Origin of the sequence: Variovorax boronicumulans (genome assembly GCF_029892485.1) — a bacterium.
Classification (GTDB): domain Bacteria; phylum Pseudomonadota; class Gammaproteobacteria; order Burkholderiales; family Burkholderiaceae_C; genus Variovorax; species Variovorax boronicumulans_B.
The window spans coordinates 57,672-113,076 of the sequence record NZ_JARXVG010000011.1 but is presented as its reverse complement, the minus strand read 5'-3'; the positions used below and the strand labels follow the sequence as shown (position 1 = coordinate 113,076).

The 55,405-nt window shown below is 66.3% G+C and carries 56 protein-coding genes and 1 tRNA gene (2 of these 57 only partly in view); 25 read left to right on the top strand and 32 right to left on the bottom strand.

Features of this window, described 5'->3' with window-relative positions; all coding sequences use genetic code 11:
* Both M2282_RS23430 and M2282_RS23425 read right to left on the bottom strand, forming a co-directional pair.
* Positions 1-1,198 carry the 5' portion of a M35 family metallo-endopeptidase gene (locus tag M2282_RS23430; RefSeq protein ID WP_280811168.1) on the bottom strand. 227 nt of this gene lie to the left of the window's left edge, so 1,198 of the gene's 1,425 nt are visible here — the first part of the coding sequence; its start codon is at positions 1,196-1,198; the stop codon falls past the left edge of the window.
* Positions 1,199-1,357: 159 nt separating this feature from the next.
* Positions 1,358-3,103, bottom strand: coding sequence for a lysoplasmalogenase family protein (locus M2282_RS23425; RefSeq protein ID WP_280811167.1), 1,746 nt, complete (start codon positions 3,101-3,103; stop codon positions 1,358-1,360).
* Positions 3,104-3,459: 356 nt separating this feature from the next.
* Between M2282_RS23425 and M2282_RS23420 the strand changes: the two genes are divergently transcribed.
* The 6 genes from M2282_RS23420 to icmH all read left to right on the top strand — a co-directional run bounded on the left by M2282_RS23420 (position 3,460) and on the right by icmH (position 10,757).
* The gene (locus M2282_RS23420; protein ID WP_280811166.1) at positions 3,460-4,326 is read left to right on the top strand and encodes a UDP-2,3-diacylglucosamine diphosphatase; all 867 of its coding nucleotides are present in this window, start codon (positions 3,460-3,462) and stop codon (positions 4,324-4,326) included.
* A 234-nt stretch (positions 4,327-4,560) separates the two neighbouring features.
* Positions 4,561-4,962 (top strand): hypothetical protein, encoded by a 402-nt coding sequence (locus tag M2282_RS23415; protein ID WP_280811165.1) that lies wholly within the window; start codon positions 4,561-4,563, stop codon positions 4,960-4,962.
* Positions 4,959-6,032: a DUF4123 domain-containing protein gene (locus M2282_RS23410; RefSeq protein ID WP_280811164.1), complete on the top strand. Its 1,074-nt coding sequence runs from the start codon at positions 4,959-4,961 to the stop codon at positions 6,030-6,032. The genes M2282_RS23415 and M2282_RS23410 overlap by 4 nt, the downstream gene beginning before the upstream one ends.
* Positions 6,033-6,035: 3 nt before the next feature.
* Positions 6,036-8,717, top strand: coding sequence for a T6SS effector BTH_I2691 family protein (locus M2282_RS23405; protein ID WP_280811163.1), 2,682 nt, complete (start codon positions 6,036-6,038; stop codon positions 8,715-8,717).
* A complete protein-coding gene (locus M2282_RS23400; protein WP_280811162.1) occupies positions 8,689-9,852 on the top strand; it encodes a hypothetical protein in 1,164 nt (387 codons plus the stop codon). Before M2282_RS23405 ends, M2282_RS23400 begins: the two co-directional genes overlap by 29 nt.
* Positions 9,849-10,757: a type IVB secretion system protein IcmH/DotU gene (gene icmH / locus M2282_RS23395; protein ID WP_280811161.1), complete on the top strand. Its 909-nt coding sequence runs from the start codon at positions 9,849-9,851 to the stop codon at positions 10,755-10,757. Before M2282_RS23400 ends, icmH begins: the two co-directional genes overlap by 4 nt.
* 15 nt (positions 10,758-10,772) lie before the next feature.
* Here the strand turns inward: icmH and M2282_RS23390 are convergent, their stop codons facing one another.
* The gene (locus M2282_RS23390; RefSeq protein ID WP_280811160.1) at positions 10,773-11,009 is read right to left on the bottom strand and encodes a hypothetical protein; all 237 of its coding nucleotides are present in this window, start codon (positions 11,007-11,009) and stop codon (positions 10,773-10,775) included.
* 208 nt (positions 11,010-11,217) lie between these two features.
* Between M2282_RS23390 and M2282_RS23385 the strand changes: the two genes are divergently transcribed.
* The 5 genes from M2282_RS23385 (at position 11,218) to M2282_RS23365 (ending at position 17,512) form a co-directional block, all read left to right on the top strand.
* Complete coding sequence (locus M2282_RS23385; RefSeq protein WP_280811159.1) at positions 11,218-12,399, top strand: acyl-CoA dehydrogenase family protein; 1,182 nt, start codon at positions 11,218-11,220, stop codon at positions 12,397-12,399.
* Positions 12,400-12,409: 10 nt separating this feature from the next.
* Positions 12,410-13,543 (top strand): acyl-CoA dehydrogenase family protein, encoded by a 1,134-nt coding sequence (locus M2282_RS23380; RefSeq protein WP_280811158.1) that lies wholly within the window; start codon positions 12,410-12,412, stop codon positions 13,541-13,543.
* A gap of 99 nt (positions 13,544-13,642) precedes the next feature.
* Positions 13,643-14,746, top strand: a complete 1,104-nt coding sequence (locus tag M2282_RS23375; RefSeq protein ID WP_280811157.1) for a CaiB/BaiF CoA transferase family protein — start codon at positions 13,643-13,645, stop codon at positions 14,744-14,746.
* A gap of 21 nt (positions 14,747-14,767) precedes the next feature.
* A complete protein-coding gene (locus tag M2282_RS23370) occupies positions 14,768-16,327 on the top strand; it encodes a long-chain-fatty-acid--CoA ligase (protein ID WP_280811156.1) in 1,560 nt (519 codons plus the stop codon).
* Between the two features lie 36 nt (positions 16,328-16,363).
* Positions 16,364-17,512: an acyl-CoA dehydrogenase family protein gene (locus tag M2282_RS23365; protein ID WP_280811155.1), complete on the top strand. Its 1,149-nt coding sequence runs from the start codon at positions 16,364-16,366 to the stop codon at positions 17,510-17,512.
* Between the two features lie 25 nt (positions 17,513-17,537).
* Here M2282_RS23365 and M2282_RS23360 read toward each other — a convergent pair whose 3' ends face one another.
* The 3 genes from M2282_RS23360 to M2282_RS23350 all read right to left on the bottom strand — a co-directional run bounded on the left by M2282_RS23360 (position 17,538) and on the right by M2282_RS23350 (position 19,192).
* The gene (locus M2282_RS23360; RefSeq protein ID WP_280811154.1) at positions 17,538-17,918 is read right to left on the bottom strand and encodes a hypothetical protein; all 381 of its coding nucleotides are present in this window, start codon (positions 17,916-17,918) and stop codon (positions 17,538-17,540) included.
* On the bottom strand, positions 17,915-18,739 hold the full coding sequence (locus M2282_RS23355) for an AP2 domain-containing protein (protein ID WP_280811153.1): 825 nt from the start codon (positions 18,737-18,739) through the stop codon (positions 17,915-17,917). The genes M2282_RS23360 and M2282_RS23355 overlap by 4 nt, the downstream gene beginning before the upstream one ends.
* Positions 18,740-19,000: 261 nt before the next feature.
* The gene (locus M2282_RS23350) at positions 19,001-19,192 is read right to left on the bottom strand and encodes a hypothetical protein (protein ID WP_280811152.1); all 192 of its coding nucleotides are present in this window, start codon (positions 19,190-19,192) and stop codon (positions 19,001-19,003) included.
* Here M2282_RS23350 and M2282_RS31065 point away from each other — a divergent pair.
* Genes M2282_RS31065 through M2282_RS23335 form a run of 3 tightly spaced genes read left to right on the top strand, consistent with a single transcriptional unit; the run spans position 19,191 to position 20,349 of the window.
* Positions 19,191-19,499 (top strand): PAAR domain-containing protein, encoded by a 309-nt coding sequence (locus M2282_RS31065; protein ID WP_348541745.1) that lies wholly within the window; start codon positions 19,191-19,193, stop codon positions 19,497-19,499. The genes M2282_RS23350 and M2282_RS31065 overlap by 2 nt on opposite strands.
* A complete protein-coding gene (locus M2282_RS23340) occupies positions 19,496-19,765 on the top strand; it encodes a hypothetical protein (RefSeq protein ID WP_280811151.1) in 270 nt (89 codons plus the stop codon). The genes M2282_RS31065 and M2282_RS23340 overlap by 4 nt, the downstream gene beginning before the upstream one ends.
* Entirely contained in the window at positions 19,762-20,349 is a 588-nt protein-coding gene (locus M2282_RS23335) for a type VI secretion system amidase effector protein Tae4 (protein WP_280811150.1), read from the top strand. Before M2282_RS23340 ends, M2282_RS23335 begins: the two co-directional genes overlap by 4 nt.
* Positions 20,350-20,812: 463 nt before the next feature.
* Here M2282_RS23335 and M2282_RS23330 read toward each other — a convergent pair whose 3' ends face one another.
* Entirely contained in the window at positions 20,813-23,527 is a 2,715-nt protein-coding gene (locus M2282_RS23330; protein WP_280811149.1) for a LuxR C-terminal-related transcriptional regulator, read from the bottom strand.
* A 108-nt stretch (positions 23,528-23,635) separates the two neighbouring features.
* On the opposite strand from M2282_RS23330, the gene M2282_RS23325 reads away from it, so the two are divergent.
* On the top strand, positions 23,636-24,418 hold the full coding sequence (locus tag M2282_RS23325; protein ID WP_280811148.1) for an SDR family NAD(P)-dependent oxidoreductase: 783 nt from the start codon (positions 23,636-23,638) through the stop codon (positions 24,416-24,418).
* A 36-nt stretch (positions 24,419-24,454) separates the two neighbouring features.
* On the top strand, positions 24,455-25,633 hold the full coding sequence (locus M2282_RS23320) for an acetyl-CoA C-acetyltransferase (RefSeq protein WP_280811147.1): 1,179 nt from the start codon (positions 24,455-24,457) through the stop codon (positions 25,631-25,633).
* A 26-nt stretch (positions 25,634-25,659) separates the two neighbouring features.
* Here M2282_RS23320 and M2282_RS23315 read toward each other — a convergent pair whose 3' ends face one another.
* The 5 genes from M2282_RS23315 to M2282_RS23295 all read right to left on the bottom strand — a co-directional run bounded on the left by M2282_RS23315 (position 25,660) and on the right by M2282_RS23295 (position 29,157).
* Positions 25,660-26,142 (bottom strand): hypothetical protein, encoded by a 483-nt coding sequence (locus tag M2282_RS23315; RefSeq protein WP_280811146.1) that lies wholly within the window; start codon positions 26,140-26,142, stop codon positions 25,660-25,662.
* Positions 26,143-26,331: 189 nt separating this feature from the next.
* Positions 26,332-27,063 (bottom strand): ubiquinone/menaquinone biosynthesis methyltransferase, encoded by a 732-nt coding sequence (locus tag M2282_RS23310; protein ID WP_280811145.1) that lies wholly within the window; start codon positions 27,061-27,063, stop codon positions 26,332-26,334.
* A 4-nt stretch (positions 27,064-27,067) separates the two neighbouring features.
* Complete coding sequence (locus M2282_RS23305; protein WP_280811144.1) at positions 27,068-27,532, bottom strand: hypothetical protein; 465 nt, start codon at positions 27,530-27,532, stop codon at positions 27,068-27,070.
* Positions 27,533-27,627: 95 nt separating this feature from the next.
* Positions 27,628-28,422, bottom strand: coding sequence for a phosphodiesterase (locus M2282_RS23300; protein ID WP_280811143.1), 795 nt, complete (start codon positions 28,420-28,422; stop codon positions 27,628-27,630).
* A gap of 63 nt (positions 28,423-28,485) precedes the next feature.
* The gene (locus M2282_RS23295) at positions 28,486-29,157 is read right to left on the bottom strand and encodes a nitroreductase (protein ID WP_280811142.1); all 672 of its coding nucleotides are present in this window, start codon (positions 29,155-29,157) and stop codon (positions 28,486-28,488) included.
* A gap of 175 nt (positions 29,158-29,332) precedes the next feature.
* On the opposite strand from M2282_RS23295, the gene M2282_RS23290 reads away from it, so the two are divergent.
* The gene (locus M2282_RS23290) at positions 29,333-30,973 is read left to right on the top strand and encodes a 3-(methylthio)propionyl-CoA ligase (protein ID WP_280811141.1); all 1,641 of its coding nucleotides are present in this window, start codon (positions 29,333-29,335) and stop codon (positions 30,971-30,973) included.
* 271 nt (positions 30,974-31,244) lie between these two features.
* Here M2282_RS23290 and M2282_RS23285 read toward each other — a convergent pair whose 3' ends face one another.
* From M2282_RS23285 to M2282_RS23275, 3 genes are all read right to left on the bottom strand, one after another.
* Positions 31,245-31,730 (bottom strand): copper chaperone PCu(A)C, encoded by a 486-nt coding sequence (locus M2282_RS23285; RefSeq protein ID WP_280811140.1) that lies wholly within the window; start codon positions 31,728-31,730, stop codon positions 31,245-31,247.
* Positions 31,731-31,775: 45 nt separating this feature from the next.
* Positions 31,776-32,396, bottom strand: a complete 621-nt coding sequence (locus M2282_RS23280) for an SCO family protein (RefSeq protein WP_280811139.1) — start codon at positions 32,394-32,396, stop codon at positions 31,776-31,778.
* A 106-nt stretch (positions 32,397-32,502) separates the two neighbouring features.
* Complete coding sequence (locus M2282_RS23275) at positions 32,503-32,904, bottom strand: DUF2946 family protein (RefSeq protein WP_280811138.1); 402 nt, start codon at positions 32,902-32,904, stop codon at positions 32,503-32,505.
* 157 nt (positions 32,905-33,061) lie between these two features.
* Between M2282_RS23275 and M2282_RS23270 the strand changes: the two genes are divergently transcribed.
* Positions 33,062-33,505, top strand: coding sequence for a helix-turn-helix domain-containing protein (locus M2282_RS23270; protein WP_280811137.1), 444 nt, complete (start codon positions 33,062-33,064; stop codon positions 33,503-33,505).
* A gap of 13 nt (positions 33,506-33,518) precedes the next feature.
* Here M2282_RS23270 and M2282_RS23265 read toward each other — a convergent pair whose 3' ends face one another.
* The gene (locus M2282_RS23265; RefSeq protein WP_280811136.1) at positions 33,519-33,740 is read right to left on the bottom strand and encodes a hypothetical protein; all 222 of its coding nucleotides are present in this window, start codon (positions 33,738-33,740) and stop codon (positions 33,519-33,521) included.
* Between the two features lie 193 nt (positions 33,741-33,933).
* Between M2282_RS23265 and M2282_RS23260 the strand changes: the two genes are divergently transcribed.
* Positions 33,934-34,380, top strand: coding sequence for an SRPBCC family protein (locus tag M2282_RS23260; protein ID WP_280811135.1), 447 nt, complete (start codon positions 33,934-33,936; stop codon positions 34,378-34,380).
* A gap of 31 nt (positions 34,381-34,411) precedes the next feature.
* On the opposite strand, the gene chrA is transcribed toward M2282_RS23260, so the two are convergent.
* Together chrA and M2282_RS23250 are read right to left on the bottom strand one after the other, a co-directional pair.
* Positions 34,412-35,638: a chromate efflux transporter gene (gene chrA, locus M2282_RS23255; protein ID WP_280811134.1), complete on the bottom strand. Its 1,227-nt coding sequence runs from the start codon at positions 35,636-35,638 to the stop codon at positions 34,412-34,414.
* Positions 35,639-35,735: 97 nt separating this feature from the next.
* Positions 35,736-35,812: transfer RNA gene (locus tag M2282_RS23250), tRNA-Met, on the bottom strand.
* Between the two features lie 163 nt (positions 35,813-35,975).
* Here M2282_RS23250 and M2282_RS23245 point away from each other — a divergent pair.
* Together M2282_RS23245 and M2282_RS23240 are read left to right on the top strand one after the other, a co-directional pair.
* A complete protein-coding gene (locus M2282_RS23245; protein WP_280811133.1) occupies positions 35,976-36,641 on the top strand; it encodes a sigma-70 family RNA polymerase sigma factor in 666 nt (221 codons plus the stop codon).
* Positions 36,638-37,885, top strand: coding sequence for a hypothetical protein (locus tag M2282_RS23240; RefSeq protein ID WP_280811132.1), 1,248 nt, complete (start codon positions 36,638-36,640; stop codon positions 37,883-37,885). Before M2282_RS23245 ends, M2282_RS23240 begins: the two co-directional genes overlap by 4 nt.
* 31 nt (positions 37,886-37,916) lie before the next feature.
* On the opposite strand, the gene M2282_RS23235 is transcribed toward M2282_RS23240, so the two are convergent.
* The gene (locus tag M2282_RS23235; RefSeq protein WP_280811131.1) at positions 37,917-38,696 is read right to left on the bottom strand and encodes an enoyl-CoA hydratase; all 780 of its coding nucleotides are present in this window, start codon (positions 38,694-38,696) and stop codon (positions 37,917-37,919) included.
* 129 nt (positions 38,697-38,825) lie between these two features.
* Here M2282_RS23235 and M2282_RS23230 point away from each other — a divergent pair, with 129 nt between their 5' ends.
* The gene (locus tag M2282_RS23230; RefSeq protein ID WP_280811130.1) at positions 38,826-39,416 is read left to right on the top strand and encodes a DUF2325 domain-containing protein; all 591 of its coding nucleotides are present in this window, start codon (positions 38,826-38,828) and stop codon (positions 39,414-39,416) included.
* Here the strand turns inward: M2282_RS23230 and M2282_RS23225 are convergent.
* From M2282_RS23225 to M2282_RS23205, 5 genes are all read right to left on the bottom strand, one after another.
* Positions 39,413-41,254: a M61 family metallopeptidase gene (locus M2282_RS23225; RefSeq protein WP_280811129.1), complete on the bottom strand. Its 1,842-nt coding sequence runs from the start codon at positions 41,252-41,254 to the stop codon at positions 39,413-39,415. The genes M2282_RS23230 and M2282_RS23225 overlap by 4 nt on opposite strands.
* Positions 41,254-41,976, bottom strand: a complete 723-nt coding sequence (locus M2282_RS23220) for a DsbC family protein (protein ID WP_280811128.1) — start codon at positions 41,974-41,976, stop codon at positions 41,254-41,256. Before M2282_RS23220 ends, M2282_RS23225 begins: the two co-directional genes overlap by 1 nt.
* 32 nt (positions 41,977-42,008) lie before the next feature.
* Positions 42,009-43,136, bottom strand: a complete 1,128-nt coding sequence (locus M2282_RS23215) for an FAD-dependent monooxygenase (RefSeq protein WP_280811127.1) — start codon at positions 43,134-43,136, stop codon at positions 42,009-42,011.
* 63 nt (positions 43,137-43,199) lie between these two features.
* Positions 43,200-43,937 carry a hypothetical protein gene (locus M2282_RS23210; protein WP_280811126.1) on the bottom strand — a complete coding sequence of 246 codons (738 nt, stop codon included), beginning with the start codon at positions 43,935-43,937 and terminating at the stop codon, positions 43,200-43,202.
* Positions 43,931-44,641 (bottom strand): hypothetical protein, encoded by a 711-nt coding sequence (locus M2282_RS23205; protein WP_280811125.1) that lies wholly within the window; start codon positions 44,639-44,641, stop codon positions 43,931-43,933. Before M2282_RS23205 ends, M2282_RS23210 begins: the two co-directional genes overlap by 7 nt.
* 134 nt (positions 44,642-44,775) lie before the next feature.
* Here M2282_RS23205 and M2282_RS23200 point away from each other — a divergent pair, with 134 nt between their 5' ends.
* Positions 44,776-45,657: an MOSC domain-containing protein gene (locus tag M2282_RS23200; RefSeq protein WP_280811124.1), complete on the top strand. Its 882-nt coding sequence runs from the start codon at positions 44,776-44,778 to the stop codon at positions 45,655-45,657.
* A gap of 1 nt (position 45,658) precedes the next feature.
* On the opposite strand, the gene rbsD is transcribed toward M2282_RS23200, so the two are convergent.
* The 6 genes from rbsD to M2282_RS23170 form a co-directional block, all read right to left on the bottom strand.
* A complete protein-coding gene (gene rbsD, locus M2282_RS23195) occupies positions 45,659-46,057 on the bottom strand; it encodes a D-ribose pyranase (protein ID WP_280811123.1) in 399 nt (132 codons plus the stop codon).
* Positions 46,054-47,022, bottom strand: coding sequence for a ribokinase (rbsK, locus tag M2282_RS23190; protein ID WP_280811122.1), 969 nt, complete (start codon positions 47,020-47,022; stop codon positions 46,054-46,056). Before rbsK ends, rbsD begins: the two co-directional genes overlap by 4 nt.
* Positions 47,019-48,116 (bottom strand): LacI family DNA-binding transcriptional regulator, encoded by a 1,098-nt coding sequence (locus M2282_RS23185; protein WP_280811121.1) that lies wholly within the window; start codon positions 48,114-48,116, stop codon positions 47,019-47,021. The genes rbsK and M2282_RS23185 overlap by 4 nt, the downstream gene beginning before the upstream one ends.
* A gap of 26 nt (positions 48,117-48,142) precedes the next feature.
* Complete coding sequence (locus tag M2282_RS23180) at positions 48,143-49,132, bottom strand: ABC transporter permease (protein WP_280811120.1); 990 nt, start codon at positions 49,130-49,132, stop codon at positions 48,143-48,145.
* Positions 49,129-50,736: a sugar ABC transporter ATP-binding protein gene (locus tag M2282_RS23175; RefSeq protein WP_280811119.1), complete on the bottom strand. Its 1,608-nt coding sequence runs from the start codon at positions 50,734-50,736 to the stop codon at positions 49,129-49,131. The genes M2282_RS23180 and M2282_RS23175 overlap by 4 nt, the downstream gene beginning before the upstream one ends.
* 124 nt (positions 50,737-50,860) lie before the next feature.
* On the bottom strand, positions 50,861-51,814 hold the full coding sequence (locus M2282_RS23170) for a sugar ABC transporter substrate-binding protein (protein WP_280811118.1): 954 nt from the start codon (positions 51,812-51,814) through the stop codon (positions 50,861-50,863).
* A 200-nt stretch (positions 51,815-52,014) separates the two neighbouring features.
* Here M2282_RS23170 and ychF point away from each other — a divergent pair, with 200 nt between their 5' ends.
* Positions 52,015-53,106 carry a redox-regulated ATPase YchF gene (ychF, locus tag M2282_RS23165; protein WP_280811117.1) on the top strand — a complete coding sequence of 364 codons (1,092 nt, stop codon included), beginning with the start codon at positions 52,015-52,017 and terminating at the stop codon, positions 53,104-53,106.
* Positions 53,107-53,228: 122 nt separating this feature from the next.
* Here the strand turns inward: ychF and M2282_RS23160 are convergent, their stop codons facing one another.
* Positions 53,229-54,212 (bottom strand): trypsin-like peptidase domain-containing protein, encoded by a 984-nt coding sequence (locus M2282_RS23160; protein WP_280811116.1) that lies wholly within the window; start codon positions 54,210-54,212, stop codon positions 53,229-53,231.
* 120 nt (positions 54,213-54,332) lie between these two features.
* Here M2282_RS23160 and M2282_RS23155 point away from each other — a divergent pair, with 120 nt between their 5' ends.
* Entirely contained in the window at positions 54,333-55,007 is a 675-nt protein-coding gene (locus M2282_RS23155; RefSeq protein ID WP_280811115.1) for a glutathione S-transferase, read from the top strand.
* A gap of 9 nt (positions 55,008-55,016) precedes the next feature.
* Here the strand turns inward: M2282_RS23155 and M2282_RS23150 are convergent, their stop codons facing one another.
* A protein-coding gene (locus tag M2282_RS23150; protein ID WP_042581927.1) for a YqaA family protein crosses the window boundary here: on the bottom strand, positions 55,017-55,405 show its 3' portion. It continues 82 nt past the right edge of the window; only the last 389 of its 471 coding nucleotides appear in the window; its start codon lies off the right edge, out of view; it ends in the stop codon at positions 55,017-55,019.

The following is a 55,405-nucleotide window of genomic DNA, read 5'->3' as shown; positions in this document are numbered from 1 at the left end:
CAACGCCCTCGATATCTGCAGCCTCCAGGTGCGGGTACAGGCGCCGGAAGTGATCCAGCTTGTTGGCCAGCAGAACGATCTGATCTCGGCCCAAGGTCGCAGAGCCCTCATCAAAGGCCAGCATGATCATCAATGGTGGCTTGCATGCTTGCGCGGCATTGCCGATGCCCGACCCGATCAGGACGCTCAGAACGAAGAAAAGAGGTCTAGTCGGCATATATAGAACGAACCCCACGATGCTGTCCGCGTTGACCCTTGCCGCGCTGGGATTGGATGCCATCAGCTTCAGGCTCTGCGTCATCTGGTAGACCGTATCGTTCGACGAAAACACGTCGTCAAAGTGAGTCACCTCATGGAGGATGGTGGCCAGCTTCGAGTCGATTCTGTAGGAAACATCGGGAAGTTCGCAAAACGGAAGCCCTATTCCGATCGTGCGCGTCTTGAGGTCGGGTTTGCACACTTCGGCGGCAAGGAGACCGATGTTGCCAGAAGGGATGCAGCCGACATTTCGCATCGCTTGCTCTGAGTAGCGTACGAAGTTCGCTTCTGTCAGTCCCTTCAATACACGGATGCATGCCTTCAGGCCCTTGTCCAGGTGCTGTCGCAAATCTTCGTCGTTCTGGCCGAACCACTTGGTCACGCGCTCTCGTTCAGGCTTTCCCCACGCCGCCAGGTCCTTGACGCGTTTTTCGACCAGATCAACGGCGAGGTCTCGCAGCCCCAAGACCTTGATCGCGAACTCCTTGTTGGTCATGTTCGGGCAGATGTTTTCCGTCTGCTCGGCCTCGGGTGGATGGCGCACTGCCGCATCGACCAGCTTCTTGCTCGCTGCAACGGCTGCGGTATCTCCAGAGAACCATCCCTGCAATGGGATCGCGCTGGCTCTGAACGCTCCAACTGCGTTGGTCATGCCGTCGTCGAAGTTCGCCGATTGCTGCAACGTGGCCACGAGCGCAGGAGGAATCGGGCAGTGACAAACCACCACGTCGCCCTCCAATGCCACCTCTCCAAGGCATTGCATGCGCCGCGGCCCGCCTGCCTTTGCGATGATGCCGACGCTGCGGCATCCCTCACAGTACGCGCGTCCTCCGATGAGCGCGACCTGATGACCATGAATTTCGGCGGTGGGCCCGCCGTAGGGCAGCACCCGGCCTCCGGGCGCGGGCGGATCGCCCACCACGATGATTTTTCTTTCCACTTTTCCCTCCCAGGACTGTTTTTGGTGGGGCATTGTGGAGAGCGGATGGCCGCCCGCGCTTGGGCGTAATTCACGAAGCCGACTTTTCTTCAATGGACGCAAGTTCCGTGATCGAAGCAGGCCGGCGGCACCCGGCCGCTCGTGGGGGCAACTGCGGCCTTAAGCGCCCGGCCTGCGAACGTGCCGCACGATCAGAATCTGCGCCGCGTAGTAAGCCGCCAGCACCCACAACTGCGCCAGCGGCAGCGGCGCGACAAAACGGTTGATTGCCAGCAGCGAATCGCTCAGCATGAAGAAGCACGCGCCCACCGCCACCCATACCGCTGACGGGTCGGCTTCGCGCAGCACCGCCGCACGCCCGATGGCCTGCGCTGCCATGCACGCGATCACCACGACATAGACCCCGACAGGAATCCGCAGCGCCGGCGGCAGCCCGCCTTGCCAGAGAAACGCGTACATGCCCGCGCCGATCAGCAGCGTTGTCGCCAGCACCCCGCGCCGCGGGAACATGCCCACGCCGATGCGGAACAGCGCGATGTACGCCAGGTGCGCGAGCAAAAAGCAAACGAGCCCCGGCACGAACAGCTTGGCCGAGCCCATCAGCAGCACGTCGCCCGCCAGCGAGGCGACCAGCCCCGCGAGCAGCAGCCCGTCGAATCGCGTGACTGCACCAGACGCCATTGCACGCCGCGCCGCAAAGACGATGGCGATCGACAGCGCCAGCGGCTTGCAGATGTGGTGCAGCCAGTCGGTGCCCAGCGCCGCGCTTGCGGCGGCCAGCGCGGCCGTCTCGACCAGCAGCACCTCGGTGACGGAAATGCGCCCCTGCAGCACGGCACCGATGGCCCACAGGCTCGCCGTCAACCCGGCCAGCCAGACGGCGGAGCGCTGCAGCGGCATGCCATCGGAGAACCAGAGAAAGAAGGCCACGCCGCCCAGCATCAGCAGGAACTGAATGCCAGCGAACCACTGCACTCCGCGGCTGACCACAGGCTCGTAGCGCGTCACTTTCGCGATGTCGAACGCCGGCTTCGGAAACCGCGCCGCCACATCGGCCGGCCGCCAGCCGGGCGGCTTGAGCCACACGCGCAGCTTGTCGGCCCAGCTGCGCGCGTGCCACGAATCCTTGGCCAGCCCCCAGTACACCTCGGCATTCGCCCACAGCGGGTCCCAACTCTTCAATTCGCCGCGCGTGCCGTAGACGCAGCGCTCGTCCTCCTCGCGGAAGGTGCCGAACATGCGGTCCCACACAATCAGGATGCCGCCGTAATTGCGGTCCAGATACGTGTCGTTCACCGCGTGGTGCACCCGGTGGTTCGACGGCGAGCAGAACCAGCGGTCGAACCAGCCGAGCTTGCCCACCTGCTCGGTGTGCACCCAGAACTGGTAGAGCAAATCGACGAGCGCCACCACGACGAACACCAGCGGCGGCACGCCGGCCACCGCCATTGGCAGATAGAAGATCCAGCCCAGCAGCGCCCCGCTCGACGTCTGCCGCAGCGCGGTCGACAGGTTGTAGTGCTGGCTCTGGTGGTGCACCACATGCGCCGCCCACAGCACCGCCGACTCGTGGCCCATGCGATGCAGCCAGTAGTAGCAGAAGTCGTAGAACACCAGTGCCAGCAGCCAGCCGTACCAGGTCGTCCAGAAGTCGCGCGCCGCGTCCTGCGGAAAGAGCGCCACCGCCGAATACACGGCCGTGTATATGCCGATGCGCAGCAGCCCCGTGAGCACCGCGCTGATCTGGCTCAGCATGCCCAGCCCGATGCTGTTGACCGCATCGGCCAGCCGGTAGGTGTCCTGCCCGGTGCCACGGCGCGCGCGCACGCGGCCCACCGCGAACTCGATCGCGATCAGAAGAAAGAACACGGGGGTCGCAAGAACGATGATCTGGCCAGGTCGCATCGCGCGATTGTGGCGTTGCCGGGCCTGTTGATGCTATTTCCGGCGCCGCGTTGGCTGTCCAAGGGGCTGGCTGCAAGGCGCCCAAGCGCAGCAAGGCTTTGCCTTGCAAGCGCGGGCAACGCCGCAGACGGCCCCTTGGACAGCCAACCCTGCGGGAAGGTATGCCAGGGCAGCCCAGTCTGCGTTGCGCTCCTTGCGTGTGCATATGCACACGCGGCGTCGCGCGCCTTGACTGGTCCGCCCTGGCATACCTTCGCGACGCCGGAAATAGCATCAACAGGCCCTGGGCCACGCGTCACCGGGATGTCACGGGTGTGCCATCGCGGCGTCATGCGCGGATGGGAGCCTACCCGTCCATGCAACGCGACGACGCTTTCCTTCGCGCATGGCGCGACACGACGACCGGGACTTCTGAGCCGGAGGACGACGATCGCCAGCGTCCACCGCTTCAGTTCCGCACGCTCTGGATCTCCGACCTGCACCTGGGCACGCCCGGCTGCCAGGCCCGCGCCCTGCTCGACTTTCTGAAGCACACCGAGTGCGAGACGCTGTTCCTGGTCGGCGACATCATCGACGGCTGGCAGCTCAAGCGCCACTGGTACTGGCCGCAGGCGCACAACGACGTGATCCAGAAGCTGCTGCGCAAGGCGCGCAAGGGCACGCGCGTGATCTTCATCCCGGGCAACCACGACGAGTTCGCCCGCAAGTACCTCCATCACAACTTCGGCGGCATCGACGTGGCCGACGAATGGATCCACGAGACGGCCGACGGCCGCAAGCTCTGGATCATCCACGGCGACCTGTTCGACGGCGTGATCCAGTGCGCCAAGTGGCTCGCCTACGTGGGCGACTCGCTCTACGAATTCACGCTCAAGCTGAACCGCCATCTCAACTCGCTGCGCGCGCGCATGGGGCTGCCGTACTGGTCGCTGTCCAAGTACCTCAAGGGCAAGGTCAAGCGCGCGGTGAGCTACGTGGGCGATTTCGAGAACGCGGTGGCACGCGAGGCCCGCAAACGCGGCGCGCAGGGCGTGGTGTGCGGCCACATCCACCACGCAGAGATGCGCGACATCGACGGCATCCTCTACTGCAACGATGGCGACTGGGTCGAAAGCCTGACGGCGCTCGCCGAGCATGCGGACGGCACGCTGGAGATCATCGATTGGGCCGAGCACATGCCGGTGGCGTCGAAGGGGATGGCACGGGAAGTCGTTGCGGTCTGAATCGCGGCCGATTGCTCGCGGCGGTGCGGTGATGCCTTGACGTTGCTGCTCGCCATATTCGAGGATTGAAGTCGGCACGGGCCAATTGATGGGAGTTCTGGCTTCGAAGCCGTGAATTTTTGCGTTCTTGCGTCTCCCATCGCCGTGGTGGTAGTCGTTTGACTATTGTTTGCGAATGTGCGGCTTGTGTGTGCCCCAGACTTTTTGGATTGCCATCCATCAAGCCTGTCGCTCGTGCCCCAAACTCTCTCCGTCATCAGCACCGCCATCCCTACAAGCCTGGGGCTACCCGCACTGGTGCCAGTGCGGCTTGCCGGCCGGGAAGGTGTCAACGGCCTCTTCGAATATGAAATCATCCTCAGGACCCCCAATGCGCTGAACCTCGGCGCAAGCGGCGCAGCTGATTACAACCTGGACGGCTTCATCGGGCACGCCGTGACTTGCGTGAGCGGGCTCGACGGCGAATACAGCGCCGGCAGCATTCCCAAGGAGACGGCCGGCAAGTACACCAACCATGCGGCAATCCATGGCTATGCTCCGGCCGATTCCAAAGCGCCCGAAAAGTTGAACGGCGAAGCCTGCGGCACCAAGGAAATGGCCGCTGACAAGGGTGGCAACTCGGTGTCGCGCCGATGATCGACGGCGTTGGGGCCGAAGGTCGAGCTGCCAATGGCGAAGAATTGCTCAATGCGCTCATCCAAGGCTGGAATGCGTTGACCGTGCTTCCGTCCAGGGAGTCCGCAGACGCACGCAAGCGCGAGAAGGAGGCGCTCCCCCAGCGGGCCTACCTGGTATTCAACCGCTGGGATGGCAATCCTCTGGCACGAGAGCTGTGTGAACAGTTTCCGAAATGGGCGCGCGACCGCATCAACGTGCCCGACAGTTACTTCGAGTATCGCGAAGAGCGTGCACCGTGCCTGCTGGAGTTGCCCGAAGAGTTGGTTGTCTCCATCCCCGGACTCAAGATTCGAGACGTGCGCGCATGGTTGGCGCATTGTCTGGAGGTCGCTTCCCAGCGGGCGAACGAACGCGTCACCAAGCAGGACTTCTGCGGCGTGGTCATCAGCCCGGAATCGGAGCAGAAAATCGTCCGGCATTGGGTTGGCCTGGGCGATCAACGACCGCCGGGCAGTGAAGACAGCGTGCTGTTTCGCTACCACGACCCGCGCGTCATGCAGCGGGTCTGGCCTGCGCTGAGTCCCCTGCAGCAAAGCCGGTGGCTCGGGCCGGTCACGCAATGGTGGTCGCTCATGCAACCCTGGGGCCCCTTGCGCGACAGGCCCGAGCCTGCCCAATGGTTCCGTGCCAAAGCGCCGGTGCTTCCCTGCGGAGCGCAGGCGGGTGGATCGCCGCGCGATCTGCTCGACGAAGCGCAGTGGTTCCTCTCGGGCATCTCGCCGGACGCCAACTCGATCTGGCGCAGCTATGCCAAGCACGACGTACCGCCCGACGCCCAGCCCGATCCGGAAAGCTTGCAGCAAATGCTGGCCGATGCCGCGCGCATGAACCTGAAAAACATCGACCTCGAAGACTATGTCTGGATCACCTGGATGCACGCCCCCAAGGAAGGCCCGGCGCGCGCCATGGACTGGAGCCTGCCGCACCTCGCACCGACTTTGAACCGGATCGAAGACCAGCTGCGCGATAGGCCCGACGCCAGTTTTTCGATGCTTCTGAACGAGACCATTCAGCCTCAGAAAAGATAAGCCATGGCTTGCAAGAACCCCTGTGATCAATGCGCCCAAAGCGGAGTGCCGATTCTGTTCACGCGCTACGCTGCCGCCTACAGTTGCACCGAGAGAGGCGCGGCGGCGCTGGAAAAGCTCAAGCCCGGCGGCAACTTCAGGAGCCAGCCAGGCGGCGTGGCGCTCCAGACAGCCCAGTACAACGTGCGCATGCTGCGCGCTGGCTACTTGTACATCCGCATCGAAACCAACTGCCGGCGCCCCGCCTGGTTCGGCTACGCAGTGCATTCGCATGGCTACCTGACCCGATTCGATGTCGATCACCCGAACGAAGCCGAAGGCCTTGCCGCATGCAGTCCGCAGGATTGGGGGGCCAACAGAAGCCTTGTGTGGATCAAGGGTGCTGGAGATGTCACGAAGCTGAACTATCTGTTCCACCCCGACCCGGTGGACCCCGACCACTTGAACAGTGTCATCGACAAGGACCTCGACAAGTACACGCAGAGTTTCGACGTGGCCAGCTGGATCAACGGCCGAAAGGCCGCGCCCGACACCGCTGTGCCCACTCCAGACGCAGGTGGCTGGAACGTGGCCGAATTCAAGGCGCTGAAGGACGAAGCCGTTCGCAACGCGTTGGATCCCCAGTTGTACGGCCTGATGGGCGGCAATGCAGTGGAGCGCGGGTGGGGCGACCATGAAGAGACCAGGACTGTGGACACCCCCTCCTACACCCCAATGGGCGACTATGCCGGGGCATATCCGACCACGGAGACCGTCACCATCAGGCAACCCGACTACGCGGGTGCCCACGGCAAGCGCCTGCAAAAAATCACCAAACTCCTGGCCGACAACAGTGGTGCCATCGTCGCGTGCGAAGACGCCATTGGTATTGCGCAGGAACTGGGGCACCTGCAGGCCGAGGCGCAAACCATCTACAGCCACTGGCAGGCATCGAGTGCCACAGGGCATCACAAGGACGTGAGCAACGAATGGGTGTTCCAGACGGCGGTCGGGGCGCAGGGCCTGATCGCGCTCGCACAACAAGGCGCGGTCGCGCGCGTTGACCGAGGCTATGCGGAGTCGGCACGCATCCATGCGCCGCTGCCGCGCGATCCCCAGGAAGCCGCCAAGGAAAGCGCACTTCGGAGCGCAGCGCGCGCGGCCAACCACCATCGCGAACTCGGCAACGCCCAGTCGGCCATTCAGCTCGCTTGCAACCAATGGTTCGATCAGGCTGCGGCACGCGACATCCTGCAGGAGCAAAAATTCCGGCAGGGGCAAGCGCAAGACAAAGTGGCAGCGCTGGGCCGCGATCAGAACAAATGGGTGCTCAGCAGTACGCTGCTCTCTGCCCTGGGCCGCTTCAGCAATCAGGATGGAAAGATCAACAAGCCCGGCGGCGGTGCCGCATCGAGCCTGCATCTCGCGCAGTGCCTGTCCGGCCTGGAAACGCATGAAGCTGGCCGGCAGGCACTGTTGGCAATGAATCCGTGGGGCGGCAGCCTGCTGTCGCGCGTGATGTGCTTCAACAGCGCCACCCTTCAGGCTGCCTACAAGAACCTGGAGAACGGCAAGTTGCCTGGTCCATCGATACCCGCGCCAGATCCCGAAACCGCTATGGCCGACACGCTGGCAACCAGCCTCAAATTGGTTGCCGGGCGCCTGGCCTTGGGCGACAAGGCACTGGGCTTCATCGAAGAAGCGAACAAGGCAGATGCACCCGCAATGCTGCGAAAGGCGGCGTGGGTGGGTCATGTGTTCTCCCTGCTCTCGGTGCGCGCCGCGACTGGCATCGGCGGCTTGAAAGCATCGCAACTGGAAGCGCGCATGGTGCAGCACCTGGCCCTGGCCGGCATGAGCACCATGGGCAGCACGGTACACAAAGCTGTGGCGCAGTTGCAGACCGACGTTGCAGAGAACGCCAAGCGCATCGCGTTGCGGGCCAAAAAGCTGGAGTCCATTGCCGACCCGGCCACCCGCGCTGGCAAGGCCGCGGCGCTGGAGCGCGCACGCGGTGCGGCCCCCGGCACGCGTGCCGCGATGCTGGGCGCGCTGATGGATCTGGGCGCCGCCATCATCAAGGGCAACCAGCTGGAGGCCAAGCTCGATGCGCGCAGTGCCTTCGACCTTGCAGGCCAGTTGCTGCAAGGCGTCGGCAGTCTGTATGACTGGCGCGCCAAGGCGTATGAAGCAACTATCTTCAATGGGGTGAAAGGGTATGACGTCTACAAGTACGCGGCGCACAGTGAAGGACTGGACAGCATCAACGCGCTGCATCTCAAGAGCCTGCGGGTGACGGCATTCAAGTTTCTGGGGCCGGCGGCTATGTTTTCGGTGGTGCTGGATGGGATGGATGCGTGGAAGTCCGGTCTGCGCGGGCAAAGAGGGTTGGCAATTGCGCAAGCGGCAAGCGCTTTTGGAGCCATCTTCACGATTGGGAGCGCTGGCGCAGCCATCTTCGCGGCAGGCATCGGAGCCGGTGCGGCTGCGTGGGGCATCACTGCAGCGATCTTGGGCTTGGTGGGAGCCGTGTTGGGTATCGGCGGCACGATCTTCGTGCTTCTCTTGAGCGAGGACAAGTGGATCACTTGGCTACGCGACATTCCCCTTAACAAGAAACGCAAAGGCCAGAAACCGGTACACGATAACTTGCGGGATACGCTGCAAGAGCTGGCCAATGCCAAGCGTGACCTGCAACCTGCTTGACACATCCATCATGTTTATTCGCGAAGAGGGCTATGCCCGCCTACACAGATCGGCCGTGGCAAAAAGTCGTGCACACATCAATCTGGATGGACAAAAGCAATGGCCGACCAATCGCTCTGGTGCTAGGGGCATCACGATGCCCAATGGCAGCGCCTACGCGCAGAACGAGGCCTATCTGGAGCTGTGCAATCCAGGGTGGAGTTTGCAGTGGCGCGCGGGCATCGGGAATCTCTATGTGATCTGTCCAGCGCTGCTAGTCATTTGGGGGTGGTACGGATTTGCGGTGCATCCGCTACTCTTTGCAGAGATCATCTTCTTTTGGCCGACCATAGCCTATGGAGCCGATGATTGGCCTTATCTTGTTTTTGGCTGGCTTCTTCTGCTTCCCCTGGCTCTAGCCTCCGCCTTCCTCATCTACATGTGGTTCTGCAAGATGGGCATGCGCACCTGCTTCTTCACTTCCGCACGAGGCCGCATCCGCTTCAATCGGATCACACGCAAGGTGTATGTGCTGCGTCCCCAGTACTGCGGTGGCAACGCGGTGTTCGATTGGGATCGACTGGTCGCACTGTTCGATCCCCAAAGCACCAACTACTGGGACAAGCAGGACGTTGCGATGCTGGCTCTCTACCACCCTCCCTTCGACGCCGACGACCCCACGGCCCGAGGCGAAGACTGCCTGTTCGCAGGCCCCGCCGTCACAGGCCCCAGCGGCGCAGCCCATCTGTGGGAGTACATCCGCCAGTACATGGAAACAGGTCCCACCGTCGATCGCATTCCCGCTGACGCACCCGCCAACTTCAAGGGCATCGCGCGTTACCTGCATCCTGACTACACCACCTACTGCGGCCTACCCAGCCGCCGCCAGTACCGGCTGGAGTGCAGGCCCGGCTTCATGGAAACCTTCTTTCACATGAGCAGCCAGATCACATGCAGTTGGCCGCGCTTTCCCAAGGAGTGGCAGAGCGACAGCGGCATGGGCGAGCCCGAAGACCGACCTGTGCAAACGGGCGCCGTGATGACGGCGTTGGTGTACCGGGCGCAGGGCCGGTTGAGCAAGGCGGATGAAATCGAGTTCCTCACGCAGTTCGGCACGGCGGAGGCGCTGGCTGAAGCCCAGGCGCGTAGAGATTGACTGATCGGTCGCGCCCGAGCAATCAACACCATCAAAGCAAAAATCAACAATGGATCAAGAAAATCCCGGGCACGCTCGACGCCCAGACCGTAGCGCAAGGGCCGACGCTTTCCCACACCAGGAGGCTGAAGAATCCCATGCCTCTTCGCGAAGAGTTCACGCGCACCGCTCACAACCATTTCGAGCAACTTGCCCGGCGCCTTGCCGCAGCCACCGCTCCCAATCCCCCGCCCCGGCCTCTGCTGATGAGCCCGCAAACCCTCGCGCGCCAATCTCCGCAGCCTGACCGCCTTGTTGCCGTCCAGGCGGCCCGCGTCCCTCTGATCGAGGCCGCGCGGCCGCTGCTGCTTGCGCTTGCCCGCATGCCTCGGCAACTCGATGCCGCACGGGGCAATGCCTTGCATGGTGATCTTGCGCATCAAGTCGGCACGTTCCAGTCCGTCTGCAGCGATGCCCGGATCCGCCACGAGTACATCACCGGCGCGAGCTACACGCTGTGCACCGCACTGGACGAAGCCGCGGGCTTGTCCGCTCAAACGAAGGAACCGGCCGACGACGGGCACATCTGGGCAGATCGGTTGTTGGCGATCCGGTTTCACGGCGATGGCAAAGGTGGCGAGAACGTCTTCAGGATCATGGCAAACGTACTGAAGAATCCGGCCGAGCACATCGACCTGCTGGAGCTTCAGCTCGTCGTCATCGCGCTCGGGTTTGAAGGTATGTACCGCACAGCCGGCAACGGCAAGCGCGTACTCGATGAGATTCGTCATACCCTGTGTGAAACCGTGCGCTCGTGCCGGGGCGATGCGGTGCCCGCAACGCACTGGATTGCGATAGAACGCCTGCTGTGGGCGCCTTTGCCGCCCGGCGGGATGGCCGATACAGCGGCAGATCTTTTTCGCTGAACGTCGGCCGGTCCATCAACCGCCGCGCGTTGGCTCCTTCCGGGTCGCGTGGTCGAACTGCTGCCGCCACACATCGTAGTGGCGCCACATGCTCTTGTTCATCTCATCCATCCACAGCCACCAGTTCAGCGCGAGCTTCCCGGGGTCGTGGGCGATGGGTGAAAGAGACGGGGCCGGCGGATCGGGCAATTCGTAGTCGCACAGCCGCTCGACGCTGGCGTGCGAGAAACCGGGTGTGGTGGTGGCGGGCATGGTGCTCTCCATTGAGTGCAGCGCATTCTCTGGCGCACAGAACAACTCCCGGACGCCGATTCTGCGCGGCTGCCCCACGTCGCCGCAGAGGGCTATCCCGGGTGTGCGAACGAACTACCGAAACCGGTGAGGGTTCGTCCGATCCGACGATGCCACCGCCACGCCCCGCGGGTGCACACTCGCCGCTGCACTCCAACGGGACCCCATCATGGCCTGGACACTCAGCGCAGCCGAATCGGCATTCCAGAACGAGGTTCGCGACTTCCTCTCGCGCGAGCTGACACCCGAACTCCGCGCCGCCGGCCGGCGCTGCTCGGGCATCTTCAGCGACTACGCCGAAGGCAACGGCTGGCACCGCATCCTGGCCAAGCGCGGCTGGAGCGTGCCGCACTGGCCCGTCGAGCACGGCGGCACGGGCTGGACGCCGATGCAGCACTACCTTTTCGCAGCCGAGCTGGCCGCGGCCGACGCGCCGCAGCGCGCGCCCATGGGGCCGGGCATGGTCGCGCCGGTGATCGTCGCCTTCGGCACCGAGGCGCAGAAGCGCGCGTGGCTGCCGGGCATCCGCTCGGGTGAGGACTACTGGTGCCAGGGCTACTCGGAGCCGCAGTCGGGCTCCGATCTGGCCTCGCTGCAATGCAAGGCCGTGCGCGATGGCGACCACTACGTCATCAACGGCACCAAGATCTGGACCACCCACGCGCAGTACGCCAACCGCATGTTCTGCCTGGTGCGCACCGCCTCGGGCGGCAAGCCGCAGCAGGGCATCAGCTTTCTGTGCTTCGACATCCCGGCACCGGGCATCACCATCCGGCCGATCATCAGCATCTCGGGCGATCACGAGCTGAACCAGGTGTTCTTCGACGATGTGCGCGTGCCCGCCGAGGGACTCATCGGCGAAGAGAACCAGGGCTGGACCATCGCGAAATACCTGCTGCAGCACGAGCGCGGCGGCGCGTGGACGCCGATGCTGCGCGCGCGCCTGCGCCGGCTGCACGCGGCGGCGGATGCGATCACCGATGCGCAAGAGGCCGACGACCTGGCCCTGCGCCTGGCCGAAGCCGAATGCGCCATCGACGCGCTTGAGGCCACCGAGCTGCAATCGCTGCGTGCGCAGGCCCGCGGAGAGCCGCTCGGCATCCGCCCCTCGATGGGCAAGGTGCTCGGCTCCGAGCTGCGCCAGCGGCTGACCGAACTCGGCGTCGAGATCGCCGGCCACTACGCTGCGGTCAACCTGCCGCTGGACGACGGGCTGCAGGGCGAACTGCCGATCCCGGAGGAGGCCGTGTTCTCGATGTCGGCCTACCTCAACGACCGCGCCGCCTCCATCTACGCCGGCTCCAACGAGGTGCAGCGCAACATCGTCGCGGCCCACCTGCTGGCCCGCTGAGGTCCTTGTCATGAGCACACTCACTACCGAAACCGACGACACCCTCGCGATGCTGCGCGACAGCCTCGCGCGCTACCTCGACGACCACCACGGCTTCGAACAGCGCCTGCATGCGCTCGCGAAGGCCGACGATGCGCCGCCGCCGTTCTGGCAGGGCCTCTCGCGCGAACTCGATCTGCTGGGCGCCGCACTGCCCGAATCGCAAGGTGGCCTGGGCCTGGGCATGGCCGCGCACCTCGCGCTGATGGAAACACTGGGCGGCGCGCTCGCGGCCGAGCCCTATCTCTCGACGATGGTGATCGGCGCCGGCCTGCTGCAGCGCCATCCCGGCGCACAGACCGATACGCTGCTCGCGCGCATCGTCGCGGGGCTGGCCGTGCTGGCCTTCGCGCACAGCGAGCCGCAAAGCCGCCACGAGCGCACCGACGTGCAGGCGCAGCTGGTGCGCGAGGGCGACGGCTTCCGGCTCGATGGCCTCAAGGCCGTGGTGCAGGCTGCGCCGTGGGCCAGCCACTTCATCGTCTCGGCGCGCAGCGGCCAGGGCCTGTCGCTGCTCGTAGTGCCTAAAGACACGCCCGGCCTGCGCCTGCGCGCCTACCCGACGCGCGACGGCAACCGCGCGGCCGACATTGCCTTCGACAACGTGCGGCTGCCCGCCGAATCCCTGCTCGGCACCGAAGGCGGCGCGCTGCCGCAGATCGAACGCGCGCTCGACGAGGCCACGCTCGCCATCTGCGCCGAATCGGTCGGCGTCATGCGCCGCCTGCTGCGCGACACGCTTGACTACGTGCGCCAGCGCAAGCAGTTCGGCGTGCCGATCTCCAGCTTCCAGGTGCTGCAGCATCGCCTGGCCGACATGCACATGGCGCTGGAGCAGGCCGCGGCGCTCACCGCGAGCGTCGGCGAAATCGTCGACGCCGCGAGCGATGACGAACGCGCTCGCGCGGTCTCGTCCGCCAAGGTGGCCGCCGCCAAGGCCTGCAAGGCCGTGGGGCAGGGCGCAGTGCAGCTGCACGGCGGCATGGGCATGACCGAGGAGTTGGCCATCGGCCACTACGTGCGCCGCGCCACGCTCATCGAAGGCCAGTTCGGGCCGCCCGCTTGGCATCTGCGCCGCGTGGCGAAATTGCGCGCCTCCATATAGAAGGAGACAGAGAAGGAGATAACAGGCGCATTCGTCGCTTTGGACGATGCACCCCCGCCGCCCCCGGGCCAAGATGCCTCCACATACAGGAGACAGACCATGGCAGGTCCATTGCAAGGCCTTCGGGTGATCGAGATGGCGGGCATCGGCCCCGGCCCGTTCTGCGCGATGCTCTTCGCCGACATGGGCGCGGAGGTGATTCGCATCGAGCGCCCCGGCACGCGCACCGCGCCCCACGACATCCTCGCGCGGGGCCGCAGCACGCTGCAGATCGATCTGCGCGCGGAAGGCGCGGCGTCGTCCGTGCTCGACGCCATCGCCAAGGCCGACGTGCTCATCGAGGGCTTCCGCCCCGGCGTGATGGAGCGGCTGGGCCTGGGCCCCGCCGAATGCCATGCGCGCAACCCGCGCCTGGTCTACGGCCGCATGACCGGCTGGGGCCAGCACGGCCCGCTCTCGCACGCGGCGGGCCACGACATCAACTACATCGCCATCAGCGGCGCGCTGCACGCCATCGGCCGCGCGGGCGAGCCGCCGGTGCCGCCGCTCAACTACGTGGGCGACTTCGGCGGCGGCGCGATGCTGCTGGCCTTCGGCATCCTCGCCGCGCTGCACGAAGCCAAGGGCTCGGGCCTGGGGCAGGTGGTCGATGCGGCGATGACCGACGGCGCGGCGCTCCTGTCTTCGATGATGTACGGCTTCAAGTCGGCCGGCATGTGGAGCAACCAGCGCGGCGAGAACATGCTCGACGGCGGCGCGCACTTCTACGACACCTACGCCTGCGCCGACGGCAAGTACGTGGCCGTGGGCGCCATCGAGCCGCAGTTCTATGCGCTGCTGCGCGAGCGCTGCGGCATCGCCGACGACACCGCCTTCGATGCGCAGATGGACGCCGACCGCTGGCCGCTGCTCAAGCTGCGCATGGCCGACCTGTTCCGCACCCGCACGCGCGACGAATGGTGCGTGCTGCTCGAAGGCAGCGACGCCTGCTTCGCGCCCGTGCTCGACTGGGACGAGGCGCCCGAACATCCGCACAACGTGGCGCGCGGCACCTTCGCGAACGTCGGCGGCGTCGTGCAGCCCGCGCCCGCGCCGCGCTTCAGCCGCACCGCGCCCGTGATGCCGCCCGCCATTGCGAAGGACGACGGCGAAGCGATGCTGCGCCGATGGGCAGCGACGACAGTGCCCGTCACGGTCAGCTGAAAAAACAGGGAGACGATACCCATGTTCCTCACCCAGCTCCTGCACAAGGGCCGCCGCGAGAAGGCCCGCGCCACCGCCGTGGTCTGCGGCAGCCAGCGCCTGGACTTCGGCCAACTCGCCGACCGCGTCGCGCGGCTGGGCGCCGTGCTGCAGAAACTCGGGATGCAGAGCGGCGACCGCGTCGGCATGATGAGCCTCAACTCGCACCGCTTCGTCGAGTACTTCTTCGGCACCTGGTGGGGCGGCGGGGTCATCAACCCCGTCAACATCCGCTGGAACCCGAAGGAGGTCGCGTATTCGCTGGACGATTGCGACACCCGCATCCTGCTGGTCGACGATCTCTTCGCCCCGATGGCGCCCGCGCTGCGTCAGCTCTCCACCTCGCCGCGCACCGTGGTCTATTGCGGCGACGGCGTGGTGCCCGAAGGCATGGCCGGCTACGAGGCGCTGCTCGCCGAAGCCGAGCCCATCGACGACGCGCCGCACAGCGCCGACGAACTCGCCGCCGTCATGTACACCGGCGGTACCACCGGCCAGCCCAAGGGCGTGATGCTCACGCACGGGAGCATGTACATCAACGCGCTCGGCACCGTCGCCGCATTGCCGCGCGACACGCAGGATGCGGTGGCCATCGTCGCGGCGCCCATGTTCCACATCGCCGGCTGCGGCATCGCGCTGCAGAGCCTGCAGCGGCTGGTGCCCATTCACGTGGTGCCGATGTTCGATGAGCTTGCGGTGCTGCAGACCCTGCAGTCGGCGCGCATCACCGAGATGTTCCTGGTGCCGACCATGATCAAGCGCGTGATCGAGCATCCGCGCTTCGCGGAGTTCGACCTCTCGCACCTGCGGCTGCTGTCCTACGGCGCGGCGCCCATCGACGCGGCGCTGCTCGACCAGGCCATGCGCGCCTTTCCGCGCACCGCGTTCGCGCAGGTCTACGGCATGACGGAGCTCTCGCCCGTGGTCACTGCGCTGCCCCCGCACTGCCACCAGCCCGGGCCCGACCGCGAGCGCCTGCTGCGCTCGGCCGGCACGCCCATTGCCATCGCGGAAGTCCGCATCGTCGATGGCGACGACAACGAACTGCCCCTCGGCCAGGTCGGCGAGATCGTCGCGCGCGGGCCGATGGTGATGAAGGGCTACTGGAACAAGCCGCAGGAAACCGAGGCTGCGCTGCGAGGCGGCTGGATGCACACCGGCGACGGCGGCTTCATGGACGCGCACGGCTTTGTCTACGTGGTGGACCGCATGAAGGACATGATCGTGAGCGGCGGCGAGAACGTGTATTCGGCCGAGGTCGAGAACGCCATCGCCCAGCTGCCGCAGGTGCTGATGTGCGCCGTGATCGGCGTGCCCGACGACAAGTGGGGCGAGCGCGTGCATGCTGTGATCGTGCGGCGCGAAGGCATGGCGCTGGAGGCCGAGGCCGTCATTGCGCACTGCCGCGAACAGATCGCCACCTACAAGTGCCCGCGCAGCGTGGAGTTTCGCGATGCGCTGCCGCTCTCGGCCGCGGGCAAGCTGCAGAAATTCCAGTTGCGCGAGCCCTTCTGGGCCGGCAGGACGCGCCGCGTCGGCTGACCGGCGACATTTTCAGAACTGCAAAGGACAACGCCAATGCCCATCGATTTCAGCCGCTCCTGGAGCGACGAAGACCTGGATCTCTATCGTGACAACGTGGTGCGCTTCGTCGAAACCGAAGTGCTCCCGCACGACGAAGAAGCCCGCAAGCGCGGCCACGTGGGCCACGAGGTCTGGCGCAAGGCCGGCGCGCTCGGCCTGCTGTGCGCCGACATTCCCGACGACTACGGCGGCGCCGGCGGCGACTTCCGCCACGAGGCGGTGGTGTACGAAGAGATGTCGCGCCGCGGCCTGACCGGCATGGCCACCTCGGTGCACGCCATCGTGGCGCACTACGTCTTCAACCACGGCACCGAGGAACAGAAGCAGCGCTATCTGCCCCGCATGGCGAGCGGCGAGCTGGTCGGCGCCATCGCCATGACCGAGCCCGGCGCCGGTTCCGACCTGCAGGGCGTGCGCACCCGCGCCGAGAAAAAGGACGGCGGCTACCTCATCAACGGGTCGAAGACCTTCATCACCAACGGCTACCTCGCCGGCCTGGTGCTGGTGGTGTGCAAGACCGACCCTGCGCAGGGCGCCAAGGGCACCTCGATCCTCATCGTCGAGACCGAGGGCTGCAAGGGGTTCCGCGTCGGCCGCGTGCTCGACAAGATCGGCATGAAGGCGCAGGACACTTCCGAGCTCTTCTTCGACGACGTGCGCGTGCCCACCGATGCGCTGCTCGGCGGCCAGGAGGGCCAGGGCTTCTTCCAGTTGATGAGCGACCTGCCGTATGAACGCACCATCATCGGCGTGAGCGCGCTCGCGGCCATGGAAGGCGCCTACCAGGCGACGCTCGACTACGTGCGCGACCGCAAGGCCTTCGGCAAGCCGATCGCCGAGTTCCAGAACACCAAGTTCAAGCTTGCCGAGATCGCCACCCAGATCAAGGTGGGCCGCGCCTTCATCGACCGCTGCGTCGAAGACCTCGTGGCCGGCCGGCTCGACACCGCCACCGCCTCCATGGCCAAGCTCTGGGGCACCGAAGCGCAGGGCCGCGTGATGGACGAATGCCTGCAGCTCTTCGGCGGCTACGGCTACATGAGCGAATACATGGTCGCGCGCATGTATGCCGACGCGCGGGTGCAGCGCATCTACGGCGGCACCAACGAGATCATGAAAGAGGTGATTTCGCGGGCGCTCTGAGGCAGCGCCGCTGCCGATGCCGCGCTCAGGTCAGCCGGCGGATCTCGGCGCGTGCGATCTCGCGGTGGTGGTACGAGGGCGAGATGCCGATGAACCGCGTGTAGCGCTCCACCGCGCCCACGGTGTTGCCCGTGTCTTCCAGCTCCAGCGCCTCGAGCATGAACTGGGTGAAGAGCTTGTTGGCGTCGGCCTCGCGGTCGGACGCGGCGAGCGTCTTGGGCCGCAGCTCGGGCCGTATCGCGAAGATCCTGCGCTGCACTTCCATCACCTCGAGCAGCGCGCGGCCGATGCCCTCGATGTTCTCGGAGGTCGGCTCCAGCTGCGCCTCGTGCACCTCCGTGGCGGCCTGGTCGAGCAGATGGGAAGCTACCCGCAGCAGCTGATGGAGGGGCTTGAGGTTCCTCATGGCCGGGCCGTCTGGCCGCCGGCCCTGTGCTGGAAGGAGAGTTCTGGCGGCGACTGCTTTTGTTGCTGTGGTTGCGGCTGCAACTGTTGCTGCTCGGCATCCTTGAGCTTCTGCGCGAGCTGGCGCGCGCGTTCGGCAATGGCGAGGCTCTTGGCCATGTCGTGGCCGTGCTCCTTGACCGAGAAGGCCTTGCACACGCTGCCCTTGCCTGCGGTGAACGTCGTTGCCAGCCAGTAGCCGGGATGGCCCGCATTGGGCATCTTGAACTGCACCCCGCTCACGCCGCTGGAGTTGGTGCAGCGGGTGATCTCGGACTTGGAGCGCTTGATGGCGCGCGGGCCCGGCGGCTGCACCGTCATGCCCTGGCGGATCGCCTCTTCGGCCGGATGCAGCCGCGCCAGGCCCGACATGCGGGCGAGCTGCTTCTCGCGCTCCTGGATGGCGAGGGCCAGTGCCGCGTTGCCCGTGGAATCGACCGGGAAATCGGTGCGAAGAATCTCGTCCTGCCCGATGTAGGTCTTGGCGACCCACGCCCGCACCCGGCCGCCGGAGGCGACCTGGCAGAAGACGCCTGAAACGCCCGTGGTGTTGTTGGCCCGGAGCTTTTCGGCCCGCGTGCGCCGCGCCACCGGCGGCACGTTGCGCACCACGGCATCGCGCCAGTCCTGCGCCTGGACCAGGGCCTGTTCAATGCCGCCGTAGCTCGCCTTGCCGAACTGCTTGTAATAGCGGGTGCCGTTACGCACGAGCGAGACCTCGTAGCCCCAGGGGCGAGGGGCGATGCCGTACATGGCGGCGGGGTTGGGGATACCTCTGGGCATTGCTCGACGTACGCCTGTGCTGTTCTGACAGGGATGCTATGAAATGCGGAATGGTGGCGGTATCACCGATTTCCGTAGTCCGAGGGGTTCGAGGCCGTGATGGAGCGGCGGTAGAGCAAGGGGGCGCATCCAACGTGCGTAGCGTCACCACCCGATCCATGCTTTTTTTGAAGGTTGGACAGGCTGCAATAGCAGCTTGGCGTGCCTCGCAGCCTCAGCGTCGTTGCGCTCGAATTTTCATTAAACAATGAAGAAGGCCAATTATTTCTTGGCCGAGGTTGCCGTCTGTTTTTTTGCCATGGCCGGTGACATATCACGAATCGTCCAGATCATTTGGCGCCCTTCTGCCCTAATGACGTACGCTAAAAATTGCTCGGCAAGCATCGGATGATGAGCGACCAGGAATTTCATTCTAGGAACCGCTGACATTTGCAAATCCGAGCGAAGCTTCATGCATATTTTGAACCGGCACTACAGGAGCAATATGAGCGATATTGGGCGGAGCACAAATGAAAAAGACGGAACACTTCGTGGCACGATCTATCAGGGAGATATGACTTCTCATGGTGGTGTTGTAGTAGGTGCCTCAGGGCATATGACGAAGGCCGATGGAAAGGCAAACGCCCGCGTGGGCGATATGGTGACTTGTCCCCGGTGCCGGCCGCACGTCTTCCCGATCGTCACTGGTGACGACACAATCACCGATTGGGGCATCGCTGACCGCGAAACGGAGACGTTATCGGCTGTGGAGCCGTGTTGATTGCCAAGTCTGCGCCAGCGAACACCATGGCGGCCGCGATGGCAATGCGAAATATTGCGGAGTTTCGATACGACGAAAGGGTAAGGCTGAGTCACGAGTTGATCGCTGGCTTGCCCTATTACATCGAAGTTTCCGATGGGAGAAAATACAGCGGCCGAGTCGACGAGGACGGCCATCTGCCAAGAATTTTCACGGAATTTGCAGACACCTATAAGATTTATTGGGGCGACGAGGCATTGGCAAGAATGGAAGAGGAACAGGCATGAGTTCTGCCCTCAAACAAGAATTCAATGTCCAGACCAATCTGCTCGATGGGTCAATATGTACCGTCCAAGTGCCGGCGATAAGGTTTGCCGATTTATGGGCAAGCTATCCGGACGAGGCGCCCTATGTCGATCCGAAAACCGGTGAGCCGCCAAAAGGGTACGAAGACCAATGTGCCATCAAGGTCAGCGTGGCCATCCTCGGCGCCGGCGGGAAAATGAAATCCTTCAAGGGAGCGACCGTGAATGTGGGAGGCGAAAAACTGGCAATCCGCGCTCAAGAGCTTGCGGGATGGCTTGCGCTGCAGCCTCTTTGTGGCTTACCGAGGAAGCCCGAAAACGTAACGGGTAAGGATTGGCAGGACAAAATAAAAGGTCGAACCGGAATAATCTTTTTCAAAGACTACTGGTTGCGAAAAGGTGAGAAAACGGCAACGGGCGATCACGTGGATTTATGGAACAAATCGAGGTTGACTCCAGGCTGGGCGAGTTTTTACCGATTCACCCTTGGATTCAGTAGCTCTTGGCTTTTCGATCTTTCGGATTTTTCTAATTCCAGGGAGATTTTATTCTGGGAAGTAAAATGAAAAGAGCTATATATGCTGTGCTATTTGGACTTTGCGGATTGATATCTGTCTGCATCGCCATTTCGATTGCGGGCCGAATAAATATGGAGGGAATATTTCCTGGTAGATACCTCAATGGTTGCTGGGAGGCAGATCACTGCCGGATTCCTTTGTGGTATTGGATAGGTGTTGCATTTTTTATAACCTCTCCAATTGTGGTGTTCGCATATCGTGGATATTGCTTGAGCAAAAATCGCATTTCGATTGCTGCCGTGACGAAGCAAGCCGGCATACTATTATTAATGACCGTGGTATTCGAGGTTTTCGGTCGGATAGTTGCCTTTATTGCGAAAACCGCATAACGCCGCGCGTAAGAAGGGTAGCTCGGCGGTGGCGATTTCGTCAGTGTGAACTGAGAAAAAACAGCAAGAAAAACGCTATGCGTCCGCCATGAAATTCAGGGTAATGGCGTGCGGGCAGCTGATTACCGAATCACCCCCACCCTCCGCGCAATCGCCACCGCCTGCGTCCGGCTCTTCGCATCCAGCTTCATGTTGATGTTCCGCAGGTGCGTGCGCACCGTGCTGTCCGACACGAACAATTTCTCGGCCATCGCATTGTTCGAATAGCCCTCCGCCAGCAACTGCAGCACCCGGATCTCCTTGCGCGTCAGCGGCTCCTTGATTCCATCGCCGGCCGGCACCGTCTCCGCATCGACCGCCGACATCGGCCCCATCGCCTGCAGCAACCGCTGCAGATAGTCCGCAAGGATCGGATCGCCGCGCGTCGAAGGGGAAGCCGCAGTTTCTTGCACCGCAGCATTCGCAAAGCGCTGCACCAGCATGCCAACAGCCGGCCCCTCGTCGAGGATCAGCCGCATGAAGCCTTCCTGGCTCGCGGTCTGCAGCACGGCGCCGATTTCGTCGATCGCGGCGGCCATGTCGCCCGCGCGTTGCAGCGCCATCGCGCGCAGCAGGCGCAGCTTGAGCGCGCGGCGGTTGCGCGCCGATGCGACGGCCGCGTGGAGCTCGGCATCGAGCACCGCCAGCGCGGCGCGCGCATCGCCGAACGCGATTTCCCAGCGCGCCTTCGCCAGCGCAAGGTAGTCGAGGTCATGGGCGGGCAGCCGCTGGCGGCGCTCGCGCTCCCATTGCCCGGGCTCGTCGGCGCGCAGCAACTCATCGCGTGACGCGGGTCCGTTGCCCTGCAGCAACAGCATGCGCGAGCGCTCCAGCTTCGCGCCGGCCACCACGCGCGGCAGTTGCCGGTGGTGCCCGAGGTATTCGAGTTCGGTCAGCGCCTGGACGGCCGCGTCGATGTCGCCCGCATGGAACGCGATGCGCGAGCGCATCACGTGGCTCAGGATCATGTGGTCCGGCAGCCCCACGTCGCGCGCGAGCGGCAGGTACACGTTCAGGAGGTGATCCGCCTGCGGCAACTGGTTCGACTCGTACACCACGCCGGCATACAGCACGCCGGCCCACGCGTTGCCGTGGCTGTGGTTGTAGGACACGGCATGCGTCGTATCGACCGCCATGCGCAGTCGCGCGGTCGCCTGGCGCAGCCGGCCTTCATGCAGGTCGAACAGCCCCGCCAGCGACTCGGTGTACATGCGGTTGAAGGTGCTGTTGCCTTGTTCCCGCCGCGCGGCATCGAGCAGCCGCTGCGCCTCGCGCTGGTCGCCGCGCACGGCCAGGATGTTGGCCATGGCGTTGAGCAGCACGCTGTCGGCAAAGGCCAGCCCGGTGGGCATGCGTGCCAGGCTGGCGCGGCCCGCTTCGTACGCTTCGTCGTGCTTGTCCTGCATGGCCAGCAACAGCGGCACCAGCGCGTGCGCGCTCGCCTGCACCTCAGGGATCGCGCTGTCGATGCAGCCCGATTGCTCCAGCATCTGCATCGCCTCCCACGGCCCGTGCGTGAAGCAGGTGGCCCACAGCGCGATGGGCTGCAGAAACGGGTGCGCGCGCAGCTGGTGTTCCGGAATGGCCGAGAACCAGCGCGCGAGCATGCGCATGCGGCCCTGTTCGAGAAACTGCCCCGCGTAGCTGTCGAGCAGCGTCAGCGCATGCGGATGGTCGCCGCCTTCGATGGCGTGGTCGATGGCGGGCACGGGCCGGTCCTGCGATTCGTACCAGCCCGAGGCCGCCAGGTGCAGCCGCTCGATCTCGCCGGGTTGCTCGCGTGCCAGCTGCGCGCGCAGGAAGTCGGTGAACAGGCTGTGATAGCGCCACGCGCGGCCGTCACCGCTCACGGGCGTCAGGAAAAGATTGGCCGCGGCCAGCCGCTCCAGGATGGCCGCGCAGTCGATGCGCGGGTTGAGCGCCTGGCACACCGAGGCATCGAGCTGCCGCAGGATGCTGGTGCGCAGCAGGAAGTCGCGAATCTCCCTGGGCTGGTGCGCGAGCACGTCTTCTGCCAGGTACTCGGCCACCGCGCGGTCGGAGCCCGAGAAGCGTTCGACAAAACCGGTGTCGGTGCCATGCCGCTCCAGCGCCATCGACGCGAGCCAGATGGCGGCCACCCAGCCTTCGGTTTTGCGGTGCAGTTGCGAGAGCAGGTCGGCCGTCAGCGTCTGCAAGCTTGAGGCCTGTGAGGCATGGGCCTGCCGGAGGCCAAAGAAGGCGCTGGTTTCTTCCAGCGTGAAGCGCAGGCGGTCGGTGTCGATCTCCATCAGCTGGCCGCGCGCGCGCAGCCGCCCGAGGCCCAGGTCGGGCAGGCTGCGCGAGCCGATCACGATCTGCCCGCGGCGCGGCAGCTGCTCGATGATCTCGCGCACGAGGCCCAGCACCGCGGGCTCCTGCACCACCTCGAAGTCGTCCAGGAATAGGGTGAAGGGCGCGTCGTGCGCGGCCAGCGCAGCGACGGCGTCGAAGGGGCCGTTGGTGCGGGGCTCTTCCACGCCCAGGCGCTGAGCGGCCTCGGCCAGGCAATTGAGAAAGCGCGAGACGTCGTTGTCGGCGCGGTCCAGCGTGAGCCAGGCGGTGGCGGTGCCTTGCGCCTCCATGCGCTCGCGGATCTGCGCCATCGCCGTGGTCTTGCCGAAGCCGGCGGGGGCACGCACCAGCACCAGCTTGACGCCGGCCGCGGCAACCTCTTCGCCGATGGTGGTGCGCGGCACCTGCGTGACCACGAACGCCGGCGGGTTCAGCTTTGTTTCAAGAATCCGGGGAGAGGGCGGTGGAGAAGCAGGGGAAGGCATCGCAAACGGGGGAGTGAGCGCCTTGAAATTCCGTCGCTTCCGACGATTCCGGCGGTTGATTCTGCTGCCTAAACTGGTTTTCGAACAACCTTCCGGAGACAAGCCAAGATGCAACTCGATGCCAGTATTTCCGCCGTCGTCACCGGCGGCGCCTCGGGCCTGGGCGCCGCCACCGCGCGCCGCCTGGCCAGCCACGGCGTGAAGGTCGCGCTGTTCGACCTCAACGCGGAACAAGGCGAAGCGCTCGCCAGGGAACTGGGCGGCGTGTTCTGCAAGGTTGACGTCACCTCCGAAGAGCAGGTCGACGCGGCCTTCGCCAAGGCCCGCGCCACGCACGGACAGGAGCGGGTGCTGGTCAACTGCGCGGGCACCGGCAACGCGGTGAAGACCGCGAGCCGCGACAAGTCCACGGGCGAGATCAAGCACTTTCCGCTCGCCAACTTCGACCGCATCATCCAGATCAACCTCGTGGGCACCTTCCGCTGCATCGCCAAGTCGGCGGCCGGCATGCTCACGCTCGACATGCTGCAGGACGGCGAGCGCGGCGCCATCGTCAACACCGCCTCGGTGGCGGCGCAGGACGGGCAGATGGGGCAGGCGGCCTACACCGCGTCGAAGGCCGGCATCGTCGGCATGACGCTGCCCATTGCGCGCGACCTGATGAGCGAGGGCATCCGCGTGAACACGATCCTGCCGGGCATCTTCGACACGCCGCTGCTGCAGGGTGCGCCCGACAACGTGAAGGCGGCGCTGGCGGCGTCGGTGCCGTTTCCCAAGCGCCTCGGCAATCCGGCGGAGTACGCGACGCTGGCCGAGCTGATGATCACCAACGGCTACTTCAACGGCGAGAGCGTGCGGCTGGACGGTGCCATTCGCATGGCGCCGCGGTAAGACAATCTTTTCGCAAACCAACAACTGGAGACCCGAATGCCCGAAGCCTATATCGTCGCCGCCGCCCGCACCGCAGGCGGCCGCCGCAACGGCCGCCTGTCCGGCTGGCACCCCGCCGACCTCGCCGCTCAGGTGCTCGATGCGCTGGTAGCGCGCACCGAGATCGATCCCGCGCTGGTCGAGGATGTCATCATGGGCTGCGTCGGCCAGGTCGGCGAGCAGGCCTCGAACATCGCGCGCAATGCGGTGCTGGCCTCGCAGCTGCCCGAGTCGGTGCCGGCCACCTCGGTCGACCGGCAGTGCGGCTCGTCGCAGCAGGCGCTGCATTTCGCGGCGCAGGCCGTGATGTCGGGCAGCATGGACATCGTGATCGCCGCCGGCGTCGAGAGCATGACGCGCGTGCCCATGGGCACGCCGAACATCCTGCCGATGAAGAACGGCCTGGGCTTCTACGTGAGCCCGCTGATGCAGAAGCGCTACCCCGACATCCAGTTCAGCCAGTTCACCGGCGCCGAGATGATCGCCAAGAACTACGGCCTCGAGAAAGCCGAACTCGATGCCTACGCGCTGCGCAGCCACCGCAACGCCATCGCGGCGACGAAGGCGGGCCTGTTCGATGCCGAGATCGTGCCCGTGGCCGCGCGCCTGAACGACGGCACCGAGCCGGGCGACATGCACACCAGCGACGAAGGCATCCGCTACGACGCCACGCTGGAGAGCATCGCGGGCGTGAAGCTGATCGCCGAAGGCGGCCGCTGCACCGCGGCCACCGCGAGCCAGATCTGCGACGGCGCAAGCGGCGTGATGGTGGTCAACGAGCGCGGGCTCAAGGCGCTGGGCGTGGAGCCGCTCGCGCGCATCCACCACATGAGCGTGATGGGGCACGACCCGGTGATCATGCTGGAGGCGCCGCTGCCCGCCACGCAGCGCGCCTTGAAGAAGGCCGGCATGAAGATCGAGGACATCGACCTGTACGAGGTCAACGAAGCCTTCGCGCCGGTGCCGCTGGCGTGGCTGCAGGCACTGGGCGCGGACCCCGATCGCCTGAACGTGAACGGCGGCGCGATCGCGCTGGGCCATCCGCTGGGCGCCTCGGGCACCAAGCTGATGACCACGCTGGTCCACGCGCTCGCGCAGCGCGGCAAGCGCTATGGGCTGCAGACGATGTGCGAGGGCGGGGGCATGGCGAACGTGACGATCATCGAACGGCTCTGAGGGCGGGTCCGTTCGTTCACACCTTCTCAGGCCTGCCAGGCCTTCAGCGCGGCCCGCAGGCATTCCTCGAAGCCCCGCTCGACCCGCGACGGATTCACCGACTCGATGCCCAGCGCCTCGTGCGTGACGCCGTGTTCGCCCGAGCGCTGGTCGTAGGAAGACACGTGGTGCACCTGCCGGGTCGCCGCGAAGGCACGCAGCGTGAAGACCGACTCCCGCCAAGCCAGGTCCGCCAGCCTCACGCCGGCGAGCGGCGAGAAGCGCACCGAGATGTAGGGCTTGTACGGGTCGGCGAGGTCGTCGTCGACGAGCGCATCGTGCCGCGAGGCGACGAGGTCCGCGACGAAGGCGTCGAGCAGCGGCCTCACGCCCGCTTCGACCCGTGTCTTGAACTCCGAGAGAAATGCTTCGCGCGCGACCTGCGTGTTGATGGCGGCGGCGGCCTTGCTGGCGGCACGCGCGGCGATCGCGGCCTTGTGTTCTTCGATTGCTTTCTTGACCAGCGACATGGGGGGAGATTCAGGTGTCTGCGTTCGCGTTCGCCCGAAGCGTCGAACGGTCGGCGCGGGATCGGGGGCGGAGGGGGCCCGGGAGATTCTTCAATGCAGAAAAATCGGGCGCGGCGACTGTAACGGCGCAATCTGGCCGTCCCCTGCGCAAAGGCAAAAAGTATCGCCTGGCGATGCCGAAGGTAGCAGTCAGGGGCGCGGCTCGAGCGGCTTGCGCGCGATATGGATCGCCACGATGCCGAGCGACAGCCGTTCGAACGCGACGTCCGCGAACCCCATGTCCTGGAGTTCGGCGGCGAGCCCTTCGGCCGTAGGGAAATCCTGGATGCCCTTGAGCAGGTAGCGGTAGGCCGAGGCATCGCCGCCGGTTGCCGCCCATCCGATGACGGGCATGCACACGGCCATGTAGCCGAGGTAGGCGCGGTGAAGCCAGCGCACGGAGATGTTCGATGCTTCCAGTGCGATGAAGCGGCCGCCCGGCTTCAGCACGCGGAGTGCTTCGCGCAGCGCCAGCTTGCGCTCGCAGATCTTGAGGCCCAGCGAGATGGAGTAGAGATCGACGCTGTTGTCCGCGATGTCCGGCATCGCGTGTGCATCGAGCACCCGGAACTCGACCGGCACCTTCAGCTGCGTGGCGCGACGGCGCGCGATCGCGAGCATCTGCGGGCTGATGTCTGTGGCGACGATCTTCTGGCCTGACTGCAGGCCTTTGCGCTGCGCCACCTTCAGGACGACGTCGCCCGTGCCCGCCGCGACGTCCAGGAGATCGGTCCACGGCTCTTGCGTGATGAGCGCTGCCACCCGTCGCTTCCACAGCCGATGAATGCCGAAGCTGAAGAGGTCCGACAGAAGGTCGTAGCGTCCGGCGACGCGGCCGAACACATCGTCTTCTTGCGTGTGGAAATCGGCGGCGTTGTTCATGGGCTCACGCGCTTCGGGAAAACAACCGGAACGGCGAGCTCAGCAAGCAGCCGAGCCACAGCGACGCGAGCCCATCCGATGCCTTGTCGTGCCAGCCGTGCTTGTCGTCCCACAGCAGCGCGTCGTCTTCGATCTGCACGCTCCACGTCGCATCGGCGAGCACTTCGCGACGGATTCGGTTGAGGCAATCGACCCAATGGCGTGCGCCCTTGTGCATGGCGAAGGGCTTGTTGTCGGGGAGCGCTGTCGCGCCTGACAGCACATCTTCACCGGTGAGTCGGGATGCCTCGTAGAGCGTGAAGCTTTCCCAGTTGAGGCCTTTGCCTTTGTGGGCGTAGCCCTCGATCTCGGCGGACGATTGCACGATCGTGTCGATGCGCTGGGCCTCGTCGGGGGTCAGTGGCGTGGCTCGCTTGGCGGTGTAGTAGATGCTGAAGCCCATGGTGCGCGGATTCTGCCGCAGGGTCATGCCTCGTCCCCGGGGTAGATCGAGCGGATCGCCTCTACCTGATGCGGGCACCGCTCGCGAGCACGATCAAGTGCGCGAAGTCGTGAGCGGCAGTGTCACGCAAACGGATACGGCCCGTCCAGCTTCCCGATGTGGCTCACATGGCTCACCATGCCTTGCGCCTCGTCCCACAGATGCAGCATGCAACCCGGTCGCCCCAGGTAAGACGCGGGCGCCGCATCGGGCGCGAGCTGCAGCGCGATCTCGGTCGTGCTGCTCGGACACGAACAGACGACGGTGCCCGCCCAGCGCCTGAGCATCGTGCGGTGCACATGCCCGCAGAGCACCAGCTCGATGTTGCCGACGCTTCGCACGATGGCTTCGAGCGGCGCGGTGTCGATGTACCGGTAGCTGTCCATGTACGGAATGCCGCTGGTGAAAGGCGGGTGGTGCAGCATCAACAGCGTCGGCTTCTCGCGGTCGGCTTCGAGCGTGCGCTCCAGCCATGCGAGACCCTCGGCGTCGAGGTGTCCATGGTGCAGGCCGGAAATGCACGAGTCGAGCGCGACGATGCGCACCGGGTGCGTGTCGATGCAGTAGTGCAGCGCGCCCGCGGCTGGCAAGTAGGCATGGTCCGCGAAGGCGGTGCGGAAGTTCTCGCGATGGTCGTGGTTGCCGGGAATGACGAGGTAGGGAATCGAGAGCCTTGCGAGCAGACGGCGGGCTTCCGCGTATTCCTCGGGGCGGCCTTCATCGACGAGGTCGCCCGTCAGCAGCACCAGGTCGGGTCGCCGATCGAGCGCGTGCAGGTGCGCAATGGCCTCTTCGAGCATCCGGTTCGAATCGACCACACCTTGGTACAGCTGGCCGGCGGGGCGGACATGGGGGTCGGAGATCTGGGCGATGAGCATGAGGGGAGTTTCTTGGTTTCTCGAATCAAGCAGGATTCGTTCCCTCTGCCGATGTCCTGTCGATCAGATGCCGATGAATTCGGCCACTTCGCCCAGCGGTGCGCGCTCGGTCACCAGCGCATCGAGCGGCTTGCTCCGGTCCGCGTACCCGATGGCCATGCCCGTGAACAGCATCCGCTCGGGCGGCAGTTCGATGAAACGGCCGATGGTCTGCGGATAGATCGCCCAGCATTCCTGCGGGCAACTGTCGAGCCCTTCGGCGCGCAGCAGCAGCATGACGTTCTGCAGCACCATGCCGAGGTCGGACCACTGCGGCGGACCCATGCGGCGGTCGACCGTGCAGAACAGCGCGAGCGGCGCGCCGAAGAACTGGTAGTTGCGCGCGAACCATTCGCGCCGCGCGGCCTTGTCTTCGCGCGGAATGCCCAGGCGCGCATACATCGCCTCGCCGACCGCGAAGCGGCGGTCGCGGTACGGTGCGACGAGCTCGCGCGGGTAGATGTCGTACTCGGTGCCTTCGCCGGTCGGCATTTCCTGCACGCGGGTGCGCATGAGGGCCTTGAGTTCATCGAGCCGCTCGCCGCCCACCACGTGCAGGTGCCAGGGCTGCAGGTTGCCGCCCGATGGCGCGCGCAAGGCTTGCTGCAGCACGCGGCGTATGACGTCGGGCGCCACGGGCGTGCTCAAAAATTCGCGCACCGATCGACGGCTCGCAACGGCTTCGTACACGTTCATGCTTTGGCTTTCATTCGGGAACAGGGCGGGATGCGTTCATCTTGGATGAGGCCGATGCTAGGGACAACCCCGGGGTGCTCAATCGTCCGTTCCGACGATGTGGCGTGCATGAGCCCCTGCCTACGATGCAGCCGGCCGCTGCATGAGATTCCCCCGGCGCACAGGAGACAAGAACATGTTCGGATTGATGCAAGACCGCCCGCTGTTGATCTCTTCGCTGATCGACCATGCGGCCACCTTCCACCCGCACGCCGAGATCGTCGGGCGCACGGTGGAGGGGCCGGTTCATCGCACCAACTATGGGGAGGTGCAGCGCCGTTCGAAGCAGGTGGCCAACGCGATGAAGGTGCTGGGCATCGAGCCCGGCGACCGCGTGGGCACGCTCGCATGGAACACGTATCGCCACCTCGCGCTGTACTACGGCGTCTCGGGTTCGGGCGCGGTGCTGCACACGGTGAACCCGCGGCTCTTTCCGGAGCAGATCGACTACATCGTCAACCATGCGGAAGACAAGGTGCTGTTCTTCGACACCAGCTTCGCGCCGCTGGTCGAGAAGCTCGCGCCGCAATTGAAGACCGTGCGCGCCTTTATCGCGATGACCGACCGCGCGCACATGCCCGCCATCGATGTGCCCAACCTGCTGTGCTACGACGAACTCATCGGCGCGCAGAGCGAGCACTACACCTGGCCCGAGTTCGACGAGCGCACCGCCTCGTCGCTCTGCTACACCTCGGGCACCACGGGCAACCCCAAGGGCGTGCTGTATTCGCACCGCTCCACCGTGCTGCATTCGCTGATGGAGTGCGCGCCCGACACCTTCGGCGTCAACTCGCAGATGACGCTGCTGCTCGCGGTGCCGATGTTCCACGCCAACGCGTGGGGCATGCCGTATGCGGCCGCGATGACCGGCATGAAGCTGGTGATGCCCGGCCCGCACATGGACCCACAGAGCCTGTACGAGCTGATGCGCGACGAAAAAGTCGGCTTCTCGCAAGCCGTGCCGACTATCTGGCTGATGCTGTTCCAGTACTTCGATGCGCACCCCGAGATCGACACGCATGCCATTGGCCTGAAGCGCATCGGCGTGGGCGGCGCGGCCACGCCGCGCGCCATGATCGAACGCTTCGAGCGCGACTTCGATGCCGACTTCGTGCAAGGCTGGGGCATGACCGAGACCAGCCCCATCGGCGTGATCGGCAACCTGCTGCCCAAGCACCGCGCGCTATCGAAGGAGGAGCAGACCACGGTGAAGATGAAGCAGGGCCGCGGCGTGTGGGGTGTGGAGATCAAGATCGTCGGCGAGGACGGCCAGCGCCTGCCGCACGACGGCAAGGCCTTCGGCCACCTGCATGTGCGCGGGCCGTGGATCGCGAGCGGCTACTTCAAGGGCGAGGGCGGCAGCGTGCTCGATGCCGAAGGATTTTTTCCGACCGGCGATGTCGCCACCATCGACGAAGACGGCTATGTGCAGCTGGTCGACCGCGCGAAGGACGTCATCAAGTCGGGCGGCGAGTGGATCTCGTCCATCGACCTGGAGAACGCCGCGAGCGCGCACCCGGCCGTGGCCGAGGCTGCGGTGATCGGCATCGCACATCCGAAGTGGCAAGAGAGGCCCTTGCTCATCGTGGTGAAGCGCGCGGGCGTGGAGGTCACGGGCGAGGAACTGCTCACTTTTCTTTCGACGCGCGTGGCGAAGTGGTGGCTGCCCGAGGACGTGGCTTTCGTCGACAGCCTGCCGCATACAGCCACCGGCAAGCTGCTGAAAACGAAGCTGCGGGAAATGTTCAAGGGATATGTCGCTGCGAAGTCAGTTTGATGACTTGTTCGTTTTTTCTGTGGACAACTCTGTGGGTTGCCGGAGGAGGGCGGGCTTCAAAGCGAGCATTGACGGGCCTTCCCACCACGTTGCCTGTTGAATGAGCAGCCAGGGAACCCGGGCTACGCGAACCGGTGGGTTCGCGACCGGCTTAGGGGGAAATCCTCAGCAGATTTCTTGCGCGCTACACGGCGGTCTTGGGTAACATCGCCGGCCGTTCGTGCGCAGCGATCGAACGCTCATTCAGTCGATCGATCGATCGCGACGTCGCTCAGTGCTTGTGCTCGCCGTGCGCGGCTGCGGGCTTGGCCGCGCTGTTGAGCGCGCGCACCGGCGCCTTCACCTCCAGCGTTTCGCGCTTGCCGTCCTGGCCTTCGAACACCAGCGTGAGCGGCACGGTGTCGCCTTCCTTCACCTGCTGCTTGAGGTCCAGCAGCATCACGTGATAGCCGCCGGGCTTGAGCTCGACCGTCTTGCCCGCGGGCAGCACGACCGAGGGCACCTGCCGCATGCGCATCACGCCGTCCTGCATGGCCATCTCGTGCACTTCGACGACCGGCGTGACGGGCGAGCTGGCCGAGATGAGCTTCGTGTCCTTTGAAGCGTTGAGCTGCATGAACGCGCCGGTGGCCTGTTGCTGCGGCACGGTGGCGCGGACCCACGCCTCCTTGACGGTGACTTGCGCGTGCGCGGTGGCCACGAGAAACGAAGCAGCGGAGAGGGCGAGGATGCGGGCGATGGGGGTCATGTTCGTCATGAGAAAAATCTCCTTGGATATGAATGGATCGGGTTGAACTGAAGTTCAGGCGGTCGTCTTGAGAATCCTGCGCAGGTCTTCGGCGCATTCCGGCCCACCCTGTTCGTGGCGCAGCACCAGCCGGATTTTTCCGTACGGGTCGTACACATAGCTGAAGGCCGAATGGTCCATCGTGTACGAAGAACCGGTGGGCACCTTCTTGTAGTAGGCCTTGAAGGCCTTGGCCGTCTCGCTGGTTCTCTGCAGGTCGCCGTAGAGCCCGATGAAGCTCGGATCGAAGGCGTTCGTGTAGGCCTTCAGGACCACGGGCGTGTCGCGCTCCGGATCGACGGTGACGAAGATCACCTGCAGGCGCTCGCCGTCGGCGCCTAGCATGTGGCGGATCTCGGCGGCGCGCAGCAGCGCGGTGGGGCAGACGTCGGGGCATTGCGTGAAGCCGAAGAACAGCATCACGGCCTTGCCATTGAAATCGGCCACGGTGCGCTCGCGGCCCTCGGGGTCGGTGAGGCGGAAGTCCTGCGCGTAGTTGGCGCCGGTGATGTCGATGCCGTTGAAGCGCGCGGGCAGTACCTTGTCGCAAGCGGCGAGCGACAGCGCGGCAACGCTGCCGCCGGCGATGAGAAGGTGTCGGCGTGAAAGAGGTCGATGAGGTCGTGGCGTGTGCATGAAAGCTCTCTGGCGTTCGCGCGAATGCGAACGCATGAATGGCGGGAACGCGCGATGAGAAAACCACCATCGAGGTGGCATCACATGCGCAGGAACCGGAAGCGAATCAGCAGAGAGCGGGAGGCCCGCGCGCCGGAGGCGGCGCCGCGGTGACGGTGGCGATGTGCGCGTGCGCGACCGGCGCGGCCGCGTGGACGGCGGGCACGACGGCTGGCAGCGAAACGGCGGGCGCCGCGGGCGGCGCACCGCCGAGCACGCACAGGGGGCAGTCGAGGTGACCGGCGCCCAACTCGTGCGCGCCATCGTCCGTGTGCACGATGGCCTTCACCGAACCGCTGGCCGAGCAGACCAGTTCCATCGACAGCGGATGCACCATCGGCGAGGCGATGGCCGCGCCAAGCGACAGCGCGAACCACAGCAGCGCCCAGCGGATCAGCGGCACGCCGGGACGTGGCAAACGCGCAGGGGCTGCGTGCCTGTTCGGTGCGGCGTGGAGGGGCGTGGGCATTGGCGCGGATTATCGGCGACGTGCATCGGCCCTATGCGAAGTTCGGTTTCACGCCAACCCCTTTTGCATTCTGCGGACTCATAACGTCGCGGGCGGTGGGTGGCCGGCCACAACTACTCGCGGTCGCAACTGTTGACGATGTGGTCACAATGTAGGCATGCCAAATATTGCATCCATCCTCAAAGCCGAAATCTCACGCGTTGCAAGGAAAGAAGTGCGCGCGGAGATCGACATTCTCAAAAAGGCCTCCGCGAACCATCGCGCCTCGATTGCCGCACTGCGCCGGCAAGTGAGTGCGCTGGAGAAGGAATTGCGGCGCGCCACCAAGGGGGCTGCCACACGGCGTGCACCTGCCGACGAGTCGGAAGAGGCGGGCGAGTCGGGACCCAAGCGCAGATTCAGCGCGGGCCGGCTGGCTGCGCATCGCAGCAAGTTGGGTATTTCGGCTGCGTCTTACGGGAAGCTGGTCGGTGTGTCGGGCCAGACGATCTACCACTGGGAGCAGGGCAAGGCCCGGCCGCGCGCAGCGCAACTTCAGAAGCTCGCTGCTGCACGAGAGCTCGGCAAGCAGGAAGTCGCCGAACGGTTGGAAGCCGAGTAAGCCGCGACGGCGGCTACCAAGGCTTCCACCAGGGCCGCACGGATTGCCAGTCGGCCAGCGGTCGGGTGTCCAGATCATGGATCGCCGCAGGGGCGCCGCCGCGCAGCCTGCGTACTTCGACTTCGAGCGCGTGGGCGATGCCCCGCGCGTTGCGATCGCCTCGAAGCGCGCGCCGCCGCCACTCGGCCGCTTGGGCTGCCAAGGCGTGCGGATCCGGGTTTTCCATTTCGAGCATGAGCGGGATTCTTCATGTCCTCGCGCGGCTGCCTGTAGGCGGAAGGAGTAAGCCTCTGTACGAAGAGATACAGATGGCACTACGGTGACACCGCAAGTTCGGCGCGCGCAAACGATTGGCAGCATCTACGGTTTCTCGGTCCTTGTGATGCAGGGCGGATGTTCGTAGGCTCGCGGCTTCTAAAGGAAAACCCATGAGCACCAACACGGTCAGATTGCATCGCGTCCTGGCTGCAAAGCCCGAAAAGGTCTATCGCGCATTCCTCGATGCCGATGCCAAGGCACGGTGGCTGCCGCCCAATGGCTTCACGGGCAAGGTCCACGAAATGGACGCCAGGGTGGGTGGCAAGTACAGGATGTCGTTCACGAACTTCACCACGGGCCAGAGCCACTCGTTCAGCGGCGAATACATCGAGCTCGTGCCGAACGAGCGGCTGCGCTACACCGATGTTTTCGACGATCCCAACCTGCCCGGGAAAATCCAGGTGACGGTCACCTTGAAGCAGGTTTCGGTCGGCACCGAACTGAGCATCGTGCAGGAAGGGCTGCCCGATGTGATCCCCCTGGAATCCTGCTATCTGGGCTGGCAGGAGTCGCTGCGCAACCTGGCGAGGCTGGTCGAGCCGGAGATCAGCGGGTAGCAAGCACCGTGCGGTCGTTCAGGCCGCGGCGTCAGAGGGCGAGCAGCCATCCGGCGATGGCGGCCAGCGCAACGACCAGCACCGGCGAAAGTCGCCCGTAGACGAGCAGGCCGAATGCGGCCAGGGCCAGTCCGAAATCGGCGGGCGAATGAATGGCGCTAGTCCACACCGGGTCGTAGAGCGCCGCCAGCAGCACGCCGACGACCGCCGCATTGACGCCGGCCATCGCGCGCTGGACGCCGTCGCGCTGGCGCAGGACCTCCCAGAAAGGAAGCGCGCCGATCACGAGCAACGCGGCCGGAAGGAAGATGGCCAGCAGCAACGCCAGGCCGCCCAGCCATCCACCAAACGGGCCGGGCATGACGGCGCCGAGGAAGGCCGCAAACGTGAACAGAGGGCCCGGCACCGCCTGGGCGGCGCCGTAGCCCGCCAGGAAGACGTCGTTCGAGACCAGGCCGCTGGGCACCACGCCGGCTTGCAGCAAGGGCAGCACCACATGCCCGCCGCCGAAGACCAGCGCGCCGGCCTGATAGAACCTCGCGGCTACAGACAACGCGGGTGAGTGCATCGCCGCAGCCAGCAACGGCAACGCTGCGAGCAGGACAACGAACAGCCCCAGCAGCACAGCGCCGGTTGCTTTGCTCACGCCGTAGTCGCGGTGCTGCGCCGCGGGAGGGCGGCCGAGTTCCAGCGCCCAACGCCCCACGAGGCCGCCGACGACGATGGCCGCGATCTGTTCGACCGCCGAGGGAACGGCGAGCACCAAAAGGGCCGCGGCAATGGCGACGCCTGCACGCAGGCGATCGGGGCACAGCGACTTGGCCATGCCCCAGACCGCCTGCGCGACGACGGCGACCGCGACCACCTTCAGGCCATGGATGGCGCCCGACTGCGAGAGCGCCGTCCACTGCATGACCCCGGCCGCAAAGAGGATGAGCGCCGCCGCCGAAGGGAGCGTGAAGCCGATCCACGCCGCCATCGCGCCGCCCCAGCCCGCGCGGCCCAGCCCCAGCGCAATACCGACCTGGCTGCTCGCGGGCCCGGGCAGAAACTGGCACAGCGCCACGAGGTCGGAGTAGCTCTTGTCGTCCAGCCATCCTCGGCGCTCGACGAACTCCGCGCGGAAGTAGCCGAGGTGGGCGACCGGTCCGCCGAAGGACGTCAGGCCGAGCTTGAGGAATGCGAGGAAGACTTCGAGCACCGTGCCGCGTGAGCGGGCGCCGGGGATCTCAGGTTCGGGTTGCCGAGGCAGGCTCATGGGGCGGAAATCTTCTGCAAGACCAAACGAAAAAAAGCCCTAAGTAGTTGATCTACCTAGGGCTTTTGACTTTAGCGGAGAACCGCTTCAGCAGTGTTGGTGGCTCTTCACGGATTCGAACCGCGGACCTGTGGATTATGATTCCATCGCTCTAACCGACTGAGCTAAAGAGCCGTTCAGCGTTTTGCGCTGAGCCCAAAATTATAGCCCAGTCCGCGGGGCGACTTCAACCACCCGCCGGAAGCTCCCCCATTTTTCCGCCACCGGCCGCACGATTTCGTGGGCGCGAACCCCGATGCTGTCCGTCGCCCGTACAAGCTCAGGTGAAAATCCGCCGATGTCTGCGCTCCCACGCGCCCCTTCCGCCAAAGCCGCCACCGAGCGCGACGCCATGCCCGACGATCAGTTGATGCTGGCCTACGCCCATGGTGACGCCGCCGCGTTCGACGTGCTCTATGCGCGCCACGAGGGTGGGCTGTTCCGCTTCGTCAAGCGGCTCCTGGGCGCGCGGCTCGCGGCGCAGGCCGACGAGGTGTTCCAGGACACCTGGGTGCGGATCATCTCGGCGCGCGAGAGCTTCTCGCCGCAGGGCGCCGCGTGGCGCACCTGGGCTTTCACGATCGCCCACAACCTTGCGATGGACCGCCTGCGCGTGAGCGGACGCGAGGTGACGCTCGATGCGCATCCGGACGACGACGGCGATGCCGTGCCCACGCTCGACCGCGGCGTGCGAGGCGCCGTCGATGCGGCCGCTCACCCATCTGCCGAAGAGCTTGCGTTCTGGCGCGCGGCCGGCCGGCGCCTGCTGGCGTGCCTCGATGAATTGCCCGCCGACCAGCGTGCCGCGTTCCTGCTGCACCATGAAGACGGCCTCACCGTCGAGGCCCTGGCAGCGAGCCTGGAGATCGGTTTCGAGACGGTGCGCAGCCGCCTGCGCTACGGGCTGCAGAAGCTGCGCGGCTGCATGGAACGTTACCTGTCGGTGCTGGAGCAGCGCGCATGAGCAACGGCACCCATCTCCCCGGCGACGGCGACCTGCGCGACCCGGCGCTGCGCCGCGCGCTCGACAACGCGCCCGATCGCGAGGCAACGCCCGATCCGCGCACGCGCGACGCGATCCGCAAGATGGCGCACAACCTGGCTGCGGCGTCCGTCTCTGCGCCGGCATCCGCCGCCAACAACGCGAGCGCCGCGCCCTGGTGGCGCCGGCTGTTCGGAGGCGGCGACACGCAAGCGCGCATGCCTTGGAATGCGGCCTTCGCCACCGTGCTCGTGGCCACTTTCGTGACCGTGTTGTGGCACCGCGAGCCGATCCCCGATGCGAGGCTCGATGGCGAGGCGAAGGTTGCGGGCGCGCCGGCACCAGCGCCTGCTGCTGCGCCGACGCCACAGGCACCCAGTCCGGCCATCGCCGCGCAGCAAGCACCGGCTGCACCCGCACGCGATGCAGCCAGGGAGGCGCCGGACCGCGCCACGGCCGACATCGCCCGCGGGTCCACACCGGCACCGGCGCCTCTTCGCAAACAGGCCACGCCCGCGCCGGATACGAAGGCAGCGCCTCCCGCGCCAGCCGCCGCGCAAGTACCCGCGGCGCCCGTTCCACCATCGCCCGCCATCGTTGCGCCGGCGCCTCCGCTGGCACCCGCGGCGGAAGCCGCTGGCACTGCCGGATCGTCCGCGCGCACGCGTCAAAAGAGCGATAGCGCGCAGGAAGAAAGCGTGAAGGAGCGGCGCAGTACCTACGCCGAGGCGCCTGCACCGTCGATGGCGCCCACGCCCATTGCCGAGCCTGAAAGAAGCGCCCCCCCGATCGCCGCCGCACCCGTCGCGCCGGCGGGCAGTCCGAATGCCGATGCCTCCGGCGCTGTGCGCGATACCGCGCCGCCGCGCGCCGCGGCGGCGAAGGCCGCCAGACCGTCAGCCGGCGCCTCGGCGTTCTCCGCGTTGGACCGCTGGACGTCCTTCGACCTCACGCGCGCAGGCCTGGGCGTGCGCCACGCACGCGGCGACCTCGAGGGGCTGGCGGCGCTGGTGAACACCGTGGCCCGGTCGGCCACGGCGGCCGATGCGCCGCTGGCTGCGCCGGTCGAGGCGCGCCTGTCGCTCTACCAGGGCGGCACGTCGATCGCCCTGCTCGAGATCGCAGGCGACCAGGTGCGCTGGACGCCGCAGCCCGGCGGCACCGCAACGGTCGGCGCGCCGCCGCCGCAGGCGCTCGCCGCGTTGCGGGCGCTGCTGACGCGCTGATCACGCGCCGCACCCACACAACACAACGCCCTCAGGCGTTCTTGAAATCCGGCGGACGCTTGTTCAGGAAAGCGTCCATGCCTTCCTTCTGGTCTGCCGTGGCGAACAGCGCGTGGAACAGCCGGCGCTCGAACATCACGCCATCGCTCAGGCCGCTCTCGAAGGCGCGGTTGACCGATTCCTTGGCTGCCATCACCGAGATCTGCGAGAAGCCGCAGATGATGAGCGCCGCGCCCAGCGCCTCGTCGGCCAGCTTTTCGTAAGGCACCACGCGGCTCACGAGGCCGGCGCGCTCGGCTTCGGCGGCGTCCATCATGCGGGCGGTGAGCACCATGTCCATCGCCTTGCTCTTGCCCACCGCGCGCGGCAGGCGCTGCGTGCCGCCGGCGCCGGGGATCACGCCGATCTTGATTTCGGGCTGGCCGAACTTGGCGGTGTCGGCCGCGATGATGAAGTCGCACATCATCGCGAGCTCGCAGCCTCCGCCCAGCGCAAAGCCGGCGACCGCGCCGATCACGGGCTTGCGGATCGTGCGGATGGTTTCCCAGTTGCGGGTGATGTAGTCGCCCTTGTAGGTGTCGATGAAGCTGTACTTGGCCATCGCCGCGATGTCGGCGCCGGCCGCGAAGGCGCGCTCGCTGCCGGTGAGGATGATGCAGCCGATGGCCTCGTCCGCATCGAAGGCCTTGAGCGCCTGGCCCAGCTCGGTCATCAGCGCGTCGTTGAGCGCATTCAGGGCCTTGGGGCGGTTGAGGGTGATGATGCCGACCTTGCCTGCTTCGGTCCGCACTTCGATGTTTTCGTAGCTCATGTTGTCTCCGGGAGAGGTGGGAAAAATTCGCTCGGGCCACTATACCGAGCAAGGCTTCTTGCCTGCTGACGCCTCATGGCCTTCCAATTGAGAATTGCTCTCATCTAGAATGGCCGCATGGAGTTCCCGATGCAAGAACATGCCGTGTTGCTGCTGGCGTATGCCCGGGTGCAGGAGCGCTGCTCGCGCCTGCTGGCCGAACAGGCCGCGCTGGTCGAGCGGCTCGAGGCGCAGATCGTGCGCCTGCGCGGCGCGCTGGTGGCGCGCGATTCGGCGATTGCGATAGTGCGCGAAGAGCTCGCGGCGCGCGCGGCCGGGGGCGGTGCGCTGCCCAAGCGTCTGAACGCCCTGCTGTCGCCGGCCAGCCGGCGCCATGAGATGTCGCCCGTGTCGGAGGCGCCTTCCGACCTGCGCGAAAAAGCCGTGCTGTGCGTAGGCCGCGAAGAAGTGGCGCCCTCGCTCGCCCGCCAGTTGGTTGAAATCGCCGGCGGGCGATACCTGCATCACGACGGCGGCGACGATGCCGACGACCCCGCGCTCGAAGCGGGCCTGCGCGCCGCCGACCTCGTGATCTGCCAGACCGGTTGCGTGAGCCACGGTGCCTACTGGCGCGTGCAGGACCATTGCCGGCGTACCGGCAAGCCCTGTGTGCTGGTGGGCGAGCCGCAGCCGATGCTGTTCGTCCGGCAGCAGCCCGCGGTGACCGAAAAAGCCGATTAGCCGGCCAACCAGCCGGTGACCTTCGCGGCGTCGTGCGTGAAGAGGCGCCAGGTGGTCACGCCGGCCGGCAGCGTGAGCGGCAACCGCAACAACTTCCGATCGCGCGCGACGATGGCCGTGAATTTCGTCGCATCGCCCAGGTACAGCGCGAGGTCGTCGAGCTTGGCGATGCGCCAGGCCTGCGCCGGCCGCTGCTGTCCCTTCTTGCCGACGGCGGGCAGCTCGATGCCGAGCCACTCGTCGTTGGCGGAGAAGCCGGCCTTTTCAGCCGCACCGCCGCGCAGCACCACCTTCACCTGCACGCTGCCGCTGGCTTCGGCCACGCGCAGGCCGAGCACCTGCGCCTGCTGCGACGGATCTTCGAGCGTCGCCACGCCATGGGCGCGCAGCAGTTGGGAGAGCGGAAGCTCCTCGGTCGAATGCACCCAGCGCGCGAGTTCCTGGGCATACGAGCGGCCGCTCACGGCTTCGAGCGCGGCCGCGATGTCCGCTTCGCTGATCGGCCCGCCGCTGCTGTGCGTCCACAGGTGGCGCATCACGTCGTCGAGCGTGCCCTTGCCTTCGAGGCGCAGCGTGAGGTCGAAGCACAGCGCCACCAGTGCGCCCTTGGTGTAGTAGCTCACCGTGCTGTTGGGCGTCTGCTCGTCCTGGCGGTAGTACTTGACCCAGGCGTCGAAGCTCGCGTCGGCGACAGGCTGCACGAGCCGGCCCGGCGTCTGCTGCACCTGGTTGATGGTCTTGTTGAGCAGCCGCAGGTAGGCCGCGTCGTCGATGCGGCCGGCGCGGCGCAGCAGCAGGTCGTCGTAGTAGCTGGTGAAGCCCTCGAAGAACCACAGGAGCTGCGTGTAGTTCTCGCGGCTGTAGTCGTAGTGGGCGAACTCCGCCGGGCGCATCCGCTTGACGTTCCAGGTGTGGAAGTACTCGTGGCTGATGAGGCCCATCAGCGTGGTGTAGCCCTCGGGCTGCTTCTTCTTTTCACCGCGCTGGGGCAGGTCGCGGCGGTTGCAGATGAGCGCCGTGGAATGGCGATGCTCCAGCCCGCCGTAGCCGTCGTCCACCGCATTGAGCATGAAGACGTAGCGGTCGATCGGCAGCTTCGGCCCGCCGCGCTTGCCGGCCTTGTCGCCGTGCCAGAAACGCATCTCGGCTTCGCAGATGGCCTTGGTGTCGGCAATGAGCCGGTCGCCGTCGAACGAGGCCGCGGCACCCGCGATCACGAAGCGGTGCGGCACGCCGCAGGCGTCGAACGCTGCGCTCCAGAAGGCGCCCATCTCGACGGGGCTGTCGGCCAGCTCGTCGTAGCCGCTGGCCTGGTAGCTGCCGAAGCCCTGCCTGTCGACCTTGGAGGGCACGAGCGCCGTGGCGCATGACCACGCGGTGCCGTCAGCCGGCGATGCGGGCGCGACGATTTCGAGCGCATGCGGCGCATCGGTCTGTCCTTCGACGCGCAGGCACAGGCTGGTGCCGTTGAAGAAGCCGCGCTCGGCGTCGAGCCAGGCGGTGCGCACCGAGTTGTCGTAGGCGCAGACCTGGTAGTGCAGCACCAGCGGCTGGCCCGGGGCGCAGTCGACCAGCCAGCTGCATTTGTCGACCTGCGTGAGCGTGGGTTTGCGGCGCCCCTGCGTGGCGCGCAGGCCCTGCAGGTTCTTGGCGAACTCGCGCACGAGGTAGCTGCCCGGAATCCACACCGGCAGCGTCACGCGCTGCAGCGCGGCGGGCGCGTCGATGGTCAGCGTGACGGCGAAGAGATGCGCATGCAGGTCCGCACATTCGATGCGGTAGCGCACGCCGGCAGCGGGCGCGGCAGCGGCGCGCCGGGACACGGTCTTCGTCGCCATCAGCTGGCGGAAGCGGCGAGTTGCTTCTCGACCTGCTCTGCGGGAATGGCGCCTGGCGTGCGCGTGCCGTTGCTGAAGATCAGCGTGGGCGTGCCGGTGATGTTGTACTTGCGGCCGAACTCGACGTTGCGCTGCAGCGCTGCCACGTCGCAGCTGCCTGCCGCGGTGGCGGGCTTGGTGCCGGCTTCCATCCAGTCGCCCCAGGCCTTGCCCTTGTCCTTGCTGCACCAGATGTCGCGCGACTTGATCGTCGAATCGGCGCCGAGCACCGGGTAGAGGAACAGGTAGACGGTGACGTTGTCGACCGTCTTCATGTCTTTTTCGAAGCGCTTGCAGTAGCCGCAGTTCGGGTCTTCGAACACCGCCAGCTTGCGCTTGCCGTTGCCGCGCACGATCTTGATCGAGTCCTTCAGCGGCAGCTTGTCGAAGGCGACCTCGCTCAACTTCTCGATGCGCTCTTCGGTCAGGTTGCGGCGCGTCTTCACGTCGATCAGGTTGCCCTGGATCAGGTAGCTGCCCTGCTCGTCGGTGTAGAAGATCTGCGAGCCGTTCACCCGCACCTCGTAGAGGCCGTTGACCGGCGATTTCGTCACCTCGTCGATGGCCGGGAACTGCGGAATGTGCGTGGGCAGGTTCTTGCGGATCTCGGCTTCGCCGGCGGTGGCGGTCAGGACCGCGCCCAGCGTGCAGGCGGCGAGAAGAAGGTTGCGTGCGAGAGTCATCGGGGAAGTCCGTTCGATTCGAATATGTGGCGTCATGCCTTCAAGCCCATGGCTTGCGCGGTGATCCAGTGCTTGACGAGGCGCGTGCGGTCGAAGCCGCGCATGCCCCAGTTGCGCAACGCAGGAAGCGGGCCCAGGTTGTGCGAGAAAAGTTGCTGCAGGCCGTCGGTCGCCAGGCTCATCTGCAGCACGTCGGCGCGGCGGGCGCGCTCGTAGCGGCGCAGGAGTCGCGGATCGCCCACGCTGCGCCAGTAGTCGCGGGTCTTGATCACCTCGGCCAGCGCGGCCGCATCGGCCAGGCCGAGGTTCAGTCCCTGGCCCGCGAGCGGGTGCACCGTGTGGGCGGCGTCGCCCGCGAGTGCCCATGACTGGTTCGCCTGCCCGGGCATCGCACCGGTCCAGCGGTCGGCGATGGCGCGCGCAAGCGGCCAGGCCGCGCGCTCGCTCGCAAGCTTGAGCGCACCGAGCGCGGCATGGCTGGCTTCGGTCACCGCGGTGTTGAATTCGTCGTCGCCCTGCGCGAGCAGGGCAGGGGCGCGCAGCTGGTCGACGGACCACACCAGCGCGACCGTCTTGCCATGCGTGCCGCCCAGCGGCAGCAGTGCGAGCACTTCGCCCTTGTCGTTGAACCACTGGCGCGCGATGCCGTCGTGCGACTGCTCGGCCTCAAGCCGCGCCGCCACCGCATGCTGCGGATAGCGCGTGACTTCGTAGCTCACGCCGAGCGCCTCGCGCGTGGCGCTGGCCTTGCCTTCGCAGACCACCGTGAGCGGTGCAGGCACGGGCTCGGCCACGACCTCGATCTGGGGCTGGAAGCGCACGGCGTCGGCCAGTTGCTGCTCGAGCGCGGGCACATCGACGATCCATGCCAGCGCGTCGACTTTCTGGCGCATCGCGCTGAACTGCACGCGGCCGCCTTCGTCGCCATGCACCAGCATCTCGCGCACCGGCGTGGCGTGGGCGGCATCGGGCCAGGCGCGCAGCGATTCGAGGAGGGTGCGGGAGGCGGTGTTGAGCGCGTAGGCGCGGATGTCCTGCTTGCCCTGCGTGGCCGGCGGCACCACCAGCGCCACGCGCACGCGCTCGCGTGCGAGCAGCAGGGCCAGCGTGCGGCCGACGATGCCGGCGCCGCGAATGCAAACTTCTGGGGGGAGGGCCATCGGACGATTGTAGGAGTTGCGTTGTGCGCCCGTTCCCGCCCCGGCCCGGCGAGGGGCAATGCGTCAGGCGCCCTGGGTCAGCGCATGGCCGTAGCGTGACAGCGTTTCGGCCGGCGGATGCACCTGCCAGGGCAGGCCGTACGCGGTGAAGCGCCCGGTGAGCGCGTCGGCGATGGCTTGCGCATCGGTGTTCCCGAGCGCGATGACGCCCATCAGCGCGCCGTCCACGCCCGGAAAGGCCGCGGCCGAGATCTGGTCCTCGGCTGGCAGCGCATCCAGCACCGACCAGTTCTTCTCCGCCGCCAGCGTGCAGATGAAGCGGTCGTCCACCCCGGGCGCGGCCGCTGCCGACAGCAGCACCAGCTGCGCGCCCTGGAACCATCCCGAGAACTCGAACAGCCGCAGCGCAACCTCGGGCCTCGTTGTCGAAGTCAGCCCCAGCTCCACCGGCGCCGCGCCCACGGCGCCCGCTGCGCCGAACGCGCTGCGCAGCACGATGCGGCGGTGCCGCGTGCCGTGTTCCTCGGGCGTCCATTCGGCGCCATCGCTGCGGTGATGCCCCGGGCTCCACAACTTGCGCCACAGCGTGCCGAGCGTGGGCCGCTCCACGTCTTCCAGGAAGGTGACGCGGCCCAGCGCCACGAAGGCCTCGGCGATGGCCAGGTGCAGCGCATCGAGCGCGTCGTCGTCCGCATCGTCGATCTGCACCAGCAGCATCGACTGGCCCACGCCCAGCTGCCCGAGCTCCAGGGCCGGCGGCAGGCTGGCGCGCACCGTGTGCAGCCCGATGCGGCCTACCATCGCGGCGTTCCCAACTCTTTCATGAAGGCGTTGACCTCGAACTCGGCCGCACGCAGCAGCGGCGTGAAGACCGTCTCGTCGGCCCAGTCGTAGACGATGAAGGCGGCCTGCGCCATCTTCTCGCCCGCCCAGTAGCCTGCGATGCCGCCGATCAGGCAGCCGCCGATGCCGCCCGCCGCGATGCCGTAGGGCCCGCCAGCCACGCCCGCACCCGCGCCGTATTCACCCACCGCCACGCAGCCGACGCGTGCCAGCGCCCAGGCCGACACCACCTCGGTGGCACGGCGCATGGGCCGGTCCGACTGCACGATGGAGACCGCATCCAGCGACATGCCTACCACGCCGATGATGCGTCCGCCCCACTTGAAATATTTGGCCGCCTGGTAGACGTACTTGCCCGCCGCGCCCGCGACCTGATGGTCGCCGTAACCGAAATGCCCGGTGGCGTTGTTGGCGTTCCAGTGGTAGTTCACCGAGTTGGTCTTGACGTTGAAGCCATAGTCCAGCCGCAGGTGCTTCTTGCCCTTGATGTCCTGGAAGAACAGCGTCGAGGTCGAGCCACCCTTGGGCACCCAGCCGCGCGGGTCCAGCTCGATGCACAGGTTGGTGCCGGGAATCGGAATCCGCACCAGCGCCGCGAGGCCCGTGGGCATCAGGACCTGCCCGGTCATCGGAATCTGCTGTTCGCTCAGGTCTTCTGCCATGCGGATGCGTCTCCAAGGAATGTGGACAAAGGCGTAAGGCGCGGTTTTAACGCCATTCGTGCCGGAATGCCAAGCCGGGGGCGCCGATGCGGGACAATCGCGCTCGCTTTCCAAGGATCCAAGGAACCCCCACCGTGCCGCAGCCTGTTTTCGACCTCGAAGCTACTATCGCGCGCCTGTTCGTCTACCCCGTCAAATCGTGTGCCGGTGTCGAACTCGATGAAATGCTGCTGACCGAAACCGGCCTCGAGTTCGACCGGGCCTGGATGGTGGTCGATGCCAACGGCGAGTTCGTCACCCAGCGCCAGATTCCGCGCATGGCGCTCATCAAGCCGCAGATGAAGCACATGGAAGTGGTGCTGCGCGCCCCCGGCATGCTGGCCCTGCACCTAGCCTTCGACCGGGTCGAGAAGCCGGTGCGCGTGCGGGTGTGGAAAGACGAAGTGGCCGCCTACGACATGGGCGATGTCGCCGCCCAGTGGTTCAGCGATTTCCTCTCCGAGCCGGGCAAGCCGCAGACCCTGCGGCTGGTGCGCTTCGATCCCGAGCACAAGCGCCTGTCGAGCCTCAAGTGGACCGACGGCGTCGAGGCGCTGAACCAGTTCGCCGACGGCTATCCGCTGCTGGTGGCGAGCGAAGGATCGCTGGCGGAACTCAACGAGCGGCTCGCGGCGGCGGGGCACGAGGCGGTCGGCATCGAGCGCTTCCGGCCCAACATCGTGCTGGCCGGCATCGAGGCGCATGACGAGGACCGCGTCGACGCGCTGCATGTCACCACAGCCGAAGGCGAGGCCGAGCTCAAGCCGGTCAAGCCCTGCACGCGCTGCCCCATCCCCGACATCGATCCGGCGACCGCCGTCAGCAGCCCCGAGGTCGGCAACATGCTGCGCACCTACCGCGCGGATGCGCGCGTCGATGGAGGCATCACCTTCGGCATGAACTGCATCGTGGTGCAGGGCGTCGAATACACGCTCAAGGTCGGCCAGGCCGTGGGCGCGAACTACCGCTTCGAGTAGCTCAGAAGGTCACGCCCGAACAGAGAATGATGTTCGCGTACGGCGTGCATTCGCCGGTGCGGATCACCGCCTTGGCGCGCGCGCTCAGGCGCTTGAGTTCCTCGTGCGAGATCGTCTCCGGCACGACGGCCAGTTGGCCTTCGCACCATGTGGGCAGCGTGCCGGTGGGCAGATGCTCGATGGCCTCACGTGCCAGCAGCGCGCGCTCCACCTGCATCTCCGACAGCACGACTTTCAGCACGTCCGCAACGCGCGGAATGCCGGGTGTGAGCGCGAGGTCGATGCGCTTCGGGCCATCGGGAATCGGCAGGCCCGCATCGCCGATGACCACCATGTCGCCATGCCCCAGCGCGGCAATCACTTGCGAGAGTTCGGCATGCAGCAGGGGAGAGCGTTTCACAGCGTGATCCAGTCGGGAGGCAGGGGGCTTTGCAGCACGGCGGCGCACTGCGGAATGGAAGGTTGGGCGCCGGGCTGCTGGATGCACAGCGCCGCGGCGCGGATGCCCAGGCGCACGGCTTCGTCGAACGATTGGCCTTCACCCAGCGCCACGGCGAGCGCGCCGAGGAAGGTGTCGCCCGCGGCGGTGGTGTCGACCGCCTGCACCGTCGGCGCGGGATGGTGGCGCGCACCGTCGGCGTCGATGGCCACCGCGCCGCGCGAACCGAGCGTGACGACCACGCGTGCGATGCCCTTGGCGCGCAGCGCCTTGCCGGCCAGCGCGGCTTCTTCCGGGCTGTCGGCCGATTGGCCGCAGAGCGTCTGCGCTTCGATCTCGTTGACGACCAGCGTGTCGATGCGCGACCACAGCGGCTCGGCGATCGCCTGCACCGGCGAGGGGTTGAGCAGCACCTTGCAGCCCGCTTCGTGCGCCACCGAGATGGCGCGCGCGACCTGGTCCATCGGCGTCTCGAACTGCGTCACCAGGAAGGCCGCGCCCTGCAGCTGCTCGCGCAGCGCCGCTTCGTCGATTTCGACGCGCGCGTTGGCGCCGGGAATGATCACGATGCGGTTTTGCCCGCCGTCTTCCACCAGGATCAGTGCGGTGCCCGTGGGCTCGCCGTCGACCGTGCGCAGTGCCGCGGTGTCGATGCCGTCGCGCTCCAGCGATTCGCGCAGCGCCTGGCCGTGGGCGTCGCCGCCCACGCAGCCGATCATGCGCACCTGGGCGCCTTCGCGCGCGCAGCTCACCGCCTGGTTGGCGCCCTTGCCGCCGGGGATGGTGGCGATCGAATGGCCGGTCAGGGTTTCGCCCGCGGCCGGCGCATGGGGGACGCGCAGCACCAGGTCCATGTTGAGGCTGCCGAGCACCACGATGCGCGGTGCCGACGGATCGGGGCTGCGGGAAGAAGGCTTCGAACTCACGGGGTGCGGGACTTTCGGTTTTCCGTTGAAGGCGCCGCACCGGAGGCGGGTGCCGAAGAAGAAGGTACGGGCGCGGCGGCTTCCTTGAAGCTCGCATGGCGCGCGGTCGAGGCGCGCACGCGCAGCTCGGGCTGCAGCACCACCTTGCGCGCATCGCGCCGCTTGCCGCCCACGCGCTCCAGCAGCATGTCGACTGCCAGCGCGCCGATGCGCTCCTTGGGCTGCGCCACGGTGGTGAGCGGCGGGCTGGTGTAGGCCGAGAGTTCGATGTCGTCGAAGCCGACGATCGAGAGCTCGTCGGGCACGCGCACGCCGCTTTCATGCGCGGCGCGCAGCGCGCCGATGGCCATCAGGTCGTTGCAGACGAACACGGCCGAAGGCGGCTGCTCGGTGCGCAGGATGGCGTGCATCGCTTCATAGCCGCCCTGGCTGGTGAAGCCGCCGCGCCACAGCAGCGCGTCCGCATTGGGCACGGCGCCGTTCTCGGCCAGCGCCATGCGCCAGCCTTCGATGCGCTGCTCGCTGGGCATCACGCTCACCGGTCCGCCGATGCAGGCAATGCGCCTGTGGCCGAGCGACAGCAGGTGCCGCACCGCGAGCAGGCCGCCCTGCATGTGCGCGGTTTCCACCAGGTCGCAGTTCGGGTCGGCGATCTCGCGGTCGACCAGCACCGTGGGAATGCGCAGGCCCTGCAATTGCGTGACGAGCGAATCGTCGCCGCCCGTCGACACCACGATCAGACCGTCGATGCGGCGCTCGGCCAGCACCTGCAGGTACACGCTCTGGCGGCGGGGCTCGTCGTCGGTGTTGCACAGCACCAGCGTGTAGCCGGCACCGAAGCACCGGTCTTCCACGATGCGCACGATCTCGGCGAAGTAGGGGTTCGAGCTGTTCGGAATCAGCATCCCGAGCGTCGAGGTGGTGTTGCTCTTCAAGCTGCGCGCCATCGCGTTGGGCACGTAGCCCAGTTCGCGGATGGCGAGCTCGACGCGCTCACGGCCCTTGGCGCTCACATGGCGCGTGTCGTTGACCACGTGCGAGACGGTGGTGACGGAGACTCCCGCGCGTAGCGCGACGTCCTTGATGGTGGCCATGGCTTTCCTCGTTGGTTCTTGGAGCGTCAGGCCAGTCGACGATCGGCGCGGCGCTGGCGCAAGGTGTCGATGATCACTGCAACCACGATCACCGCCCCGGTGATGATGCGCTTGCTCGGCTCGCTCGCGCCCACCTGCGCGAGCCCGGCTTCGAGCACCGCGATGATGAGCACACCGAAGAAGGTGTTGACCACCGAACCGCGCCCGCCCATGAGGCTGGTGCCGCCGATGACCACGGCCGCGATCACCTGCAGCTCGATGCCGACGCCCGCATTCGGGTCGGCCGCTTCGAGGCGCGCCGATTGCATCAGGCCCGCGAGCCCGGCCAGGAGACCGGTGACGGCGAACACGATGATGCGGATCGGCCGCGGGTCCACACCCGCCAGGCGCATCGCCTCTTCATTGGTGCCGATGCCCACCACGTGCCGCCCGAACACGGTGCGCGTGAGCACCATCTGGCCGATGACCACCAGCACCACCGCAAGCACGAAGGCGGCGGAGATGCCGCCGATCCACGGCGCGGCCAGGCCCGAAATCGCATCGCCCACGTACTGCGTGCGCGAGTCGGTCACGAGGTAGGCGCCGCCGCGCACCGCTTCGAGCATGCCCAGCGAGACGATGAAGCTGGGCAACCGCCAGGCGACCGACACCGCGCCGGTCACCGTGCCGCAGATGAGGCCGGTGGCCAGGCCCAGCGCCGCGGCCAGCGGCACCGAGAGCTTCCATTCGAGGATGGCGGCAGCGGTCACTGCCGCGCTGAGCGCGAGCACCGAGCCGACCGACAGATCGATGCCCGCGATGATCAGCACGAAGGTCATGCCCACCGCCATCACTGCGAGCGCGGGGATTTCATTGGCGATCGAGATGAAGGTGTCGCGCGTGAGGAAGTATTCGCTCATCGAACCGAAGAGCGCGACCATGCCCACCAGCACGACCGTGAGGCCGAGGTAGGTGCCCAGCTGGCCCTTCAGTGCGGAGGTGCGCGGGTTGGAAGTCGGGGCTGCGGCTGCGTTCATGGTGTCTCGGCGGTGGCCGGTTGGGCCGGGTTCGAATCGGGAAGAGAAGAGGTGGATGGGGCGGCGCGTCCTGTCGCGTCGCTGAAGGCGGCGGCGAGCAGCGATTGTTCGCTCCACTCGCCGCGCTCGAACACCGCGACCAGGCGGCCGGCGCTCATCACGCCGATGCGGTCGCACATGGCCATCAGCTCGCGCAGGTCGCTCGACACCATCAGCAGCGCCTTGCCGGCATCGGTCATGCGGTCGAGCTCGGCGTACAGGTCGGCGCGCGCACCGACGTCCACGCCGCGCGTGGGTTCATCGAGCAGCAGCACCTTGCATTCGCGGTGCAGCCAGCGTGCGAACACCACCTTCTGCTGGTTGCCGCCGCTGAGCGTGGCAACAGGTTGTTCGATGCTGCGCGAGCGGATGCGCAGTAACTCCACCAGTTGCCGCGCAATGCTGCGTTCCTTGGCGCGCTGCAGCCAGCCGGCGTGCGAGATCGCGCCCAGGTCGCTCAGCGTGGCGTTGACGCGGATCGACTGCGTGAGCAGCAGGCCCTGCGACTTGCGGTCTTCGGTGACCAGCCCGATGCCGGCGCGGATCGCCTGCATCGGCGAGCGCCAGCCCTTGCGAACGTGCTGTGTGGGCTCTGCACCGGTCTTGGCGTCGTAGAGAGAAATTTCTCCGCGGTCCGCGCGGTCGGCGCCGAACAACAGGCGCACCAGTTCGGTCCGGCCCGAGCCGACCAGGCCGGCGAGGCCCATGATTTCGCCTGCGCGCAGATCGAGGTCGACGTCGCGCACCACCTCGGCGCGGCCGATGCCGCGCGCGCTCAGCAGCACGGGGCCGGCCGTGCGGCGCCCACGCCCTTCATGCTCGTGCACCGCGCGGCCGACCATGCGCTGCACCAGTTCGGATTCGCGCACGCCGGCCATGGCGCGCACGTCCACCAGCCGGCCGTCGCGCAGCACCGCCACGCGGTCGGCAATGCGCTGCAGTTCCTCGAGGCGGTGCGAGACATAAACAATCGCCACGCCGCGCGCCTTCAGCAGCTCGATCTGCTCGAAGAGGTGCGAGGTCTCGCGCGGCGTGAGCATCGCGGTGGGCTCGTCGAGCACCAGCACGCGCGTGTCGTCCTGCAGGTTGCGCGCGATCTCCACCATCTGCTGCTGGCCGATGCCCAGCCGCGCGACGGGCGTGGCCGGATCGATGTTCTCCATGCCGATCTTGGCGAGCTGGCGCGCGGCCAGCTCGTGCAATTTGGCCTTGCGGATCCAGCCGGTCTTGTTGGGCAGGCGGTCGAGCAGCAGGTTCTCTGCCACCGACAGCGTGGTGACCAGCCCCAGCTCCTGCATCACCATGCGCACGCCCAGGCGCTCGGCATCGCGGCGCGAGCCGGGCTGGAACGGCTTGCCGTCCAGCAGCATCTGGCCGCGCGTGGGCTGCACCAGGCCGCAGACGATCTTGGACAGCGTGCTCTTGCCGGCGCCGTTCTCACCCGTGAGGGCGAGCACTTCCCCGGCGTTCAGCACGATCGAGACGTCGTCGAGCACCGGCGCCGCGTAGTCCTTGCCGAGCGCGCTCAGCGAGAGCACCGGCGTATTGCGATCGTTATCAGCCATCGATGGCAACCTCATTCATTCCAGAAACACCGAGGAACCGGCTTCGCCGGGCCTCAGGTGTTGCCCCCGGTAGGGGGAAGGCGCGCGCGACACGAAGTGCGCGAAGCCTGGGGGCGAGCAACATTTACTTGGAGTCTTTGGTGACCAGCACCACGTCGGTCTTCACTTCGGCGGGCATCTCCGACTGCTTCTTCTTGTCGGCGATGGCCTTCAGCGCGGTCTCGATGCCGAACACGGCCTGCTTGGCGGCGAACTGGTCGGCGGTGGCGAGCACGCGGCCGTCTTTCAGCATCGGCTTGATGGCGCCGATGTTGTCGTAGCCCACCACCAGCACCTTGCCGGTCTTGCCCGCGGCCTTGACGGCAGCCACTGCGCCCAGCGCCATGCTGTCGTTGCCGGCGAGCAGCGCCTTCAGGTCGGGGTGCTCGCGCATCATGCCGGCGGCCACCGTGTTGCCCTTGTCGATTTCCCACTGGCCGGACTGCACGCCCACCACCGTCACGTTGGCGGCCTTCATGGCGTCCTGGTAGCCGAGGGTGCGCTGCTGCGCATTGAAGGTGGTGGAGACGCCTTCGATGATGCCGACCTTGTCGCCGGCCTTCAGCTCCTTGGCCAGCGCATCGCCCACCAGCTTGGCGCCGGCGCGGTTGTCGGGGCCGACGAAGGGCACCAGGATGCCCTTTTCCTTCAGCGCGGCGGCGTCGAGCTGGTTGTCGATGTTGACCACCAGGATGCCCTTGTCGATGGCCGCCTTGATCACCGGCACCAGCGCCTTCGAATCGGCCGGTGCAATGACCAGCGCGTTGATCTTCTGCGCCACCATCTGCTCGACCATCTTGATTTGGGCGGAAGTGTCGGTCTCGTCCTTGATGCCGTTGGCCACCAGCGTGTACTTGGCCGCGTTGGCCTTGTTGTGTGCCTTGGCGCCGTCTTCCATGGTGCGGAAGAACTCGTTGGCCAGCGACTTCATGACCAGCGCGACCTTGGGCTTGTCCTGTGCGAAGGCGGGCGTGGCGGCGATGGCGCCCAGCAGGGTGAGCGCGGCGGCGCTTTGCAGGGTGCGGCGGGTGAACTTCATGGTGTGTCTCCTGGGGTGGTTGAGCGGTACGCCGGTCTGTGCCGGGGGTGTCGATATTAACCAACGAAAACGTTTGCGCAAACGTTTGCTAATCCGGTTTAACCCTGAGGTTCCGATTGGTGAGGAAGAGGCCCAAGACCTGCAGCGCGGGCATCGAGACATGGTCGCCTAAAATGCCCGGTTACCCAAGAGGACCTCCCATGAGTTTGCAATGCGGCATCGTCGGCCTGCCCAACGTCGGTAAATCCACCCTTTTCAATGCATTGACCAAGGCCGGCATCGCAGCGGAGAACTATCCGTTCTGCACCATCGAGCCCAACGTGGGCGTGGTGGAAGTGCCCGATCCGCGCCTGGCCCAGTTGAGCGAGATCGTGAAGCCCGAGCGCGTGGTGCCCGCCATCGTCGAATTCGTCGACATCGCCGGCCTCGTGGCCGGCGCCAGCACCGGCGAAGGCCTGGGCAACAAGTTTCTTGCGCACATCCGCGAAACCGACGCCACGGTGAACGTGGTGCGCTGCTTCGACGACGACAACGTGATCCACGTGGCCGGCAAGGTCGACCCGATCTCCGACATCGAAGTGATCCAGACCGAGCTCTGCCTGGCCGACCTGGCCACGGTCGAGAAGGCGCTGCACCGCCACACCAAGGTCGCGCGCTCGGGCGACAAGGAAGCGCAAAAGCTGGTCGGCCTGCTCGAACGCTGCCAGGCCTCGCTGAACGAGAACATCCCGGTGCGCGCGCTGGAGTTCACCAAGGAAGAGCAACCGCTGGTCAAGAGCTTCACGCTCATCACCGCCAAGCCCGCGATGTTCGTCGGCAACGTGGCCGAAGACGGCTTCGAGAACAACCCGTACCTGGACCGCCTGCGCGAATACGCGGCCAGGCAGGGCGCGCCCGTGGTCGCCATCTGCGCCAAGATCGAAGCCGACCTGGCCGAGATGGACGACGAAGACAAGAAGATGTTCCTCGCCGAAATCGGCCAGGACGAGCCGGGCCTGAACCGCCTGATCCGCGCGGCCTTCAAGCTCCTCGGTCTGCAAACCTACTTCACCGCCGGCGTGAAGGAAGTGCGCGCCTGGACCATCCACATCGGCGACACCGGCCCGCAGGCGGCCGGCGTGATCCACGGCGATTTCGAGAAGGGCTACATCCGCGCCCAGACCATCGCGTTCGACGACTACATCGCCTTCAAGGGCGAACAAGGCGCGAAGGACGCGGGGAAGATGCGGTCGGAAGGCAAGGAATACGTCGTGAAGGATGGCGACGTGATGAACTTCCTGTTCAGTTCGTAAATCGGCTCGCCCCCAGGCTTCGCGCACTTCGTGTCGCTTCTCCACCCCCCTACCGGGGGCGACACCGGCGGCCCGGCGGAGCCGGTTCCGCGGTGTCTCGCGAATAGGCCCCGGAGCCTGGACTACTTCGCAGCTTGCTGCTTGCCCCACACCACCGTGTTGTCCACCGCATACGCGGCACACACCACCTTGCGCTCCGCGCATCCCTTGAGGTGCTCGGTCAGCGCCGCCGAGTTGGTGGCCGTGCCGAACTTGTTGTCGCTCGTGATCAGGAACGCTCGCGGGCGCGCCTGCAGCAGAAACTGGCGGTACGCGGCGCGTATCTGCGCGGGGTCTGCGCCGACGACCGGCAGGCCGGCTTCGTCGGCCAGGTCTGCATGGCCCGAGGACGCGGGTTCTCCGCTGGCATCGAGTGCCACGCCGACGTTCTTGAGCAGATTGCGCCACTTGGCCATCTCCGCGATCACGCGCTGCGGCAGTTCCATCACCCATTGCGCGGGATAGGCAAAGCCGAGGTTCGCGCCGCCGGGCGCCACGCGGTCGGTGACGCCGACCAGCCGGCCTTCCTCGTCGAACAGCCCGCCGCCACTCGAACCCGAGGACGCCGGCGCGGAGGTCTGGATGATCGGCAGCTGGCCTTGCGACCGGGGCCGCAACGCGGAGATCAGGCCCTCGCTCAAGCTGAGTTCGAGTCCCTGCGGGCTGCCGATGGCGAACACGCGCTGGCCGACGCGCAGGCTCTCGACTGGTGCGATCGGCACGGCGGGCAACTGCAGCGGCGTTTCCGTCATCAGCACGCACAGGTCGCGCGACGGATCGGGATCGCGCAGGATGCTCTTGATCTTGATGGTGGCCTGGCCCTGCGTCACGGTGGCCGACATGGCGCCGTTCACCACATGGCAGGCCGTGGCCAGCGCGGCGGGCGTCACGGCGACCGCGCTGCCGACAGAAGTCTTGTTGTTGCCCTGGTCGCCCTTGACGGTCCAGACCGCGGGCGACGCCTTGCGAAAGACTTCCTCCGGTTGCAGCGCCCACGCGTGGCAGGCCAGGGCGCCGAGCCAGAGGCCGGCTGCAAGTTGCTTCCAGGGCCCAAGGAGTTTCTTCATCCGAATGACTCTAGGAAGCGGCGCACCGGCTCGCCGTAGGCCGGAGCCCTGTGTCGCAGGATGCCAAAGCCCTGTTGTTAGACTGCGCGCGCCCCGATGTCTCCACAAGGCCCAGCCACCATGCTCACCGTCCATCACCTCAACAATTCGCGCTCGCAGCGCGTGCTCTGGCTGCTCGAAGAACTCGAACTGCCTTACGAGATCGTTCAGTACCAGCGCGACCCGCAAACCATGTTGGCGCCCGCTTCGCTCAAAGCCATTCACCCGCTTGGCAAGTCGCCCGTGGTGACGACGGACGACGGCCTCACGCTCGCGGAGTCGGGCGCGGTGATCGAGACGGTGATCGAGCGCTACGGCCGCGGCCGCCTCGCGCCCACGGCCGGCACGCCGGAGGCGCTGCGCTACCGCTACTGGCTGCATTTCGCCGAAGGCACGGCCATGTCGCCGCTCCTGCTCAAGCTGGTGTTCGACCGGATCGAGACGACCAAGATGCCCTTCTTCGCGAAGCCGGTGGCCAAGGCGATTGCGGCCAAGGCGAAGTCGGCGTTCATCAATCCGAACATCGCGAGCCACCTGAACTACATGGAGTCCGAACTGGGCAAGAGCGAGTGGTTCGCCGGCGATGAATTCACGGGCGCGGACATCCAGATGAGCTTCGTGGTCGAAGCCTCGCAGGCGCGCGGCGGCCTCGATGCGAAGCGGCCGAAGCTCATGGCGTACCTGGAGCGCATCCACGCGCGGCCTGCGTACAAGCGGGCGCTCGAACGCGGTGGCCCCTACGGCCTGTTGAGCTGAGGGTTACCGTCAGGCCGGGAAGATGTAGATCAGCGCCACGGTCATGCAGACGTAGCGCAAGAATTTTCCGATGGCCATGTAGCCGAGACACGGCCAGAACGGCAGCTTGAGCCAGCCTGCGACCGCGCACAGCGGATCGCCCACCAGCGGGAGCCAGCTCAGGAGACAGGCCTTCGGCCCGAGGCGTTCTAGCCACCCGAGCACGCGCACGTGGTGTTTCGAGTGCGAGTATTTGTCAGCGACCTTGTGCGCGCCGTAGCCCATCCACCAGTCGACCGCGCCGCCCAGGGTGTTGCCTACCGTCGCGACCGCGATAGCCGGCCAGAACATCTCGGGGTTGAGCCTGAGCAGGCCGAACAGGATGGGCTCGGAGCCCACCGGCAGCAGCGTGGCGGAGA

Coding starts and splice junctions, on each gene's coding strand:
- M2282_RS23400 (WP_280811162.1), top strand. CDS start 8,689: ATGCCAAGCGTGACCTGCAACCTGCTTGACACATCCATCATGTTTATT.
- M2282_RS23355 (WP_280811153.1), bottom strand. CDS start 18,739: ATGCCCAGAGGTATCCCCAACCCCGCCGCCATGTACGGCATCGCCCCT.
- M2282_RS23175 (WP_280811119.1), bottom strand. CDS start 50,736: ATGGCTGATAACGATCGCAATACGCCGGTGCTCTCGCTGAGCGCGCTC.
- M2282_RS23160 (WP_280811116.1), bottom strand. CDS start 54,212: ATGAAGAAACTCCTTGGGCCCTGGAAGCAACTTGCAGCCGGCCTCTGG.
- M2282_RS23290 (WP_280811141.1), top strand. CDS start 29,333: ATGTTCGGATTGATGCAAGACCGCCCGCTGTTGATCTCTTCGCTGATC.
- M2282_RS23185 (WP_280811121.1), bottom strand. CDS start 48,116: ATGGCCACCATCAAGGACGTCGCGCTACGCGCGGGAGTCTCCGTCACC.
- M2282_RS23270 (WP_280811137.1), top strand. CDS start 33,062: ATGCCAAATATTGCATCCATCCTCAAAGCCGAAATCTCACGCGTTGCA.
- M2282_RS23320 (WP_280811147.1), top strand. CDS start 24,455: ATGCCCGAAGCCTATATCGTCGCCGCCGCCCGCACCGCAGGCGGCCGC.
- M2282_RS23420 (WP_280811166.1), top strand. CDS start 3,460: ATGCAACGCGACGACGCTTTCCTTCGCGCATGGCGCGACACGACGACC.
- M2282_RS23265 (WP_280811136.1), bottom strand. CDS start 33,740: ATGCTCGAAATGGAAAACCCGGATCCGCACGCCTTGGCAGCCCAAGCG.
- M2282_RS23375 (WP_280811157.1), top strand. CDS start 13,643: ATGGCAGGTCCATTGCAAGGCCTTCGGGTGATCGAGATGGCGGGCATC.
- M2282_RS23300 (WP_280811143.1), bottom strand. CDS start 28,422: ATGCTCATCGCCCAGATCTCCGACCCCCATGTCCGCCCCGCCGGCCAG.
- M2282_RS23215 (WP_280811127.1), bottom strand. CDS start 43,136: ATGGCCCTCCCCCCAGAAGTTTGCATTCGCGGCGCCGGCATCGTCGGC.
- M2282_RS23330 (WP_280811149.1), bottom strand. CDS start 23,527: ATGCCTTCCCCTGCTTCTCCACCGCCCTCTCCCCGGATTCTTGAAACA.
- M2282_RS23385 (WP_280811159.1), top strand. CDS start 11,218: ATGGCCTGGACACTCAGCGCAGCCGAATCGGCATTCCAGAACGAGGTT.
- M2282_RS23305 (WP_280811144.1), bottom strand. CDS start 27,532: ATGACCCTGCGGCAGAATCCGCGCACCATGGGCTTCAGCATCTACTAC.
- chrA (WP_280811134.1), bottom strand. CDS start 35,638: ATGAGCCTGCCTCGGCAACCCGAACCTGAGATCCCCGGCGCCCGCTCA.
- M2282_RS23210 (WP_280811126.1), bottom strand. CDS start 43,937: ATGGTAGGCCGCATCGGGCTGCACACGGTGCGCGCCAGCCTGCCGCCG.
- M2282_RS23410 (WP_280811164.1), top strand. CDS start 4,959: ATGATCGACGGCGTTGGGGCCGAAGGTCGAGCTGCCAATGGCGAAGAA.
- M2282_RS23310 (WP_280811145.1), bottom strand. CDS start 27,063: ATGAACAACGCCGCCGATTTCCACACGCAAGAAGACGATGTGTTCGGC.
- M2282_RS23240 (WP_280811132.1), top strand. CDS start 36,638: ATGAGCAACGGCACCCATCTCCCCGGCGACGGCGACCTGCGCGACCCG.
- M2282_RS23295 (WP_280811142.1), bottom strand. CDS start 29,157: ATGAACGTGTACGAAGCCGTTGCGAGCCGTCGATCGGTGCGCGAATTT.
- M2282_RS23365 (WP_280811155.1), top strand. CDS start 16,364: ATGCCCATCGATTTCAGCCGCTCCTGGAGCGACGAAGACCTGGATCTC.
- M2282_RS23335 (WP_280811150.1), top strand. CDS start 19,762: ATGAGTTCTGCCCTCAAACAAGAATTCAATGTCCAGACCAATCTGCTC.
- M2282_RS23405 (WP_280811163.1), top strand. CDS start 6,036: ATGGCTTGCAAGAACCCCTGTGATCAATGCGCCCAAAGCGGAGTGCCG.
- M2282_RS23170 (WP_280811118.1), bottom strand. CDS start 51,814: ATGAAGTTCACCCGCCGCACCCTGCAAAGCGCCGCCGCGCTCACCCTG.
- M2282_RS23155 (WP_280811115.1), top strand. CDS start 54,333: ATGCTCACCGTCCATCACCTCAACAATTCGCGCTCGCAGCGCGTGCTC.
- M2282_RS23235 (WP_280811131.1), bottom strand. CDS start 38,696: ATGAGCTACGAAAACATCGAAGTGCGGACCGAAGCAGGCAAGGTCGGC.
- M2282_RS23285 (WP_280811140.1), bottom strand. CDS start 31,730: ATGACGAACATGACCCCCATCGCCCGCATCCTCGCCCTCTCCGCTGCT.
- M2282_RS23390 (WP_280811160.1), bottom strand. CDS start 11,009: ATGCCCGCCACCACCACACCCGGTTTCTCGCACGCCAGCGTCGAGCGG.
- ychF (WP_280811117.1), top strand. CDS start 52,015: ATGAGTTTGCAATGCGGCATCGTCGGCCTGCCCAACGTCGGTAAATCC.
- M2282_RS23325 (WP_280811148.1), top strand. CDS start 23,636: ATGCAACTCGATGCCAGTATTTCCGCCGTCGTCACCGGCGGCGCCTCG.
- M2282_RS23225 (WP_280811129.1), bottom strand. CDS start 41,254: ATGGCGACGAAGACCGTGTCCCGGCGCGCCGCTGCCGCGCCCGCTGCC.
- M2282_RS23245 (WP_280811133.1), top strand. CDS start 35,976: ATGTCTGCGCTCCCACGCGCCCCTTCCGCCAAAGCCGCCACCGAGCGC.
- M2282_RS23370 (WP_280811156.1), top strand. CDS start 14,768: ATGTTCCTCACCCAGCTCCTGCACAAGGGCCGCCGCGAGAAGGCCCGC.
- M2282_RS23180 (WP_280811120.1), bottom strand. CDS start 49,132: ATGAACGCAGCCGCAGCCCCGACTTCCAACCCGCGCACCTCCGCACTG.
- M2282_RS23205 (WP_280811125.1), bottom strand. CDS start 44,641: ATGGCAGAAGACCTGAGCGAACAGCAGATTCCGATGACCGGGCAGGTC.
- M2282_RS23425 (WP_280811167.1), bottom strand. CDS start 3,103: ATGCGACCTGGCCAGATCATCGTTCTTGCGACCCCCGTGTTCTTTCTT.
- M2282_RS23360 (WP_280811154.1), bottom strand. CDS start 17,918: ATGAGGAACCTCAAGCCCCTCCATCAGCTGCTGCGGGTAGCTTCCCAT.
- M2282_RS23380 (WP_280811158.1), top strand. CDS start 12,410: ATGAGCACACTCACTACCGAAACCGACGACACCCTCGCGATGCTGCGC.
- M2282_RS23260 (WP_280811135.1), top strand. CDS start 33,934: ATGAGCACCAACACGGTCAGATTGCATCGCGTCCTGGCTGCAAAGCCC.
- M2282_RS23280 (WP_280811139.1), bottom strand. CDS start 32,396: ATGCACACGCCACGACCTCATCGACCTCTTTCACGCCGACACCTTCTC.
- M2282_RS31065 (WP_348541745.1), top strand. CDS start 19,191: ATGCATATTTTGAACCGGCACTACAGGAGCAATATGAGCGATATTGGG.
- M2282_RS23315 (WP_280811146.1), bottom strand. CDS start 26,142: ATGTCGCTGGTCAAGAAAGCAATCGAAGAACACAAGGCCGCGATCGCC.
- M2282_RS23350 (WP_280811152.1), bottom strand. CDS start 19,192: ATGAAGCTTCGCTCGGATTTGCAAATGTCAGCGGTTCCTAGAATGAAA.
- M2282_RS23230 (WP_280811130.1), top strand. CDS start 38,826: ATGCAAGAACATGCCGTGTTGCTGCTGGCGTATGCCCGGGTGCAGGAG.
- M2282_RS23275 (WP_280811138.1), bottom strand. CDS start 32,904: ATGCCCACGCCCCTCCACGCCGCACCGAACAGGCACGCAGCCCCTGCG.
- M2282_RS23220 (WP_280811128.1), bottom strand. CDS start 41,976: ATGACTCTCGCACGCAACCTTCTTCTCGCCGCCTGCACGCTGGGCGCG.